The sequence below is a fragment of the Campylobacter concisus genome (assembly GCF_902460895.1).
GTDB classification, from domain to species: Bacteria; Campylobacterota; Campylobacteria; order Campylobacterales; family Campylobacteraceae; genus Campylobacter_A; species Campylobacter_A concisus_BC.
On sequence record NZ_CABPVL010000002.1, the window covers coordinates 525,410 to 579,815 of the forward strand.

At 39.3% G+C, this 54,406-nt stretch carries 53 protein-coding genes, 6 tRNA genes and 2 pseudogenes (1 of these 61 only partly in view); 46 read left to right on the forward strand and 15 right to left on the reverse strand.

All coding sequences use genetic code 11. The features are described 5' to 3' along the window. Both F3G98_RS03835 and F3G98_RS03840 read left to right on the forward strand, forming a co-directional pair. Window positions 1-533, forward strand: partial view of a response regulator transcription factor gene (locus F3G98_RS03835; RefSeq protein ID WP_149725765.1) — the 3' portion only. It extends 103 nt beyond the left edge of the window; only the last 533 of its 636 coding nucleotides appear in the window; its start codon lies beyond the left edge, outside the window; it ends in the stop codon at window positions 531-533. Between the two features lie 121 nt (window positions 534-654). After that, entirely contained in the window at window positions 655-1,149 is a 495-nt protein-coding gene (locus tag F3G98_RS03840) for a transglutaminase-like cysteine peptidase (RefSeq protein WP_223231303.1), read from the forward strand. On the opposite strand, the gene F3G98_RS03845 is transcribed toward F3G98_RS03840, so the two are convergent. Further along, window positions 1,146-1,394 (reverse strand): hypothetical protein, encoded by a 249-nt coding sequence (locus tag F3G98_RS03845; RefSeq protein WP_002941090.1) that lies wholly within the window; start codon window positions 1,392-1,394, stop codon window positions 1,146-1,148. The two genes, F3G98_RS03840 and F3G98_RS03845, sit on opposite strands and share 4 nt — an antisense overlap. Before the next feature lie 255 nt (window positions 1,395-1,649). On the opposite strand from F3G98_RS03845, the gene F3G98_RS03850 reads away from it, so the two are divergent. The 31 genes from F3G98_RS03850 to F3G98_RS04000 all read left to right on the forward strand — a co-directional run bounded on the left by F3G98_RS03850 (window position 1,650) and on the right by F3G98_RS04000 (window position 30,720). Then, window positions 1,650-1,725, forward strand: a tRNA-Thr gene (locus F3G98_RS03850). A 52-nt stretch (window positions 1,726-1,777) separates the two neighbouring features. Continuing rightward, a tRNA-Tyr gene (locus F3G98_RS03855) sits at window positions 1,778-1,862 on the forward strand. A 7-nt stretch (window positions 1,863-1,869) separates the two neighbouring features. Continuing rightward, a tRNA-Gly gene (locus F3G98_RS03860) sits at window positions 1,870-1,946 on the forward strand. A gap of 124 nt (window positions 1,947-2,070) precedes the next feature. Next, window positions 2,071-2,145 (forward strand) — tRNA-Thr (locus F3G98_RS03865). A 72-nt stretch (window positions 2,146-2,217) separates the two neighbouring features. Further along, a complete protein-coding gene (gene tuf / locus F3G98_RS03870) occupies window positions 2,218-3,417 on the forward strand; it encodes an elongation factor Tu (protein ID WP_002941132.1) in 1,200 nt (399 codons plus the stop codon). A 53-nt stretch (window positions 3,418-3,470) separates the two neighbouring features. Beyond that, the gene (rpmG, locus tag F3G98_RS03875; protein WP_002941157.1) at window positions 3,471-3,629 is read left to right on the forward strand and encodes a 50S ribosomal protein L33; all 159 of its coding nucleotides are present in this window, start codon (window positions 3,471-3,473) and stop codon (window positions 3,627-3,629) included. 19 nt (window positions 3,630-3,648) lie between these two features. After that, window positions 3,649-3,724 (forward strand) — tRNA-Trp (locus tag F3G98_RS03880). 17 nt (window positions 3,725-3,741) lie between these two features. Beyond that, window positions 3,742-3,921 (forward strand): preprotein translocase subunit SecE, encoded by a 180-nt coding sequence (secE, locus tag F3G98_RS03885; protein WP_002941070.1) that lies wholly within the window; start codon window positions 3,742-3,744, stop codon window positions 3,919-3,921. Between the two features lie 11 nt (window positions 3,922-3,932). Next, window positions 3,933-4,466, forward strand: coding sequence for a transcription termination/antitermination protein NusG (gene nusG / locus F3G98_RS03890; RefSeq protein WP_180385147.1), 534 nt, complete (start codon window positions 3,933-3,935; stop codon window positions 4,464-4,466). Window positions 4,467-4,476: 10 nt separating this feature from the next. Then, on the forward strand, window positions 4,477-4,902 hold the full coding sequence (rplK, locus tag F3G98_RS03895; protein ID WP_021092996.1) for a 50S ribosomal protein L11: 426 nt from the start codon (window positions 4,477-4,479) through the stop codon (window positions 4,900-4,902). Window positions 4,903-4,961: 59 nt separating this feature from the next. Continuing rightward, entirely contained in the window at window positions 4,962-5,663 is a 702-nt protein-coding gene (gene rplA, locus F3G98_RS03900; protein WP_002941167.1) for a 50S ribosomal protein L1, read from the forward strand. 103 nt (window positions 5,664-5,766) lie between these two features. After that, complete coding sequence (rplJ, locus tag F3G98_RS03905) at window positions 5,767-6,252, forward strand: 50S ribosomal protein L10 (RefSeq protein WP_009294520.1); 486 nt, start codon at window positions 5,767-5,769, stop codon at window positions 6,250-6,252. A 29-nt stretch (window positions 6,253-6,281) separates the two neighbouring features. After that, entirely contained in the window at window positions 6,282-6,659 is a 378-nt protein-coding gene (rplL, locus tag F3G98_RS03910) for a 50S ribosomal protein L7/L12 (RefSeq protein ID WP_012001504.1), read from the forward strand. Between the two features lie 117 nt (window positions 6,660-6,776). Beyond that, a complete protein-coding gene (gene rpoB / locus F3G98_RS03915) occupies window positions 6,777-10,922 on the forward strand; it encodes a DNA-directed RNA polymerase subunit beta (protein WP_149725767.1) in 4,146 nt (1,381 codons plus the stop codon). Further along, on the forward strand, window positions 10,909-15,423 hold the full coding sequence (gene rpoC / locus F3G98_RS03920; protein WP_087583693.1) for a DNA-directed RNA polymerase subunit beta': 4,515 nt from the start codon (window positions 10,909-10,911) through the stop codon (window positions 15,421-15,423). The genes rpoB and rpoC overlap by 14 nt, the downstream gene beginning before the upstream one ends. Before the next feature lie 133 nt (window positions 15,424-15,556). Continuing rightward, window positions 15,557-15,946, forward strand: coding sequence for a DoxX family protein (locus F3G98_RS03925; RefSeq protein WP_087582018.1), 390 nt, complete (start codon window positions 15,557-15,559; stop codon window positions 15,944-15,946). Between the two features lie 135 nt (window positions 15,947-16,081). After that, window positions 16,082-17,494 carry a Na+/H+ antiporter NhaC gene (nhaC, locus tag F3G98_RS03930; RefSeq protein ID WP_149725768.1) on the forward strand — a complete coding sequence of 471 codons (1,413 nt, stop codon included), beginning with the start codon at window positions 16,082-16,084 and terminating at the stop codon, window positions 17,492-17,494. Then, window positions 17,491-18,624 carry a beta-aspartyl-peptidase gene (gene iadA / locus F3G98_RS03935; protein WP_149725769.1) on the forward strand — a complete coding sequence of 378 codons (1,134 nt, stop codon included), beginning with the start codon at window positions 17,491-17,493 and terminating at the stop codon, window positions 18,622-18,624. Before nhaC ends, iadA begins: the two co-directional genes overlap by 4 nt. A gap of 80 nt (window positions 18,625-18,704) precedes the next feature. After that, the gene (rpsL, locus tag F3G98_RS03940) at window positions 18,705-19,100 is read left to right on the forward strand and encodes a 30S ribosomal protein S12 (protein WP_002941121.1); all 396 of its coding nucleotides are present in this window, start codon (window positions 18,705-18,707) and stop codon (window positions 19,098-19,100) included. 78 nt (window positions 19,101-19,178) lie between these two features. After that, a complete protein-coding gene (rpsG, locus tag F3G98_RS03945; protein WP_103608426.1) occupies window positions 19,179-19,649 on the forward strand; it encodes a 30S ribosomal protein S7 in 471 nt (156 codons plus the stop codon). Between the two features lie 12 nt (window positions 19,650-19,661). After that, a complete protein-coding gene (fusA, locus tag F3G98_RS03950) occupies window positions 19,662-21,740 on the forward strand; it encodes an elongation factor G (RefSeq protein ID WP_103608424.1) in 2,079 nt (692 codons plus the stop codon). A gap of 78 nt (window positions 21,741-21,818) precedes the next feature. Beyond that, a tRNA-Arg gene (locus F3G98_RS03955) sits at window positions 21,819-21,895 on the forward strand. A 223-nt stretch (window positions 21,896-22,118) separates the two neighbouring features. Next, window positions 22,119-22,496: a rhodanese-like domain-containing protein gene (locus F3G98_RS03960; protein WP_103617959.1), complete on the forward strand. Its 378-nt coding sequence runs from the start codon at window positions 22,119-22,121 to the stop codon at window positions 22,494-22,496. Window positions 22,497-22,648: 152 nt separating this feature from the next. Further along, window positions 22,649-23,083 carry a Dps family protein gene (locus F3G98_RS03965; RefSeq protein ID WP_103608323.1) on the forward strand — a complete coding sequence of 145 codons (435 nt, stop codon included), beginning with the start codon at window positions 22,649-22,651 and terminating at the stop codon, window positions 23,081-23,083. 83 nt (window positions 23,084-23,166) lie between these two features. Continuing rightward, window positions 23,167-23,754 (forward strand): hydrogenase-4 component G, encoded by a 588-nt coding sequence (locus F3G98_RS03970; protein WP_103608322.1) that lies wholly within the window; start codon window positions 23,167-23,169, stop codon window positions 23,752-23,754. A 123-nt stretch (window positions 23,755-23,877) separates the two neighbouring features. Then, entirely contained in the window at window positions 23,878-24,315 is a 438-nt protein-coding gene (locus F3G98_RS03975; RefSeq protein WP_103608321.1) for a hypothetical protein, read from the forward strand. Window positions 24,316-24,583: 268 nt separating this feature from the next. Next, window positions 24,584-25,807 (forward strand): OprD family outer membrane porin, encoded by a 1,224-nt coding sequence (locus F3G98_RS03980; RefSeq protein ID WP_103608320.1) that lies wholly within the window; start codon window positions 24,584-24,586, stop codon window positions 25,805-25,807. Between the two features lie 93 nt (window positions 25,808-25,900). Further along, window positions 25,901-26,458, forward strand: a complete 558-nt coding sequence (locus tag F3G98_RS03985) for a c-type cytochrome (protein WP_103608319.1) — start codon at window positions 25,901-25,903, stop codon at window positions 26,456-26,458. Window positions 26,459-26,503: 45 nt separating this feature from the next. Continuing rightward, window positions 26,504-29,599, forward strand: a complete 3,096-nt coding sequence (locus tag F3G98_RS03990) for a cytochrome c biogenesis protein CcsA (protein ID WP_149725770.1) — start codon at window positions 26,504-26,506, stop codon at window positions 29,597-29,599. After that, the gene (locus F3G98_RS03995) at window positions 29,600-30,034 is read left to right on the forward strand and encodes a fatty-acid--CoA ligase (protein WP_103608317.1); all 435 of its coding nucleotides are present in this window, start codon (window positions 29,600-29,602) and stop codon (window positions 30,032-30,034) included. It abuts the gene before it with no gap. Window positions 30,035-30,114: 80 nt separating this feature from the next. Then, window positions 30,115-30,720: a hypothetical protein gene (locus tag F3G98_RS04000; protein WP_103608316.1), complete on the forward strand. Its 606-nt coding sequence runs from the start codon at window positions 30,115-30,117 to the stop codon at window positions 30,718-30,720. 35 nt (window positions 30,721-30,755) lie between these two features. Here the strand turns inward: F3G98_RS04000 and F3G98_RS04005 are convergent, their stop codons facing one another. The 4 genes from F3G98_RS04005 to F3G98_RS04020 are packed head-to-tail and all read right to left on the reverse strand — an operon-like array spanning window position 30,756 to window position 34,396. Further along, window positions 30,756-31,223 carry a phosphatidylglycerophosphatase A family protein gene (locus tag F3G98_RS04005; RefSeq protein ID WP_103601499.1) on the reverse strand — a complete coding sequence of 156 codons (468 nt, stop codon included), beginning with the start codon at window positions 31,221-31,223 and terminating at the stop codon, window positions 30,756-30,758. 8 nt (window positions 31,224-31,231) lie between these two features. Next, entirely contained in the window at window positions 31,232-32,413 is a 1,182-nt protein-coding gene (locus F3G98_RS04010) for a sulfate adenylyltransferase (RefSeq protein ID WP_149725771.1), read from the reverse strand. Further along, window positions 32,391-33,281 carry a response regulator gene (locus tag F3G98_RS04015; protein WP_103608315.1) on the reverse strand — a complete coding sequence of 297 codons (891 nt, stop codon included), beginning with the start codon at window positions 33,279-33,281 and terminating at the stop codon, window positions 32,391-32,393. The genes F3G98_RS04010 and F3G98_RS04015 overlap by 23 nt, the downstream gene beginning before the upstream one ends. After that, entirely contained in the window at window positions 33,278-34,396 is a 1,119-nt protein-coding gene (locus F3G98_RS04020) for a bifunctional 2-C-methyl-D-erythritol 4-phosphate cytidylyltransferase/2-C-methyl-D-erythritol 2,4-cyclodiphosphate synthase (RefSeq protein WP_103608314.1), read from the reverse strand. The genes F3G98_RS04015 and F3G98_RS04020 overlap by 4 nt, the downstream gene beginning before the upstream one ends. Window positions 34,397-34,545: 149 nt before the next feature. On the opposite strand from F3G98_RS04020, the gene thiC reads away from it, so the two are divergent. The 6 genes from thiC to F3G98_RS04050 all read left to right on the forward strand — a co-directional run bounded on the left by thiC (window position 34,546) and on the right by F3G98_RS04050 (window position 40,117). Beyond that, window positions 34,546-35,844: a phosphomethylpyrimidine synthase ThiC gene (gene thiC, locus F3G98_RS04025; RefSeq protein WP_149725772.1), complete on the forward strand. Its 1,299-nt coding sequence runs from the start codon at window positions 34,546-34,548 to the stop codon at window positions 35,842-35,844. After that, the gene (locus F3G98_RS04030) at window positions 35,838-36,938 is read left to right on the forward strand and encodes an Mrp/NBP35 family ATP-binding protein (RefSeq protein WP_149725773.1); all 1,101 of its coding nucleotides are present in this window, start codon (window positions 35,838-35,840) and stop codon (window positions 36,936-36,938) included. Before thiC ends, F3G98_RS04030 begins: the two co-directional genes overlap by 7 nt. A gap of 147 nt (window positions 36,939-37,085) precedes the next feature. Further along, window positions 37,086-37,352, forward strand: coding sequence for an ACT domain-containing protein (locus tag F3G98_RS04035; RefSeq protein ID WP_002939508.1), 267 nt, complete (start codon window positions 37,086-37,088; stop codon window positions 37,350-37,352). Window positions 37,353-37,361: 9 nt separating this feature from the next. After that, entirely contained in the window at window positions 37,362-38,699 is a 1,338-nt protein-coding gene (locus F3G98_RS04040) for a PFL family protein (RefSeq protein WP_103608311.1), read from the forward strand. A gap of 104 nt (window positions 38,700-38,803) precedes the next feature. Next, window positions 38,804-39,493 carry a hypothetical protein gene (locus F3G98_RS04045; RefSeq protein WP_021087140.1) on the forward strand — a complete coding sequence of 230 codons (690 nt, stop codon included), beginning with the start codon at window positions 38,804-38,806 and terminating at the stop codon, window positions 39,491-39,493. 171 nt (window positions 39,494-39,664) lie between these two features. Beyond that, entirely contained in the window at window positions 39,665-40,117 is a 453-nt protein-coding gene (locus tag F3G98_RS04050) for a hypothetical protein (RefSeq protein WP_103608310.1), read from the forward strand. 172 nt (window positions 40,118-40,289) lie between these two features. Here F3G98_RS04050 and F3G98_RS04055 read toward each other — a convergent pair whose 3' ends face one another. Further along, on the reverse strand, window positions 40,290-40,886 hold the full coding sequence (locus tag F3G98_RS04055; RefSeq protein WP_103608309.1) for a YagU family protein: 597 nt from the start codon (window positions 40,884-40,886) through the stop codon (window positions 40,290-40,292). Between the two features lie 161 nt (window positions 40,887-41,047). On the opposite strand from F3G98_RS04055, the gene F3G98_RS04060 reads away from it, so the two are divergent. Both F3G98_RS04060 and F3G98_RS04065 read left to right on the forward strand, forming a co-directional pair. Further along, on the forward strand, window positions 41,048-42,247 hold the full coding sequence (locus F3G98_RS04060; protein ID WP_103608308.1) for a tetrahydrodipicolinate N-succinyltransferase N-terminal domain-containing protein: 1,200 nt from the start codon (window positions 41,048-41,050) through the stop codon (window positions 42,245-42,247). Between the two features lie 11 nt (window positions 42,248-42,258). Beyond that, window positions 42,259-42,753 carry a type 1 glutamine amidotransferase family protein gene (locus F3G98_RS04065; protein WP_021085907.1) on the forward strand — a complete coding sequence of 165 codons (495 nt, stop codon included), beginning with the start codon at window positions 42,259-42,261 and terminating at the stop codon, window positions 42,751-42,753. Window positions 42,754-42,784: 31 nt separating this feature from the next. Here the strand turns inward: F3G98_RS04065 and F3G98_RS04070 are convergent, their stop codons facing one another. From F3G98_RS04070 to F3G98_RS04095, 9 genes and pseudogenes are all read right to left on the reverse strand, one after another. Continuing rightward, entirely contained in the window at window positions 42,785-43,006 is a 222-nt protein-coding gene (locus F3G98_RS04070; protein ID WP_258030982.1) for a hypothetical protein, read from the reverse strand. A 30-nt stretch (window positions 43,007-43,036) separates the two neighbouring features. Beyond that, window positions 43,037-43,099, reverse strand: a pseudogene (locus tag F3G98_RS11060) (hypothetical protein); the annotation flags it as partial. A 5-nt stretch (window positions 43,100-43,104) separates the two neighbouring features. After that, window positions 43,105-43,254, reverse strand: a complete 150-nt coding sequence (locus F3G98_RS10350; protein WP_188116966.1) for a hypothetical protein — start codon at window positions 43,252-43,254, stop codon at window positions 43,105-43,107. After that, complete coding sequence (locus F3G98_RS10890; RefSeq protein WP_262974961.1) at window positions 43,247-43,393, reverse strand: hypothetical protein; 147 nt, start codon at window positions 43,391-43,393, stop codon at window positions 43,247-43,249. Before F3G98_RS10890 ends, F3G98_RS10350 begins: the two co-directional genes overlap by 8 nt. Window positions 43,394-43,399: 6 nt before the next feature. Next, a pseudogene (locus F3G98_RS11065) lies at window positions 43,400-43,603 on the reverse strand (DUF4172 domain-containing protein); the annotation flags it as partial. 67 nt (window positions 43,604-43,670) lie between these two features. Then, complete coding sequence (locus F3G98_RS04080; protein WP_087583718.1) at window positions 43,671-44,096, reverse strand: gamma-glutamyl phosphate reductase; 426 nt, start codon at window positions 44,094-44,096, stop codon at window positions 43,671-43,673. A 1-nt stretch (window position 44,097) separates the two neighbouring features. Then, window positions 44,098-44,892: a CsgG/HfaB family protein gene (locus tag F3G98_RS04085; protein WP_012001529.1), complete on the reverse strand. Its 795-nt coding sequence runs from the start codon at window positions 44,890-44,892 to the stop codon at window positions 44,098-44,100. A 128-nt stretch (window positions 44,893-45,020) separates the two neighbouring features. Then, window positions 45,021-46,832, reverse strand: a complete 1,812-nt coding sequence (gene glmS / locus F3G98_RS04090; RefSeq protein WP_103608305.1) for a glutamine--fructose-6-phosphate transaminase (isomerizing) — start codon at window positions 46,830-46,832, stop codon at window positions 45,021-45,023. Between the two features lie 3 nt (window positions 46,833-46,835). Further along, window positions 46,836-49,334, reverse strand: coding sequence for an HD domain-containing protein (locus F3G98_RS04095; protein ID WP_103643036.1), 2,499 nt, complete (start codon window positions 49,332-49,334; stop codon window positions 46,836-46,838). 110 nt (window positions 49,335-49,444) lie between these two features. Here F3G98_RS04095 and mqnE point away from each other — a divergent pair, with 110 nt between their 5' ends. Genes mqnE through F3G98_RS04120 form a run of 5 tightly spaced genes read left to right on the forward strand, consistent with a single transcriptional unit; the run spans window position 49,445 to window position 54,192 of the window. After that, window positions 49,445-50,509 carry an aminofutalosine synthase MqnE gene (mqnE, locus tag F3G98_RS04100; protein WP_103608329.1) on the forward strand — a complete coding sequence of 355 codons (1,065 nt, stop codon included), beginning with the start codon at window positions 49,445-49,447 and terminating at the stop codon, window positions 50,507-50,509. 11 nt (window positions 50,510-50,520) lie between these two features. Next, window positions 50,521-51,813 carry an NCS2 family permease gene (locus F3G98_RS04105; RefSeq protein ID WP_103608328.1) on the forward strand — a complete coding sequence of 431 codons (1,293 nt, stop codon included), beginning with the start codon at window positions 50,521-50,523 and terminating at the stop codon, window positions 51,811-51,813. Between the two features lie 12 nt (window positions 51,814-51,825). After that, window positions 51,826-52,266: a phosphoribosyltransferase gene (locus tag F3G98_RS04110; RefSeq protein WP_103608327.1), complete on the forward strand. Its 441-nt coding sequence runs from the start codon at window positions 51,826-51,828 to the stop codon at window positions 52,264-52,266. 9 nt (window positions 52,267-52,275) lie between these two features. Next, window positions 52,276-53,493 carry an ArnT family glycosyltransferase gene (locus tag F3G98_RS04115; RefSeq protein ID WP_103608326.1) on the forward strand — a complete coding sequence of 406 codons (1,218 nt, stop codon included), beginning with the start codon at window positions 52,276-52,278 and terminating at the stop codon, window positions 53,491-53,493. A 3-nt stretch (window positions 53,494-53,496) separates the two neighbouring features. Continuing rightward, the gene (locus tag F3G98_RS04120; RefSeq protein WP_103608325.1) at window positions 53,497-54,192 is read left to right on the forward strand and encodes a type II secretion system protein; all 696 of its coding nucleotides are present in this window, start codon (window positions 53,497-53,499) and stop codon (window positions 54,190-54,192) included. Window positions 54,193-54,406 lie beyond the last annotated feature (214 nt).

Here is a 54,406-nt window from a genome sequence, read left to right on the forward strand (position 1 = left end):
TTGCAAATTTAAACGACGAGGTTGATATCGTCGGTATCGATACAAACGCTTTTAAAGATAGCCTTGATGAAAATATTAAAACCATTCATGAAACTTTTCCAAATATAAAATGTCTAATCCTTGCAAACGAACCAAAATTTAGTGAAGGCAAACATCTGCTGGCTCTTGGTGTCAAAGGATATGCAAACTCACACATGAGAAAAACTCACTTTGAAGATGCCTTTGAGACGATTTTAAATGGCAAAGTTTGGCTTTATCCAGAATTTATCCAAGCGATGATCGGAGAGCTAACTGGCTCTTATATAAATAATGAAAGTGAAACTTTAGAGAAAAAGTCTGATCTAAGCGAGCTTAGCTCACGTGAAAAAGAGATCGCAAACTTAATCTACCAAGGTCTAACAAACAATGAAATTTCAGAGCAAATAGGCATTACTTTAAGGACAGTAAAGGCACACACTACGTCGATTTATAGCAAACTAAATGTGAAAGATAGAATAGGTCTTGTACTTTTGATGAAGCAGCTACATGCGTAAAATTTTGCTTCTTTTTTTTGTCTCTTCTCTTTTTGCAAATAATTTTGAAATTTCTCCAAAAAATATATCTCAATGCAAAAATCAAATTTGCAAAAATATCCTAAATCACTATGCAAATTTTATGAAAAAAATAGAACACGAAAGCCTTATCAGAAAGCTAGAGCTCATAAATTCATACTTAAATTCTTTGATGCCAAGATATGATGATTTTTACAATACAAATGTAGATGTGTGGAGCACTAGGGGTGAGTTTTTAAGGCGAGGTGGTGGAGACTGCGAAGAGTACGCGATATCAAAACGTGATAGCCTAAAAGATCTTGGCGTGGATAATCAAAAATGCCTTCTAGTCGTTCAGGAAAAAAATACAAAAAAATATCATATGGTGCTAGCTGTTTGGGAAAATTTAAACAAAGAGCCTTTGATACTGGATAATCTAAGCTTTAGAGTTTTGCCGCTTTCGAAGCGCTACGACTTGGTGCCAGAGTATTGCTTAATGGATGGGAAATATTTTAAGATAAAAAAAGATGGCATAAATTTGGAGCCAGTGAATATAAGAATGCAAACTTATGAAAATTTGATAAAAAAGGAAAAAGAAGAGAAATTTTGGAAGAATTAATCTTCCAAGTCAATGTCTATTTTTTCAACATTTGTTGTAATATCTTTAGTATTTTTCTCAATGTTGTGTTTATTTTTCTCGATTAGTGATCTGTTTTGACCTATAAGGTCTCTATTTTCTTTGATACCATCACTGTTTTGCTCGATCATTTTGCTTAGTGTCGCTATCTTTTTTTCATAGCGGATCATTAAGAAGTAGATCACATAAATTAGCAGTAATATCACCGCCCAAGGTAAAAATTGCATATTAAATCCTTTGTAATTTTTCGTAATTATAGAAATTTTAGCTTTTAAAAAAAATAAAATTATAAAAAATGAAATTTTATATATGTAAAATTTATCTTTGATTTTTGGTAAAAGTGGCTCAGATTAATGGGCTATTTTTGAAATTTTTGTAAATTTTATAGATTTATGATTGCAAAAAATTAGATAAAATATTTTTCAAAATCTTCTTGACTTTTATTTTATTTTGGGCTATAATTGCCACTTCACAAAACAGGTGCTGGTGTAGCTCAGTTGGTAGAGCTACTGCCTTGTAAGCAGTGGGTCGGCGGTTCAAGTCCGTTCACCAGCTCCATTTTGTAACAGTGTTTGACCAGAAAATACCAAAATAACTTATTAATGTTTAAGGTGAGATACTCAAGCGGCCAACGAGGGCAGACTGTAAATCTGCTGACTATGTCTTCCGTGGTTCGAATCCACGTCTCACCACCATTGTTATGCGGGAGTAGCTCAGTTGGCTAGAGCATCAGCCTTCCAAGCTGAGGGTCGCGGGTTCGAGCCCCGTTTCCCGCTCCAAAATTTGGGAAAGTAAACTGGGAGCTGTATCTAGATTTTACTAAACACAGTTATTCCATCTTTATTTTCATGAATTTTTAGTTGTTTGTATGTTGATTAAAATCATCTCAGCCAAGCGTTTTTCGCTCATATGGCTCAGAGGTAGAGCACTTCCTTGGTAAGGAAGAGGTCGCGGGTTCAAGTCCCGCTATGAGCTCCACTGGTTTATATGATTTTATATTACTATACGAATTTGAATTAGATAAAGACACATATCATAACGGAGGAAAAGATGGCTAAAGAAAAATTTTCACGCAACAAGCCACACGTAAACATAGGCACTATCGGTCACGTTGACCATGGTAAAACTACTTTAACAGCTGCAATATCTGCTGTTCTTTCACGCAAAGGTCTTGCTGAGCTAAAAGATTATGATAATATTGATAATGCTCCAGAAGAGAAAGAGCGTGGTATTACAATTGCTACTTCACACATTGAGTATGAGACAGAAAAACGTCACTATGCTCACGTTGACTGCCCAGGCCACGCCGACTATGTAAAAAACATGATTACTGGTGCTGCTCAAATGGACGGCGCTATTCTAGTTGTTTCTGCAGCAGACGGCCCAATGCCACAAACAAGAGAGCATATCTTGCTATCTCGCCAAGTTGGTGTTCCTTATATCGTTGTTTTCATGAACAAAGCAGATATGGTTGATGACGCTGAGTTGCTTGAACTAGTTGAAATGGAAATTCGCGAACTACTTAACGAGTACAACTTCCCAGGTGATGATACTCCAATAGTTTCTGGCTCAGCACTTAAAGCTCTTGAAGAGGCAAAAGCTGGACAAGATGGCGAATGGTCAGCAAAAATTATGGAACTAATGGATGCGGTTGATAGCTATATCCCAACTCCAGTTCGTGCTACAGACAAAGATCTTCTTATGCCAATCGAAGACGTTTTCTCAATTTCAGGTCGTGGTACAGTTGTAACAGGTAGAATTGAGAAAGGTGTTGTTAAAGTTGGTGACACAATAGAAATCGTTGGTATCAAACCTACACAAACAACAACAGTTACTGGTGTTGAGATGTTTAGAAAAGAGATGGATCAAGGTGAAGCTGGCGATAATGTTGGTGTTCTTCTTCGTGGTACTAAAAAAGAAGACGTTGAACGTGGTATGGTTCTTTGCAAACCTAAATCAATTACTCCTCATACAAAATTTGAGGGTGAGGTTTATATTCTAACTAAAGAAGAGGGCGGTCGTCATACTCCTTTCTTTAACAACTATAGACCACAATTCTACGTAAGAACAACTGACGTTACTGGTTCTATTACATTGCCAGAAGGCACAGAGATGGTTATGCCAGGTGATAACGTAAGAATTTCTGTTGAGCTTATAGCTCCAGTTGCACTTGAAGAAGGTACTCGTTTTGCTATCCGTGAAGGTGGTAGAACTGTTGGTTCAGGTGTTGTTTCAAAAATACTTGGTTAATTTATAAAATTATGCCAAAGGGGAAACCCTTTGGCTTTCTATAAGGAATATATATGAGAATTAAAATCGGTTTAAAATGCTCTGAGTGTGGTGATATCAATTATACTACTACAAAAAACAGCAAAACCACTACAGATAAGGTTGAGCTCAAAAAATATTGCCCAAGATTAAAAAAACATACTGTTCATAAAGAAGTTAAGTTAAAAAGCTAATTAAGAATAAGTAGCTATTAGGGCAATAGCTCCAACGGTAGAGCGCTGGATTCCAAATCCAATGGTTGGGGGTTCGAATCCCTCTTGCCCTGCCACAATTAAGGTTAAGATTATGGAAAAATTTATAAATTATATAAAGCTATCTAAATTGGAAATAATGAAAGTTATCTTTCCTACTAAAGAACAAATTAGAAATGCTTTTATTGCAGTTTTTATCGTGGTCGCTGTTGTTTCACTTTTTTTAGCTCTTGTTGATGTTATTATGTCCTTTGTTCTTTCTAAAGTTATATAGGATAAGGAAAAATAATGTCACACAAATGGTATGCTATACAAACTTACGCTGGTAGCGAAATGGCAGTAAAAAGAGGAATTGAAAATTTAGTTAGAGATCACGGTATCGAAGATCAACTAAAAGAAGTTATCGTTCCTACAGAAGACGTAATAGAGATAAAAAACGGTAAGCAAAAAATTAATGAAAGAACTCTTTATCCTGGATATGCTTTTGCATGTTTAGATCTTGATACAGCTCTTTGGCATAAGATTCAGTCTTTGCCAAAGGTTGGACGTTTTATCGGTGAGGCTAAAAAGCCTACACCATTAACTGAAAAAGATATAAATACTATCTTGGAGAAAGTTCAAAAAAGAGCGGCACCAAAACCTAAAATATTTTTTGAGGATGGTGAAAGCGTTCGCATAACAGAAGGTCCTTTTGCTAACTTTACAGGTATCGTTGAAGAATACGATATGATACATGGTAAGCTTAGACTCAATGTTTCTATTTTTGGTAGAAGTACCCCTGTTGATATTTTGTATTCACAAGTTGAGAAGATAATTTAAGGAGCAAGAAATGGCTAAAAAAGTTATAGGTGAAATAAAATTACAAATTGCCGCAACAAAAGCAAATCCTAGTCCGCCAGTTGGTCCAGCATTAGGACAAAAAGGCGTTAATATTATGGAATTTTGTAAAGCCTTTAATGAAAAAACAAAAGATATGGTTGGATTTAATATCCCAGTTGTTATTACTGTTTATGCTGATAAAAGTTTTACATTTATCACAAAACAACCACCTGCTACAGACCTTATTAAAAAGGCTGCAGGTATAACAAAGGGAACAGATAATCCTTTAAAAAATAAAGTAGGTAAATTAACAAAAGCTCAAGTTTTAGAAATTGTTGAGAAAAAACTTGTTGATTTAAATACAAATGATAAAGAGCAAGCAGCTAAGATTATTGCTGGTTCAGCTCGTTCAATGGGTGTCGAAGTAATAGACTAAAACCTTTACCGTCAGGTTGATTTTCAAAAGACGGAAGCAATTTATATGCGGAGAAATTTATGGGAAAAACTAGTAAGAGATTTCAAGAATTGCTCAAAAAAGTAGAGCAAGATAAAATTTATAACCTTAGCGAGGCTATCGATACAGTTAAAACTCTAGCTTCTGCTAAATTTAATGAGACAGTTGAGATTGCATTAAAATTAAATGTTGATCCAAGACATGCTGATCAAATGGTTCGTGGTTCTGTTGTTTTACCAGCTGGTACAGGCAAAGTTGTAAGAGTTGCAGTTATAGCAAAAGATGCTAAAGCTGATGAGGCAAAAGCTGCTGGTGCTGATATAGTTGGCGCTGATGATCTAGTTGAGGATATCCAAAAAGGTATAATGAATTTTGATGTTCTTATAGCTACTCCAAATTTAATGGGTCTTGTAGGTAAAGTTGGTAGAATTTTAGGACCTAAAGGTTTAATGCCAAATCCAAAAACTGGAACAGTTACAATGGATGTTGCACAAGCTGTTAATAATGCAAAAAGTGGTCAGGTAAATTTCCGTGTTGATAAGCAAGGAAATATACATGCAGGTCTTGGTAAGGTCAATTTTACTAAAGAACAATTAAATGAAAATATTTCAACATTTATTAAAGCTATTAATAAACATAAACCTGCGACTGCAAAAGGTAGATATGTAAAAAATGCTTCATTGTCTTTAACAATGAGCCCTTCTGTAACTCTTGATACTCAAGAAGTTATGGATTTAAAATAAGAATTTAAAGAAATTTATATCTTAGATTGGAGATAGCCGAGGCCATTGGGCTTAATTGATTCGACCCGCTCTGCTTGAAATTACCGGTCGGAAAGGAGAAAAAGTGACACGTAACGAAAAAACTGAAGTTGTTGCAAAATTAGAGAGTGAATTTAAAACTGCTGAAGCTATTGTAGTTTGTGACTATCGTGGTCTTTCAGTTAAAAAACTTGAAGTTTTAAGAAATTCTGCTAAAGAACAAAATGTAAAAGTTCAAGTTATTAAAAATACTCTTGCAAATATTGCTCTTAAAAATTCTGATAAAGTCGGAATGGAACTCAAAGATACAAATATCTATCTTTGGAGTGAAGATCAATTAGCAGTAACTAAAGTAGCCGCAAAATTTGAAGAGTCAAATTCTGATCTTTTCAAAATTAAAACAGCTTATATTGATGGCGAAGTTGCAAGCGTTGATAAAGTTAAAGCTCTATCTAAAATGCCTAGCCGTGATGAGCTTATTGCGATGCTTTTGCAAGTTTGGAATGCGCCAATTCAAAATTTCACAATTGGTTTGAATGCGCTTAAAGAGAAAAAAGAACAATCAGCTTAATTAAATTAAAAAAATAATAAGGATAAAAAATGGCAATTACAAAAGAAGACGTATTAGAGTTTATATCTAATCTTTCTGTACTTGAACTTAGCGAACTTGTAAAAGAGTTTGAAGAGAAATTTGGTGTTAGCGCAGCTCCTGTAATGGTAGCTGGTGGTGCAGTTGCTGCTGGTGGCGCGGCTGCTGCTGAAGAAAAAACAGAATTTAACATTGTTCTTGTTGATTCTGGTGATAAGAAAATCAACGTTATTAAGGTTGTTAGAGCTCTTACTGGTCTTGGTCTTAAAGAGGCTAAAGACGCAGTTGAAGGAACTCCATCTGTTCTTAAAGAAGGCGTTAGCAAAGACGAAGCTGAAGCAGCTAAAAAAGAGCTTGAAGAGGCTGGTGCTAAGGTTGAACTTAAATAATTTTTTATTATTTAGGCTTAATATTTCAAGAGAGGGCAGAGGCTCTCTCTTTTTTAAATTTTAGATGCCTTGTAAAAGGCTATACTTTTCTTTCAAAATTACCACGAGGTAGATGCAATGTTAAATAGCTTATACTCAGGAAATCGTCTTAGGGTTGACTTCTCTAATGTCGTTAAAGAGATAGACGTTCCGAACCTACTACAACTACAAAAAAAGAGCTTTGATAATTTTTTAAATCTAAATAACAATCAGACAGAAAGCGGTATCGAAAAAGTTTTTAAGTCGATTTTCCCTATACATGATCCGCAAAATCGTTTGACTTTAGAATATGTTAGCTCAGAGATTGGAAAACCAAAATATACAATCAGAGAGTGCATAGAAAGAGGTCTTACATACTCTGTAAATTTAAAAATGAAAATACGCCTTATCGTACATGAAAAAGACGATAAGACTGGTGATAAAGTTGGCGTTAAAGATATAAAAGAGCAAGAAATTTTTATACGCGAAATTCCGTTGATGACAGATAGAATTTCATTTATTATAAATGGTGTTGAGCGTGTTGTTGTAAATCAACTTCATAGAAGTCCTGGCGTTATCTTTAAACAAGAAGAGAGTGCGACTGTTGCAAATAAACTTATCTATACAGCTCAAATAATCCCAGATCGCGGATCTTGGTTGCACTTTGAATATGATACAAAAGATATTTTATATGTTAGGATAAATAAGCGCAGAAAAGTGCCTGTAACTATCTTGTTTAGGGCATTAGGATATAAAAAACAAGACATTATTAAGCTATTTTATTCGATACAAAATTTAGTTATTAAAAATAATAAATTTTTAACTCTTTTTAACCCAGAGGATTATCTAGGAAGAGTTGAGTATGATATAAAAAATGAAGATGGAGAGATTCTTCACCAAGCTGGCAAGCGTCTAACAAAGAAAAAAGCCGATAAATTAATCGAAGATGGTGTTAAATTTGTTGAGTATCCAATAGAAGCACTTATTGGTAGATATTTGGCAAACCCTGTGATAAACACAGAAAGCGGCGAAATTTTATATGACACACTATCTGCTCTTGATGAGAATAAACTTGCAAAAATTTTAGCTGAGCATGAAAGTATCGAGATCATAAACAACTCCGCAGCTGGTGTTGACGACGCTATCATAAATTCATTTATAGCTGACAATGACATGCTTAAAGTTCTAAAACAAACCGAGGGCGTTGATGATGAAAATGACCTTGCTGCGATTAGAATTTATAAGGTTATGAGACCTGGCGAGCCAGTAGTTAAAGAGGCCGCAAAGAGCTTTGTAAATGATATATTGTTTAACCCTGAAAGATATGACCTAACAAAAGTTGGTCGTATGAAGATGAATCACAAGCTTTCGCTTGATGTGCCAGAGTATGTTACTTTGCTAACTAGCGAAGATATCATCAAAACTGCAAAATATCTTATAAAAGTTAAAAATGGACAAGGTCACATCGACGACCGCGACCACCTTGGCAACCGCCGTATAAGATCTATTGGTGAGCTACTTGCTAGCGAGCTTCACCTTGGTTTTGTTAAGATGCAAAAGGCTATCCGTGATAAATTTACAAGCCTGAGCAACAATACTGACGAGATCATGCCTTATGATCTTATCAATCCGAAAATGATCACAGCGACAATTATGGAATTTTTCACAGGCGGTCAGCTAAGCCAGTTTATGGATCAGACAAACCCACTTAGTGAGGTTACACACAAGCGCCGTCTATCTGCACTTGGCGAGGGCGGCTTAGTAAAAGAGCGTGCTGGATTTGAGGTGCGTGACGTTCACCCAACTCACTACGGCAGAATTTGCCCGGTTGAAACACCAGAAGGTCAAAATATCGGTCTTATAAACACTCTTTCAACTTATGCAAAAGTAAATGACCTTGGCTTTGTTGAGGCGCCTTATAAAAAGGTTGTCGATGGTAAAGTGACTGATGAGATAGTCTATCTAACAGCGACACAAGAAGAGGGCAATGTTATCGCTCCAGCATCAACCAAGCTTGATGAAAATGGACATATTGTTGAGGATTTGATCGAGGTTAGAAAAGAGGGCGAGATGATGCTTGCTCGTAGAGAAGATGTTACCTTGATTGACCTTTGCTCTGGTATGATAGCAGGTGTTGCAGCTTCACTTATCCCTTTCCTAGAGCACGACGACGCTAACCGTGCGCTTATGGGTTCAAACATGCAACGTCAAGCTGTGCCACTACTTCGTTCAACTGCTCCTATCGTTGGAACAGGTATGGAGAGTGTTATCGCAAGAGATGCTTGGGAGAGCGTAAAAGCAAAACGTGGAGGCGTGGTTGAAAAGGTTGATAATAAAAACATCTTTATCCTTGGTGAAGATGAAGCTGGTCCATATATCGATCACTACTCTTTAGAGAAAAATTTAAGAACAAACCAAAATACGACATTTTCACAACACCCTATCGTTAAAAAAGGCGACGAGATCGAGGCTAATCAAATCATAGCTGATGGTCCAAGCATGGAAAAAGGCGAGCTAGCTATCGGTAAAAACGCACTAATTGCGTTTATGCCTTGGAATGGCTACAACTACGAGGATGCGATCGTTATTAGTGAAAAAATGATACGTGAAGATGCCTTTACAAGCGTTCATATCTATGAAAAAGAGATCGAGGCTCGTGAGCTAAAAGACGGCGTTGAAGAGATAACAAAAGATATACCAAACGTCAAAGAAGAGGAGCTTATGCACCTTGATGAAAGCGGTATAGTTAAAATCGGTACAGAGATCAAGCCTGGCATGATCCTTGTTGGCAAGGTATCTCCAAAAGGCGAGGTTAAGCCAACTCCAGAAGAAAGATTACTTCGTGCGATCTTTGGTGAAAAAGCTGGTCACGTGGTAAATAAATCGCTCTATGCTTCAGCTTCAATGGAAGGCGTGGTTGTTGATGTTAAAATTTTCACCAAAAAAGGCTATGAAAAAGATAGCAGAACAAACAAGGCTTACGAAGAAGAGAAGACACTTTTAGAAAAAGAGCATCACGATAGACTGCTTATGCTAGACCGCGAAGAGATGCTAAAAGTTACAGCACTTCTTTCTAAAAATCCACTAGCGAGCGATCAAGAGGTAAATAAAAAAGAGTATAAAAAAGGCTCAAAGATCAACAAAGCTGACTTTGAGAATATCAATAGATTTACTCTAAATGCTATCGTAAAGAGCTTTTCAAAAGATATCCAAAAGAAATATGACGAGCTAAAAAATTACTTCCAAAATGAGAAGAAAAAGCTTAAAGAAGAGCACGACGCTAAGATAGAAATTTTAGAAAAAGATGATATTTTGCCAAGTGGCGTTGTAAAACTTGTAAAAGTTTATATAGCTACAAAACGCAAACTAAAAGTTGGCGATAAGATGGCTGGACGTCACGGTAACAAAGGTATCGTTTCAAATATAGTTAGAGAAGTCGATATGCCGTATCTTCCAAGCGGTCAGATCGTTGATATCGTGCTAAACCCACTAGGCGTTCCAAGCCGTATGAACATCGGTCAAATTTTGGAGAGCCACCTTGGTCTTGTTGGTTACCGCTTAGGTGAGCAGATTAATGAAATTTTTGAGACCAAAAAAGGCGAGTGGATAAAAGAGCTAAGGGCTAAGATGATAGAGATCGCAAGCGTTGCTAAGCTAATGGACGCTAAAAAAGCTCTTGGTAAGATGAGCGATGAGAAGCTTCTTGAATATGCAAAAGATTGGAGCAATGGCGTAAGATTTGCAACTCCGATTTTTGAAGGCGTTAAAGCTGACGAATTTGCAAAACTATTTGAGATGGCTAAGATAGATAGTGACGGTAAAACCGAGCTATATGACGGACGCACAGGCTCAAAGATAAGAGAACGCGTTAATGTTGGTTGTATGTATATGCTAAAACTTCACCACTTGGTTGATGAAAAAGTTCACGCAAGAAGCACTGGACCATACAGCCTTGTTACACAACAACCTGTCGGTGGTAAGGCATTATTTGGGGGTCAAAGGTTTGGTGAGATGGAGGTTTGGGCACTTGAGGCTTATGGTGCTGCTCATACACTAAGAGAGATGCTAACTGTAAAATCAGACGATGTTGAGGGAAGACTTTCGGCTTACAAAGCTTTAACAAGAGGTGAAAACGTTCCTGAGACTGGTATCCCTGAGACGTTCTTTGTTCTAACAAACGAGCTAAAATCACTAGCTCTTGATGTGGAAGTATATGATGAGGATGAGACAAATGAAACTAACTAATTTAAAACCAGTTGAGATAAAAGAAGAGCATAGACCTCGTGATTTTGAAGCTTTCCAACTTCGTTTAGCAAGTCCTGAGAAGATAAAATCTTGGAGTTATGGCGAGGTTAAAAAACCAGAAACTATCAACTACCGCACGCTAAAACCTGAGCGTGACGGTCTGTTTTGTGCCAAAATTTTCGGACCGATCCGTGATTATGAGTGTCTTTGTGGTAAATATAAAAAGATGCGCTACAAAGGTATCAAATGCGAAAAGTGCGGCGTTGAAGTAACAACATCTAAAGTTCGTCGTTCTCGCATGGGTCACATCGAGCTTGTAACTCCAGTGGCTCATATCTGGTATGTAAATTTCTTGCCAAGCCGTATAGGTGCGCTTCTTGGTATCAAGATGAAAGACCTTGAACGAGTACTTTACTATGAGGCATACATTGTTGATAACGCTGGTGAGGCTTATTATGACAATGAAAATTCTAAAAAAGTTGAAAAATATGACGTTTTAAACGAAGAGCAATATCAAAGCCTAGCTTCAAGATATGAAGAGACTGGCTTTAGTGCTAGAATGGGTGGCGAGGTCATCTATGATATGCTAGCTGAGCTTGACCTAACTCAAATTTTAAATCAGCTACAAGAAGAGATGGAGGCTACAAATTCTGAGGCCAAGAAAAAGACTATCGTAAAACGTTTAAAGGTTATCGAGAGCTTTTTAAATTCAGGTAACCGCCCAGAGTGGATGATGATAACAAATTTACCAGTTCTTCCACCTGATCTTAGACCACTTGTTAATCTTGATGGTGGTAAATTTGCTGTTTCAGACGTAAATGATCTATATCGCCGTGTAATAAATAGAAATAGCCGTCTAAAACGCCTACTTGAGCTTGACGCACCTGAGATCATTATCAGAAACGAAAAGAGAATGCTTCAAGAGGCTGTTGATGCGCTATTTGACAATGGCCGCAGAGCAAATGCAGTAAAAGGTGCAAATAAACGCCCACTAAAATCACTAAGTGAGATCATCAAAGGTAAGCAAGGCCGCTTTCGTCAGAATTTGCTAGGTAAGCGTGTTGATTTCTCTGGACGTTCTGTTATCGTCGTTGGTCCAAAGCTAAAGATGGATCAGTGCGGTCTTCCAAAGAAGATGGCTTTAGAGCTATTTAAGCCACATTTGCTTGCTCGCCTTGAAGAAAAAGGCTATGCGACAACCGTTAAGCAAGCTAAAAAAATGATAGAAGATAAGACAAATGAGGTTTGGGAGTGCCTAGAAGAGGTCGTTAAAGACTATCCGGTCATGCTAAACCGTGCTCCGACACTTCACAAGCTCTCTATCCAGGCGTTTCACCCAGTGCTTGTTGAAGGTAAGGCGATCCAGCTTCACCCGCTAGTTTGTGCGGCGTTCAACGCTGACTTCGACGGTGATCAAATGGCTGTTCACGTGCCACTATCTCAAGAGGCTATCGCTGAGTGCAAAATTTTGATGCTTAGCTCAATGAACATCTTGCTTCCTGCAAGTGGTAAGGCTATCACAGTCCCTTCACAAGATATGGTTTTAGGAATTTATTACCTAAGCCTAGAGAGAAACGATGAAAAAGGCGCAAACAAAATTTTCTCAAGCGTTGATGAAGTAATGATCGCTGAAGAGGCTAATACTCTTGGTCTTCACGCTAAAATTAAGACAATGGTTGATAATAAGATCATCTTTACAACTGCTGGTCGCTTGATCTTAAGAGCGATACTTCCTGATTTTGTCCCTGAAAATATGTGGAATAAGATCATGAAGAAAAAAGACATTGCAAATTTGGTTGATTATGTTTATAGAAATGGCGGCCTTGAAGTAACGGCTGACTTCCTTGATAAGCTTAAAAATTTAGGCTTTAGATATGCTACAAAAGCGGGAATTTCTATCTCTATCGCAGACATCATCGTGCCAGATAGTAAGCAAAAATATATCGACGAAGCTAAGAAAAAAGTTCGTGAAATTCAAAAGCAATATGGCGCTGGTCTTTTAACAGATAGTGAGAGATACAACAAGATCATCGATATCTGGACAGATACAAATAACAGCGTTGCAAGCGAGATGATGAAGCTTATCCAAAGTGACAAGGGCGGATTTAACTCAATTTATATGATGGCAGACTCTGGTGCGAGAGGTAGTGCAGCGCAAATTCGCCAGCTAGCTGGTATGCGTGGTCTTATGGCAAAACCGGACGGCTCGATCATCGAAACGCCGATCATTTCAAACTTCCGTGAAGGTCTAAACATAATGGAGTACTTCAACTCAACCCACGGAGCTAGAAAAGGTCTTGCTGATACCGCGCTAAAAACTGCCAACGCTGGTTACCTAACAAGAAAGCTAATCGACGTTGCTCAAAACGTTAAAGTCACAATGCACGACTGCGGTACGCACGAGGGCGTTGAGATCACAGATATCACAGAGAGCGGCGAGCTAATAGAAAGCCTTGAAGAGAGAGTCTTGGGCCGTGTTTTAGCAGATGATGTGATCGATCCTATAACAAATGAAATTTTATTTAGCGAAGGCACATTGCTTGATGAGGAGAAAGCTAAGGCAATAACAGAAGCTGGCATAAAATCAGTAAGCATTAGAACTCCTATCACGTGCAAGGCGCCAAAAGGCGTTTGCGCAAAATGCTACGGATTAAATTTGGGTGAGGGCAAACTTGTAAAACCAGGTGAGGCTGTTGGTATCATCTCAGCTCAGTCAATTGGTGAGCCAGGTACTCAGCTAACGCTAAGAACGTTCCACATCGGTGGTACGGCTTCTACTGAGCAGCAAGACCGCCAAGTCATTGCTCAAAAAGAGGGCTTTATTAGATATTACAACCTTAGCACATACGAGAACAACGGCAAGAAAATCGTTGCAAACAGAAGAAGTGCTGCTGTATTACTTGTTGAGCCAAAGATAAAATCAACAATCGATGGTAAAATCGAGATCGAATATGCCCATGAAGACGTAAATATCGTTATCAAAGGCAAAAAAGAAGAGATCAAATATACAATCAGAAGAAACGACCTTGCTAAACCAAATGAACTAGCTGGTGTTAGCGGCAAGATCGAAGGCAAGATGTATATCCCTTATGCAAATGGCGATAAGGTAAAAGAGAATGAGAGTATCGTTGAGATAATAAAAGAGGGCTGGAACGTTCCAAATCGTATCCCTTATGCTAGTGAGCTTAAAATTTCAGATGGCGATCCAGTAACTAGAAAGATCACAGCAGATGCAAATGGTGTGGTTAAATTTTTCATACTAAAAGGTGACTTCCTTGATAGACTAAAAGATATAAAAAAAGGTCACAAAGTAACTGAAAAAGGCTTCTTTGTTGTCGTTTCTGATAAAGATGGACGTGAGGCAGTTCGCCACTACATCCCAAGAAATTCTATCATCCAAGTATCAGATAATGATGCAGTAGAAAGAGCGACAGTAGTCTCACTACCTGAAAAAGATGACAAGCTAATAATCGCTGAGTGGGATCCATACTCAACTCCAACTATCGCAGAAGAGGCTGGTGTGGTTAGCTTTGAAGATGTCGAGCCAGGATATAGTGCGACCGAACAAGCTGATGAGGCAACTGGTCAAAGACGTCTTGTTATCAACGAATATTTGCCAAGTGGCGTAAAACCAGCGATCATTATCACTACAAAGAGCGGACATTTGATCAAGTATCCGCTTGATCCAAAAACTGCGATCTTTGTTTCAAGTGGCGATGAAGTAGCTCAAGCTGACATTTTGGCTAAGACTCCAAAAGCTGTTGCTAAGTCAAAAGATATCACCGGTGGTCTTCCAAGAGTTAGTGAGCTATTTGAGGCAAGACGCCCTAAAAATACAGCTATCGTTGCTGAGATCGACGGCGTTGTTAGATTTGACAAGCCACTTCGCTCAAAAGAGCGCATCATCATCCAAGCAGAAGATGGCACGACAGCTGAGTATTTGATCGAGAAGAGCCGCCAGATCCAAGTAAGAGACGGCGAATTTGTTCATGCTGGTGAGAAACTAACAGACGGACTTATCTCAAGCCATGATATCTTAAGAATTCTTGGTGAAAAGGCACTTCACTACTATTTGATCAGTGAAATTCAGCAAGTTTATCGTCGCCAAGGTGTTGCGATCGCTGATAAGCACATCGAGATCATCGTCTCTCAAATGCTTCGCCAAGTCAAAATCGTCGATAGTGGAAATACAAATTTCATCGTTGGCGACATGGTTTCAAGAAACAAATTTAAAGAAGAAAACGAACGCATCATGAAAATGGGTGGCGAGCCAGCTATCGCTGAGCCGATCCTTCTTGGTGTTACAAGAGCGGCTATCGGAAGTGATAGTGTTATCTCTGCTGCGTCATTCCAAGAGACAACTAAGGTCTTAACAGAAGCGTCAATCGCTGCTAAATTTGACTATCTTGAAGATCTAAAAGAGAACGTCATCCTTGGACGTATGATCCCAGTTGGCACTGGTTTTTATAAAGATAAAAAGATAAAGATCAAAGAAAACTAATATATTAAGCCCCGCATCTGGGGCTTAATCCTCTTATAAATTTCCCCACTTAAATTTACAAAATTTCAAAATTTACAAGCCGTTAATCAATATTAAATAAAATCCCTAACTAAAAATATGTAACGGAGATATTATGAAAAATGTCGATCTTGGACTTTTATTCCTGCGCTTAGGTCTTGGAATTTGCCTTTTTATGCATGGCTTTGGCAAAATTTTACACGGAGTTGGCGGCGTAAAGAGCATTTTAGTTGATGCTGGACTACCTAGCTTTTTGGCATATTTTGCCTATATGAGCGAGGTTTTAGCCCCTATAATGATCGCTGTTGGTTTTTACTCAAGGCTTGGCGCGCTCCTAGTTTTTGGCTCTAGTCTTGTCATTTTGTATTCATATTTTGGTTTATCAAATTTACTTGAGCTAACTAATGTAAATGGCTTTAAAGCAGAGCTTATATATCTTTATATCGCTATATCACTTTGCATTATCTCGACTGGCAGCGGCAAATACGCTATCAAGCAAGACTGATCTAAATTTAGCACATATCAAATGTGCTAAATTTTCACACATTTTATTTAAAATTTAAATTTAGTTTATTTTTTTATAACACTTTAAGTTTATTGCCTTTAAATTCAAAAGTATCTCAAATTTAAAGGACACATGATGAACTCTATAAAAAAAGAGCCTTCGTTTTTACTGGCCCTTACGCCTATCTTGGTTATGATCGTAGGCCTTGCGCTTGGCGTTGGTTATATGAAACTAAAGGTTGAGCCGATCATTTTGATAGCTGCCCTTGTGGCTGGTGGCATCGCTTGGAGACTAGGATATAGTTGGAGCGAGCTTCAAGAAGGAGTGATAGAGAAAATTTCTAGTTCACTGCCAGCGCTTATGATACTTTGGGCGGTCGGTTTGCTTATTGGCTCATGGGTATTTTCAGGCACTATCCCTATGATCATCTACTACGGCGTGGATCTTATAAGTCCGCAGTATCTAGTCCTAACCGCTTTTGTCATTGCAGCTATCATCTCAACTGTAACTGGCACATCTTGGGGTTCTGCTGGCACAGTCGGTGTCGCCATCATGGGCATAGCTCAAGGTCTTGATGTAAATTTAGCAGCAACTGCTGGTGCGGTAGTCGCAGGAGCATACTTTGGCGATAAGCTCTCTCCGCTTTCAGACACAACAAACCTAGCTCCGATAGCAGCTGGCTCAGAGCTTTATGAGCACATCAGACATATGTTTTATACAACTATCCCAGCAACTATCGTTGCGATAGCGGCTTATCTATTTTTTGGAAGCGAGGCTGCAAGTAGTGGCGCGAATGTTTCAGAGTCGGTTTTGGCGCTTCAAGGTCAGCTTGATAAAATTTTTCACTGGAACATCATCTTACTTTTGCCTGTGCTTTTTGTCTTGGCTGGCTCTGTGCTAAAGTGGCCAACGATACCTGTCATGATCATAGCTTCGCTATTTTCAGTGCTTCTTGGTGTTATAGTTCAAGATTTTAGCTTTAAAAATGGCTTTATCTCAGTGATGACTGGCTTTAACGTCACGATGAGCGGCATTAATATAGAGTTTTCAAAAGATATCACTAAGCTTCTAAATAGAGGCGGTGTGAGCTCGGTAAATTCAACCACTATCCTAGTCATCTGCGCTATGGGCTTTGCTGGCATCATCTCAAAAACTGGCATGCTTACAAAGGTGCTTCACACTATCATGGCAAAGGTCAAATCAGCAGCAGGCGTCATCATCTCGACTATCGGATCATGCCTAACTGTCGCATTTGTCACAGGTAGTTCATATCTTTCTATCCTCATCCCTGGCGAGATGTTTAAAGACTTTTATAAAGAGAAAAATTTAGCAGCCAAAAACCTCTCAAGAACGCTTGAAGACTCTGGCACTGTGATCGTCCCACTCATCCCTTGGTCAGCAGCAGGCGCATATATGACTGCTACACTTGGTGTGCCAACGGTAGAGTACTTGCCATGGGCGATACTAAACTACATGGGCGTTGTCTTTGCTATCATTTTAGCACTCACCGGCATCGGCATAGCTAAGATAAATAAGGACGCCAAATGATACTTATAAAAAACGCCAAAATTTACTCGCCAAAATTTCTTGGTCAAAAAGATATATTTATATGTAATGGCAAGATCGTCTGCATAGCTGAAAATTTAGAGCCAAATTTACCAAATGTAAAGGTGATCGACGCTTCAAATTTCATAGCTATACCAGGTCTCATAGATAAGCATGTGCATATAACAGGTGGTGGCGGCGAGGGCGGCTTTAAGACTAGAGTGCCTGAGATCATGCTATCAAATTTAATAGAAGCTGGTATAACGACGGCTGTTGGACTACTTGGAACTGACAGCACGACAAGAAGCGTTGAAAATTTAGTCGCAAAAGCACACGCACTAAACGACGAGGGCATCACATGCTATGCTCACACTGGCGCATACAGCTCTAAAACGCCAACCATAACTGGCGAGATCGAAAAAGATATTGTCTTTGTTGATCCGATAATCGGCACCAAGCTAGCCATAAGCGACCACCGCTCATCAAGCGTGAGCAAAGATGAGCTCGCTCACATAGTCTCGGCTGGCAGGGTGGCTGGTATGATCAGCTCAAAGTCAGGCCACACCACGCTTCACATGGGTGACGGCAAAAAGGGCTTAAATTTGATCTATGAAGTGCTAAACGAGTATGACATGCCAATCACGCTATTTCAGCCAACGCACGTAAATAGAAACGAGGAGCTTTTTAAACAAAGCTTTAAATTTATAAAAGATGGCGGCTATATCGACTTTACCTGCATGCCAGGACTTACGCCACTTGATGCTGTAAAGCGCATCAAAAAAGAGAATTTACCGACAAATAAGATAACCATTAGTTCAGACGGCTTTGGTAGCTACTCTAGCTACGATATCGACGGAAATTTACTAAAAATTGGCATCGCTAGCGTTAAGAGCCTATATGAAGAGTTTATAAATTTTGTAAAAGATGGCTTTAGCATCGAGGAGGCGTTGCCATATTTTACGACAAACGTGGCAAAAAGCGTGGCCTTGCAAAACAAAAAAGGCGAGATAAAAGAAAATTACGATGCAGATATTTTGCTAATCGATGAGAAATTTGAGATTAAATTTGTCGTTGCAAAGGGTGAAATTTTAAAAGATGACAGTGGTTTTATAAAAAAAGGAACGTATGAATAAGTCTAACTTATTAACCGTTATTTAAGCTTTTTTTAAATAAAATTAGGTCTTTTTAATAAATTTAGTTGAAAGGAATTATTGTGCCAACCATAAATCAATTGGTCAGAAATGAACGCAAGAAAGTGACTGTTAAGTCAAAATCTCCAGCGTTAAAAGAGTGCCCTCAAAGAAGAGGAGTTTGCACTAGGGTTTATACTACAACTCCTAAAAAACCAAACTCAGCTTTGAGGAAAGTTGCCAAAGTTAGGCTTACAAGCGGTTTTGAAGTCATCAGCTATATCGGCGGTGAAGGTCACAACCTACAAGAACACAGTATCGTTTTAGTTCGCGGCGGTAGGGTTAAAGACTTACCAGGTGTTAAATATCACATCGTTCGTGGTGCACTTGATACTGCTGGTGTTGCAAAAAGAACAGTTTCTCGTTCTAAATATGGTGCAAAACGCCCTAAAGCTGGCGCTGCTGCTCCAAAAAAGTAAAAAATTAGGTTCGCAGACGTTGCTTAAATTTGCAAACGTTTGAGTAAAATTTCATAAAAATTTGAAGGAAAAATCAAAATGAGAAGAAGAAAAGCTCCTGTAAGGGAAGTTTTACCTGATCCGATTTACGGAAATAAAATAATCACTAAATTTATTAATTCTCTTATGTATGATGGCAAAAAAAGCGTCGCTACAGAGATAATGTATGGTGCTATTAAAGCTATCGAAAAGAAAAATGCTGAGGTTAAAGGCATCGACGTTTTTAACGACGCTATCGAAAATGTAAAACCTATTTTAGAAGTTAAATCACGCCGTGTTGGTGGTGCTACTTATCAAGTGCCAGTTGAGGTTCGCCCAGCTCGCCAACAAGCTCTTGCTATCCGCTGGCTTATAACTTACGCTAGAAAAAGAAGCGAAAGAACAATGGTTGATAAACTAGCAAATGAGCTTTTAGATGCGGCAAATTCAAAAGGTGCATCTTTCAAGAAGAAGGAAGATACTTACAAGATGGCAGAGGCTAATAAAGCATTTGCCCACTACCGCTGGTAAGAAAGAATTAGTATGGCAGAGAGAAAAACGCCTTTACATAAGGTAAGAAATATCGGTATTGCGGCTCACATTGATGCTGGAAAGACAACTACTAGTGAGAGAATTTTGTTCTTCACTGGTATGAGCCATAAGATAGGTGAGGTTCATGATGGCGCTGCTACTATGGACTGGATGGAGCAAGAAAAAGAGCGTGGTATTACTATTACATCAGCTGCAACTACAGCGTTTTGGAAGGGCTACCAAGTAAACCTAATCGACACTCCGGGACACGTTGACTTTACTATTGAGGTTGAGCGTTCTATGCGTGTTCTTGACGGTGCTGTTGCGGTATTTTGTTCTGTTGGTGGTGTTCAGCCACAGTCTGAAACTGTTTGGAGACAAGCAAATAAATATCACGTACCAAGAATTGTTTTTGTTAATAAAATGGACAGAATTGGTGCAAATTTCTTTAGAGTTGAAGAGCAGATTAGAGAAAGACTAAAAGCAAATCCAGTACCTATCCAAATTCCTATCGGTGCAGAGGATAACTTTAAAGGCGTGGTTGACCTTGTAAGAATGAAAGCATACGTTTGGAATGACGAGAAAAAGCCAACTGACTATGTAGAAGAAGAAATTCCAGCTGAAGTTAAAGATAAAGCTGAAGAATACCGTGCAAAACTAATCGAAGCTGTTTCTGAGACAGACGATAGCTTGATGGAGAAATTCTTTGCAGGTGAAGAGCTAACTGAAGAAGAGATCAAAAAAGGTATAAAAGCAGGCTGCTTAAGAATGACTATCACGCCTATGCTTTGCGGAACTGCGTTTAAGAACAAAGGTATTCAACCTCTACTTGATGCTGTTGTTGATTATTTACCAGCTCCAGATGAGATTGCAGCGATAAATGGTGTTTACGAAGATGGTACTGAAGTGACTGTTGAAAGTACAGATGATGGTGAATTTGCCGCTCTTGCGTTTAAGATCATGACTGACCCATTTGTTGGACAGCTAACATTTATCCGTGTTTATAGAGGAAGCCTTGAAAGTGGTAGCTATGCTTACAACACAGTTCAAGACTGCAAAGAGAGAATCGGCCGCTTGCTAAAAATGCACTCAAATAAACGTGAAGAGATTACAGAGCTTTTTGCTGGTGAAATCGGCGCTGTTGTTGGCCTAAAAAGTACCCTAACTGGCGATACTCTTGCAAGTGAAAAAGATAAAGTTATCCTTGAGAGAATGGACTTCCCAGAGCCAGTTATTAGTGTTGCGGTTGAGCCAAAAACAAAAGCAGATCAAGAAAAAATGGCGATCGCTCTTCAAAAACTAGCTCAAGAAGATCCAAGCTTTAGAGTTAGCACTGATGAAGAGAGCGGACAAACTATCATTAGTGGTATGGGTGAGCTTCACCTAGAGATCATTGTTGATCGTATGCTTCGTGAATTTAAAGTAGACGCTGAAGTTGGTCAACCACAAGTTGCTTACCGCGAGACTATCCGTAAGGCAGTTGAGCAAGAGTATAAGTATGCTAAACAATCAGGTGGTCGTGGTCAATATGGTCACGTATTCTTACGTATCGAGCCACTTCCAGCTGCTAGTGGATTTGAATTTGTTAACGACATCAAAGGTGGTGTTGTTCCAAAAGAGTATATCCCAGCTGTTGAAAAAGGTTGTAAAGAAGCGCTTCAAAGCGGTGTTCTTGCTGGATATCCAGTTGAAGATGTTAAAGTTACACTTTTTGATGGTAGCTACCACGAAGTTGACTCATCTGAAATGGCATTTAAGCTTGCTGCTTCTATGGGCTTTAAAGAGGGCGCTAGAAAAGCAGGTGCGGTTATCCTTGAGCCTATGATGAAAGTTGAAGTTGAGACTCCAGAAGAGTATATGGGTGATGTTATCGGTGACCTTAATAAGCGCCGTGGCCAAGTAAATTCAATGGATGATAGAAATGGTATAAAAATCATTGCAGCTTATTGTCCACTTGCTCAAATGTTTGGCTACTCAACAGATCTTCGCTCAATGACTCAAGGTCGTGCGACTTACTCTATGGAATTTGATCACTACGAAGAAGTTCCTAAAAACGTAAGTGAAGAGATTATTAAAAAGAGAAATGGCTAATTAGCCAAAATAGGGCAGAGCGATCTGCCCTTTAAAATTTAACTACTTGAGTAAAAATTTAAACTAACTTGCAAATTTGTCCTCATAGCTCAGCTGGATAGAGCGCAGAATTCCTAATTCTGAGGTCGTGAGTTCGAACCTCGCTGGGGACACCACTCCTGCTTTTAATACCATGCAATAACAATCTTTTATAGAGTGCTTTAAATCATTTATATTTAGAATTCTTATTTTTATAAGTAGTTGTGTTTGGCATATAAATAAATTTATTTTTTTAATGAATTATTTGTATGATCTCATTAACAATAAAATTTATCAACAAAAATTTTATATATTTAATAATCCATGCTAACATTTCAAAAATTTATTTAAGGAGAGTAGATGAAAAAAATTTTACTTTTAGGAGCCGTTTGTTGCATGTTGTCAGCTGATGTTAAAACTGTTAATATAAGCCCAGATGAGATCAAAAAATATGATCAGATCGTTGATATTAGAACTCCATCTGAATGGCAAGAGACTGGCATCATAGCTGGTGCGAAGACCATCACTTTTGATCCAAGTAATAAGAGTGCATTTTTAGATGAGCTTTCAAAAGCGGTTGATATCAAAAAGCCTATCGCTCTTGTTTGTAGAAGTGGCAGAAGAAGCACAGCAGCAGCTGCAGCGATAGATAGCTCAAATCTTAAGATTATAAATTTAGATGGTGGTATGAGTAGTTTGCTCGAGCAAGGCTACAAAACTACACCTTATAAAAAATAGACAAATCTCTAAATTCTACATTTGACTACAATATAAATTTATTTTGTAGTCAAAATTTATACTAAATAATAAATTTTATTATTTGATTAACCAGTGATTAACTCTAAGTCAATATAATTTCACCACATTTAAACAATAAAGAAGGAGACAAAATGTCAAAAGTTATTTTACAGTTAAACACAATTCAGGCTGATGCAAACGCACTTTATATCAAATTTCATGATCTTCACTGGAATGTAAAAGGTATTCAATTTTTTAGCGTCCACGAATACACAGAGAAAGCTTACGAAGATATGAGCGAGATTTTTGATGACGCAGCTGAGAGGGCTCTTATGCTTGGCGGCAGACCTATCGTCAAGGCCGAAGAGCTAGCAAAAGTCGCTCACATAAAACACGAGCCAAAAGAGAGTTACACTCCAACTGAAGTTTTAGAGATCGTTTTGGCTGATTACAGGCACCTTTTGGGTGAGTTTAAAAAGCTTGATGAGCTTGCAGAGGGCGACACAACAACTCAGATGTACGCACAAGATCAAATAGCTAAATTTGAAAAAGCCATCTGGATGCTAAACGCAACACTTGGTAAATAATCACAGCGGGAGCTCTCCCGCTTTACTCTAAATAAATTCCACCTTTTGGCGATATAGTTTTTATAAACTTATAGGAGCCAAATATGCAAATCAGTCAAATCGTAAGCTCATACAACACTTCAAGCGTAAAAGAGAATGTAAAATCAGAAATTTCACTTCATAAAGATGAAAAAGAGATTTCTAAAAAGCAGCCTGAGGTTTCAAATTTAAGCGCGAAAGAGATCTCAAATAGCTACTTTTTGCAGTATCAAAAAGATATTACTCAAAGCGCTAGCTCAAATTTACTAGCTCAAGGTGGTCTAAGCTTTAATGTACCTGAAAATTTATCAGACATCTTATCTGGCCTTGATCTAGCAGGCATCGGCTACAACGGCAAAGCTCTAGGAGAGCTAAGTAGCGATGAGGCGAGCGAGCTAGTTAGTGAAAATGGCTTTTTTGGCATCGCAAATACGGCTGAGAGGATAGCCGGCTTTGTGCTAAATGGCGCAGGTGATGATGTAGAGAAGCTAAAAGCTGGCAGAGAGGGCGTGGCAAAAGGTTTTGAGGATGCAAAGAAAATTTGGGGCGGAGAGCTTCCTGAAATTTCACAAAAGACTATCGAAAAGACGCTTGAGACGCTCGATAAAAAGATCGCTGAGCTTGGCGGTAATGTTTTAAACGTATCAGCCTAAATTTCTTGGGGTCTCTCCCAAGAAATTTGTATATTAATGTAAGCACAAAACTCAAATTTTAAAATTCGCAAATTTTATTTAATCTTAAAAGCTATACTTTTCTCTTTATATTAAGGAGAAAAGATGAAAGCTAAAATTTTACTTCCTCTAGCAGTAGCCACTATTTTTTTGGGATGTTCATTTTTTGATGACAATCCGCCAGTCCGCAAGCAACCAAGACAAGCTATCAAAACTACACCTGCAAAAAGCTCCATCAAAGGCTTCATAAAAGATGTTAGCTATAAAGATTCGAAATACTGCTACGAGATAGTAGCCAGCGATGTGAAAAATCACAAACTAAACAAAGCAAATTTTTGTGCAAACAGATATTATTACGATAAAGGCGATCTTGTCTATGCGACTTTTTACGCAGATAAGCTCATAGACATGCTTCTTATAAAAGAGGGCGGCTCTAGAGGCGCATATAATGGCATAAGAAAACCACAAAATGAAGTAGTCGTTAAAAGAAAAAATATAAAAACAAATATCGAAGTACCAAAAGAGGAGAAAATTTCTTTTTAGATTACCGTTGATTTACTGCTAGCATATATAATTTCATCAGCAATCAAAACTAGAACTCCTTTTAAGGGGCAAAGCAACGGCCCCTTTTTCCTTTTATCCCTTTTTTAAAAGTCTCATTTGTAAAAGTTAAATTATCAAAATATACCTCTTTTTGGTTAAAATCGGTAAACGATCGGTAACAAAAATGCAAAATTTTATGATTTTTTAAGCTTTATCTTAAAATTTATTGATTATAATCGTCGACACAAAAACCTTAAAAGGAGAAAAAATGAAACTAACAAAAATTAGTTTAGCCGCTTTGGTTGCTTTAGGCGCATTCTCAAGTATAGCAAGTGCTACTCCACTTGAAGAAGCTATAAAAAATGTTGATCTTTCTGGTATGGCAAGATACAGATATACTCATGTACATGATTATGACAAAACACAAAAAAATGTTAAAAAATCAAATGAGGCTGGCCATAACTTTAAAATGATCACAAATTTTAAAGCTGCTATCGATGATAACTTCTTTGGCGTTGTTGGTTTAAGATACAATGCTACTGATGGCTCAGGTGATAATGCTGGTGCTGGTACAGATAAAACAAACACAACTGGAACTTTTGGTGTTCACCAATTCTATCTTGGCTATAAGATCGGCGGTACTACTATAACAGCTGGTAAACAAACTATTGACTCATACTTTACTGATGACGCAATCGGTACTGGCGTAAGAGTAGTAAATGAAGATATTGAAGGTCTTACTCTAACAGCTTTAGCTTTTGATGCTCTTGAAGGCAATGGCGAGAGCGATGGCAAATTATATGATGCAGCTGTAACTAATAAATTAGATAGATATGATGTTGGTAACTTATATGCAGCTGGTATTGCTGGTTCATTTAATCCAGTTAGCTTCCAACTATGGTACGGTACATTAACTAATCTAGCTGATGTACTTGCAGCTGACGTTTCAGCTAAATTCGACATCACTAATGACTTTGCCCTAGGTGCAAGACTTAACTATGCAAATAGCACAGCTGATAAAGAAGCTAAAAACATCCTTGGATACAATGATGGTAACTTCTATGCTGGCGAACTTTCAACTTCACTATTTGGTTTTGACCTAGCTGCTGGTTATATCGGCTGGAAAGCTCAAGATAAAGGTATATCAGCATTTACATTTGAAGATCAAGGTAGCCTAATAACTGCTGGTGAAGATGTATTTGACTGGACATATGCAGAGGGTAAAGGTAACTTCTTCTATGCAACAAGTGCATATACATTTGATAAATTCAAAGTTGGTTTAGATTATGTTAAAGGTACTCAAAAAACTTCAGCTGGTGCTGGTAACCCAGATGTAAAAGATAAAGTTGAAGAATTTGTTCCAAGATTTGCTTACCAATACAACAAAAAGCTAACATTTAGCTCATTCTACTCTTTCCAAACTCACAAACTACCTAATGATGTGAAGACAAAAGAAGACAAATTTAGATTTGAAGCTAAATACTCATTCTAATTCATAGCTCGTTAATCAACTTATGATATAATCCCGGGTCGGAGCAATCTGATCCGGGATTTTTAAATTTAGAGCAAAATTTCAAGGAAACTTATGAAAAATATCAAAATTTCTTTTTTGGCGTGTTTTTTGGTGGCAAATGCCTTTGCAGCTTCTCAGGTTTATTATATAGAAGCTCGTGGTGAGTTTGGTAAAGAGCTTGCCGAAATGGCAAAAAAGCAGGCTAATGACAGAAATGAAAAAGTAAATGTCTATGTCGATGAAGATCCAAGGCGCTATAAAGACAATAGAATTTTAAAATTTGGCGTTGATAGAAAAGGTAGATATAGTGTCTCTTTAGGAAAAGAGCTTTATGATAAACAATGCGCTAGCTGCCATGGTGAAAGCGCAGACAAAAGACCATTTGGCTCAACACCACTTAAAAACATGGATGCTAAAGATATAGAAGATAGCATCATCTCTTATAGAAGCGACTCAAGCTTTGGTGGTAGCGGTAAAAACGTGATGCAAAACCAAGCTAAGATCGTCTCAAACAATGATCTAGGTGCAATACTTGCTTATCTAAAAGGTAAAGATGCACTTGCAGATCAAGATACAAACGAAAATAAACCAGTTTCAACCGAAACAAAGCAAGGCAGTTATTTAAGATAAATTTCACTTCGGTAGCTTTGCCACAATATAAATAAAAGGAAGCAGATGTTAAATCCAAAAACATTATTTTTAAGTATGGGCTCAGCTATCGTTTTGATGATAATCTTTGCCATAGCTAGTGGAGCCGCCACAATAATAGAGAGCAAAACCAGCACTGAAGCAGCTTGGTACTATGTTTATGGGGCTGGCTGGTTTGCGCTCATCCAACTACTTCTTGGTATAAATTTAGCCTTCAATATCTTTAGATACAACCTAATCGATCCTAAAAAACTCCCATCACTCATCTTTCACTTAGGTTTTATCGTCATCTTAATCGGTGCTGGCATCACAAGATACCTTGGCTTTGAAGCTGATATGCATATACGCGAAAACACTGCTTCAAACGTCGTTAGCACAAAGGTTTCGTATATAAATTTAACAGCGCTTAACGACAAAGGCGAAGAGATCAGCTCGGCTATGCCTTTGGGACTTGCTGATGTGAAGAAGGGCTTTGATCTAAAGCTAAAAACAGCAGACGGTGAGGCTAGTTTAAAATTTAAAGAATTTGTGCCAAATGCAAGCTATAAATTTGTAAATGATGATAGCGGAAAGCCTGTTGTTGAATTTGTAGTCTCAAACGAGAGTGAAAGCGAAGAGATATTTTTACTTGAAGAAGAAGAGGCAAGGGTTGGAGATATCAGCTTTATCTTTAATGCTAAACCAGATGAAAATAAAAAATACGTTCTTTTTAGACTAAATGATGGAAATTTCACAGTTACTTCAAATGCTGATCTTTCAAAATTTACTATGGCGGATAGCTCAAAAACTGAGCTAAAAGCTGGCAGTGTGAATGAATTTGGCACAGGTAGCTTATATACTATCTCAAATATAAATTTCGCTCCAAGGCTAGTCTCAGCGCACGCTACAAGAAAGCTAGTTAGCTCAAAGGATAGCGAGTTTAATGCGTTGATAGCTGAGCTAAACTACAAAGGTGAGAGTAAAGAGATGCATGTATTTTACAACCTAATGGAGCCTTCACGTATCGCCGTGGCTGGGCAGAAATTTAACGCCTCGTGGGGAGCTCAGCAGATAAAACTCCCATTTAGCCTCTATCTAAAAGACTTTGAGCTAAAAAGATATCCTGGATCAAATTCGCCTATGAGCTACTCAAGTGAGGTAGTAGTAAAAGACAGCACGAATGATCCGGGCTTTGATTATAGAATTTATATGAACCACGTGCTTGATTATGATGGATATAGATTTTTCCAAAGCTCATACGACACTGACGAGAAAGGCACGATCCTCTCTGTCAATAAAGACCCAGGTAAGATCCCGACATATATCGGCTACTTTTTGCTAGGACTTGGCTTCTTGTTAAATGTCATAAACCCTAACAGCCGCTTTAGAAAGCTTGCAAAACTAATAGATAATGAATCAACAAAAGGCGGTAAAAAAGTAGCTGCGCTCATAGCAGTCTTACTTTTGGGCTTAAATTTTAGCTCGCTAAAGGCTGAGGACTTCTTGCCACATATCAGCAAAGAGCATGCTGACAAGCTTGCTAGACTCATCGTGCAAAGTCCAGATGGTAGGATGAAGCCATTTGATACGCTTAGCAAAGAGGTTTTAAACAAAATTCACAGAGGCGAGAGCATAGGTAGTCTAAATTCAAACCAAGCGATGCTTTCTATAATGGTAACGCCTGATTTTTGGCGAAATGAGAAGATCATCGCGCTTGGTCAGAGCAAGGAGCTAAAAAAAGAGCTAGGCGTCGATGAGAATGCAAGATACGCAAGCTTTGATGAATTTTTTAAAGCGACAAAAGATGGTGGAAGCGAGTATAAACTAACAAAATTTGCCGAGATAGCAAACCGCAAACACCCAGGCTCACGCAATACATTTGACAAAGATGTGATAAAGATCGACGAGAGACTAAATGTATTTTATATGATATTTATCGGTGAAATTTTCAAAATTTTCCCAAAACAAGACGATCCGTCAAATTCTTGGTATTCGCCTGCTAGTGCGATGATGTATTTTTCGCCAAAAGAGGCTGAGCTAGTAGTTGGCATGATGAGAGAGTACTTCTCGGCTGTTGATGCAGCCTCAAAGGATAATGACTGGAGCAAGGCGGATGCGGCGCTTGAGAAAATTTCAGCCTATCAGCACAAATACGGCGCTGCTGTCATGCCAAGTGAGAAAAAGATAGATATAGAAATTTTATTTAATAAATTTCAAGTATTTGACCGCTTGACACCGATATATCTTTTGGCTGGACTTGCACTTTTACTATTTGTTTTTGTCAAGATGCTAGCACCAAAAGTGCAGATAAATGGCATAGTTAAAGCTGTATATATTATAAATTTACTAGCCTTTCTTGCGCACACAGCTGGCCTTGGGCTTCGCTGGTACATCGCTGAGCACGCCCCTTGGAGTAACGCCTACGAGTCGATGGTCTATATCGCTTGGGCGCTTGGTCTATCTGGCATCATCTTTGCAAAACGCAGTCCGATCGCACTTGCACTTACATCTATATTAGCTGGCGTTACGCTGTTTGTTGCGCACCTTAGCTGGATGGATCCGCAGATCACGACGCTTGTGCCTGTGCTTCAGAGCTACTGGCTAACTATCCACGTCTCTATCATAACTGCAAGTTACGGATTTTTAGGCCTTTGTGCGTTGCTTGGTGGATTTACTTTGCTGCTTATCATCTTGCAAAACAAGAAAAAGCCAAATGCAGAGATCGCACGCAATATCACTGAAGCGACACGTATAAATGAGATGGCGATGATACTTGGCCTTAGCTTACTTACGCTTGGAAACTTTTTGGGTGGCGTCTGGGCAAATGAGAGCTGGGGTAGATACTGGGGCTGGGATAGCAAGGAGACTTGGGCGCTAGTTTCGATCCTTGTCTATGCGGCGGTGCTTCACATGAGATTTATACCAAGACTAAATAACCAGTACGCGTTTGCTGTGGCTTCGTTTTTCGCATATTGGGCGATCATAATGACCTATTTTGGGGTAAATTTCTATCTAGCTGGCATGCACTCTTACGCAGCTGGAGATCCGCTTCCAGTGCCTGATTTCGTCTGGATAAGCATCGCCATTATGATAGCGATGAGCGTTCTTGCATTTATGAAACGCTCTCTTTGCACAAGGCTATAGATGCTTCTTAAAGGCTTGATAGTCTTTTTTGTCTTTTTGCTTATAGTGGCCATTTGCGCGCTAGTCTATCTTTTGCTAAAAAACAAAGATCATCAAGCCTTGGCAAGAGGGCTAGAGCCTGAGAGTGAAGAAGAGATCACGATCGAAAAGCTTGAAGAACTTGCTGGTGATAAAACTCTAAGCAAAAACGAGCTTTTCGAGCTTATACAAATTTTTGGAGAGAAATTTATAATACCAGCGAAAAAAAATCAGATCGCTCCAAAAGAAGCTAGCCACTACATAAATTTTATAATCCTCATCTGCTCTCATCAAAATGCCGATGCAAAGCTTATTAGCTTTTTAGACAAAGAGGCTAAAAAGAAAAATCCAAGCTATGTTGCAGAGATAGAAGAGAGTGAAAAGATCGGCATCGAAAACCGCAAAAATCGTAGGTAAATTTAGCTCTATTTTTAAATTTAAGAGCACAAAATATCGTTAGCAAAACTCAAATTTACAAAGTAAAATAGGAGCGCAACTTGGACATCAATGATCTCTATTCTAGTTTGGTATTTGCGCCGATAGTGCTAGCTATTTTGTTGATGATCTTTGCTGGCAGGCGAAATATCAAAGTCTATGTGAGTAAATTTGACCTAGTTGGACTGCATCTTATTTTTCCGCTTGTAATATTTCCCACCTTTGTGGCTATCTTTTGTGAGGTATGCGAGTATTTTGACGTTTCAAACGATGATGGGCTAACTTATATTTTTTACACTATACTTTTTATAATAGCCATTTACGCCATTTTTGGTTTTTATGTTTGCATTAAATACAATCACGGCTTCTTAAACTGCTTTTGGGCGCTTCTTTTAAGATTTAACTTCATGACCACGCTTGTTTATTCGCTATTTTTAGGTGGCAAAGGACGTGACAAAAATGGCAATGAGATAACCCCTGAAAATGCAAAAAATTTAAGCCTTTTTGGAAAGCTTAGATTTTCGCTTTATAATATGATCGTCTTTAGAAAAAATTATGACAAAGATAAAGTTGCAGGCAGGGATGAGGAAAAATCTAGCGACAAAGTTTTAATCTCAAAAGAAGAGTGGGATGAATTTTTAAAATGGGAAAATAGTAGAGAGAGTTAAATTTAAAAAAGAGCCAGCAAGATAGCTAGCTCAGCTTACGGCAAAACTACGCCAAATTTCATAGCGACGCCATATATCATCGCGCTAATAATGCCAGCGAAAAATCCAGCAACCATATCATCGCCCATGACGCCAAGTCCGCCCTTTACGTTGCGGTCGATCCTGCCAATGATCGATGGTTTTTTGATATCAAGCACTCTAAAAAGCACGAGTGAGAGAACTAGCTGTGAGATCGTCGCTCCGCTAATGGCGATAGCAAGCCAAACGCCAGCAACTTCGTCGATCACGATAAAGCTCTCGTCGTGTGAATTTACCTTTTTTTCAAAATCATCAATGACGCTGATGCTCACCAAAAATAATAAAATGCTAGCTAGCAAAAGCGTGGTAGATGAGAAAAAATATAACACAAAATAAGCCACCACAGCTCCAGCCACCGAGCCCCAAGTGCCAGGTGCCTTTGGTAAAAGTCCAAATCCAAAAAATGTTAAAAATAGCTTTTGCATAAATTTCCTTAAGTGAGTGATGATGTCTGATAGAGCTTCATGAGCTCTTCGTAAAAGTCGCGGTCGGTCTTGTTTTCAAGCAGTCCAGAATTTACAAAAAGATCATCACAGAGCTTTTGTATATCTTTAAAGCGATTTACATAGAGCTTGCTTAAGATGAGCGCTGAAATTTCAGGTCTAACGAGTATGGCTGGTGGCATGATGCCGTTAAATAGCAGCTCTTTGATCACGTCTGGGTGGTATTTGATCTGGTGGTGCTGTCCGTGCGGGCAGCTCTTGGTGCTAACTAGCGTCTTACACTTGTTGCAATAAACCAGCTCAGGCAGGACGATCACGTCTAAATTTAGGTCGTTTTTGTAGATATCAAGTATCGTATGAACTTCGTTGTGGTCAAAAAACATGCCGATACCAGAGTGGTTTTGTCCGATGACTAGCTTGTTTGCGCCAAGTCTTGAGGCTGCGATGCACTCAAGCGTTGGGTTGGCGTGCGAGCTAAAAAGGGTTGTGTTTTTTAGCGCAAAGACAAATACCTTTTTTGTTGGCAGATAGTTTTGGTTAAAAAAGTCAAGCACCTGCTTTCTTATCTCGTAATCAATATGCCTCTCTTCGCGCGTTCTGATGAGAAAAACAACCACGAGATCGGCCTTGTCGATGGTCATCCTAACTAGGAGTTCATGCGCGCGGTTAAATGGATCAGCCGTTAAAAAGACAGCCGTTATTTTCTTGGCGCCACTCTCTTTTATCAGCTCATTTAGCGCATCTTTGCTTATTTGTAGGCTCTCATCATATAGCTCAAACTCGCCGCTTATGCCGTATTTGCCTAAATTTAGTGACATTTCGCTGTTTGACTCATTTGCTAAAAATATATTTTTAGCTCGCATGCTCTCGTCAAATTTAAAGACCTTTGCCACGTCGATGTGCCCAACGATCTTGCCGTCCATATTTAAATTTACTCTTTGTCCAGCATGCAGCTTGCTAGCGATATTTTGATTGACCTCGCCAAATGGAGCAAAGCCAAAAGAGTAGGGCATCGGCTCGCCGTTAAAGTAGCCCTTTTTTGCCACCTCTTTGATCTGCTCGTCGTCCATCAGGGCGCTAAAATTTGAGAGAATTTTGTTTTTGATAAGCTCTAAGGCGCCATAAACTTCGGTGTTTATAGAAATTTCACTATTTTTTCTTGCTGACGTCATATTTCTTTCTCTTTTCCCAAAGTGATTTTCTAGAAATTCCAAGCTTTTTGCTTAGCTCGGTGTCGGGGAATTTATCTTGATAATTAACGATGATATATTTTATATATTCATCGATCGTGACGATCTCGCCGATGTCAAAGTTTTTATCTCTGATAGAGAGTTCAAGCTCCTCAAATGGCGCACTTTGCGCAAAATCGCTAGTTTGGATAGCCACTTTTTTCTTTTTGCAAAGCTCTAAAATTTTCTCTTTTTCATCATCTTTTAGCTCTTCAAGATTTGTGATGTATATTAGCTCGTCGCCACTTTGAGCAAGTGCTTTTTCAAGCTCGCTAAAACAGGCTTTGCCTAAAAACAAAAATGGCGTTTTGTTTGCCTTTACATAGTTAAAGATAAATTTATCGCTGTAGCCATTTTTGCTTGATTTTAAAAGAAGTGGAAATTTGATCTTTTTGGCTTCAAAACAAGGTATCTCATAGTCTTTTAGGGCGAAATTTATATAGTTTTCGTAGTTTTTTATCTCGTTTTTAAAGCCTCTAAACTCTTCAAAATGCCTTATCTTTCTAACAAGCTCTTCTATCATAAATGGCTTTTGTATGTAATCCACCGCACCCGCTTGTATCGGCTTTAGCACGGTGTCGCTGTTGATGTAGGCGATAAGTAAGATGATGATAGAGCTTTTAAATTTCTCTATGACTGGGTAGAAGTCCTGCCCTGGGAGTGTGGTAGAAAGTAACACTACGTCAAAATTTTCAAATTTCAAAGCCTCTTTGACGCTCTTTGCGATCTCGCAGTCGTAGCCAAAGTCAGCTAGTTTGCTAGCCATCGAGCCAGCTAGGTAAATTTCGTTTTCTACTATTAAAATTTTCATATTTGTGTCCAGTTGTAAAATTTAAGGCTAGCGCTTGCCATGACAGCGATCCCTTCGCATCTACCGACAAAGCCAAGCCCCTCAGTCGTCGTCGCCTTTACATTTATGCGGTTTTGGCTCAAATTTAAAGCCTGCGCGATGTTTGCCTCCATTTTTGATTTTAGCCTTGAGATTTTTGGTTTTTGCGCCATTATCGTTATGTCAGCGTTTGTTAGCACAAAGCCCACGCTTTGCACTCTTTTATAGGCCTCCTCAAGCAAGTAAATAGAGCTAATATCTTTAAATTTATCGTCCGTATCAGGAAAGAGCTCGCCTATGTCGCCAAGCCCAGCAGCTCCCAAGATAGCGTCTGTTAGCGCATGAAGTGCCACATCGCCGTCGCTGTGAGCCTTTAGCCCAAACTCATAGTCGATCTTTTCGCCACAAAGCACAAGCGGACGGCCCTTTTCAAACTCATGCACATCAAAGCCGTTGCCGACAAAGACTTCGTTTTCTGGTGCTTTTAGGGCTGAAATTTTGGCAAGATCCTCTTTAAAAGTGATCTTTCTAGCCATCTCATCGCCCAAAATATGCCAAACACTTGCGCCAATGGCTCTCATGGCCGAGCTATCATCTGTGTAAATTTCAGCGCCGCTAAGAGCCTTTTTAAGAAGTGCTGTGCGCGAGAGTTGCGGCGTTTGGATAAGTTTTACCTTTTCTCTATCAATTGCATTTTCGCCAAGATAGGCAGTGTCAGCGATCTTTAGTGCAGGGACCACGCAGTCAGCCTGAGCGGCCGCCTCGATGATCTTGTGAAAGAGCTCGCTTGATATGCAAGGGCGCGCGATGTCGCTAACTAGGACAAATTCGCTACTAACTAGCTCGAGTGCGTTTTTTAGGCTATCTTGTCTTGTCTCGCCGCCATCAACAAATTTATAATTTGGAGCAAATTTAGACATATATTTGCACTCTTTGCTAACGACGATGATCTCTTTAAATGTGTAAAAGTTACTCAAATTTTTAGTGGCAAATAGCCAAAGTGGATCGCTGCCGATGCGAAGCCATTGCTTCTTTACAGGTAGCTCAAAACGGCTGGAATTTCCGGCTCCAAGCATTATAAGTGAGATATCAAGCAAGGTAGCTCCTTTGAAGATTGTTACGGAATTATACATTCTAAAACTTGAAAAAATCTTTTTAAAAAAGAGTAGAAATTTAGATTTATTTAGTTAGTTCAAATATAAAAAGGACTAAAATTAGCTTTTTTATAAATTTAAAAAGGCTACTCATGAGAGATAAGACGCAGATGTACTATGCTAGGCGAGGTGAGCTCACAAAGGAGATGAGCTATGTGGCAAAGATCGAGGGGATAGGCGAAAATTTGCTTATAGATGAGGTTGCAAATGGCAGGATCATCATCCCAGCAAATGTAAATCACATAAATTTAAAACCAATGGGCATAGGCAGAAAGCTAAAGACAAAGGTCAATGCAAATATCGGCAACTCAAGCCTAAGTAGCGACATTTGCGCTGAGCTTAGAAAGCTTGAAATTTGCTTAGAATTTGGCGCTGATACGGTTATGGACCTAAGCACAGACGGCGATTTGGATGCTATTAGAAGCGCTATCATAGAGCATTCAAGCGTGCCAGTTGGCACGGTGCCGATGTATGAAATTTTAAAAGAGGCAAAAGAGGTTACAAATATCACAAATGAGCTAATTTTAAGCGTGCTAGAGAAGCAAGCAAGGCAAGGGGTTAGTTACTTTACGATACACGCTGGTTTTTTGCGTGAGTTTTTGCCGCTTGTTAAAAAGCGTAAAATGGGCATAGTTAGCCGCGGTGGCAGCCTGAGCGCAAGCTACATGTCAAAGCTAAATAGGCAAAATCCATTTTATGAGATTTTTGATCAAATTTTAGAAATTTGCGCAAAATATGATGTCTCGCTTTCGCTTGGCGACGGACTTCGCCCAGGTTGTCTTTATGACGCGACAGATGAGGCGCAGCTTAGTGAGCTAAAAGTGCTTGGAGAGCTGACACTTCGTGCGTGGCAAAAAGATGTGCAGGTGATGATAGAGGGCCCTGGTCATGTGCCATTAAGTCAAATTGAGTATAATATGAAAATCGAACAAGAGCTCTGCCATGACGCCCCATTTTACGTGCTTGGACCGCTTGTTAGCGATATCGGCGCGGGGTATGATCATATCACTTCGGCGATTGGTGGTACGATGGCGGCGTATCACGGCGCTAGCATGCTTTGCTATGTGACGCAAAAAGAGCATCTTGGCTTGCCAAATGAAAATGACGTAAGAGAGGGCATCGTAGCTCACAAGATAGCAGCTCATGCCGCAGACGTCGCGCTTGGCAAGGCTGGAGCTATCGAAAAAGACCATGCTATGAGTGATGCTAGATATGCGTTTGACTGGAACAAGCAGTTTGAGCTTAGCTTTGATCCAAAAAAGGCTAAGGAGCTTCACGACGAGAGCTTGCCAGAAGATGCGTTTAAGAGCGCTCATTTTTGTTCGATGTGCGGACCAAAATTTTGTGCATATAAAATTTCAAAAGATCTAGAAAAAGGAGAAAAATGTTAAATAAAGAAGAGGTCTTAAACAGACTAAGAGGCGTCATATATCCAGGATTTGAGAAGGATATAGTTAGCTTTGGCTTTGTAAAAAATGTAGAAATCGGCGAGAAAATCTTAATCGAAGTCGAGATCGTTAGCTCAAGCCCAGAGGTGGCAAACGAGCTAAAAACAGACATCAAACGTGTCATGGGCTCAAATGAGTACGTTCTAAATTTGATCCAGCCAAAGATGCCTGAGGAGAAAAGTAACACTCAAAGTGGCAAAAATATCGCGCCTCAAGTTAAAAATTTTGTAATGGTAAGCTCTGGCAAAGGTGGCGTTGGTAAATCAACCACGACGCTAAATTTAGCCATCTCAATGGCAAAACTAGGCAAAAAAGTGGGTATCTTAGACGCTGACATCTACGGACCAAACATCCCAAGAATGCTTGGCGAAGTAAATACCCAGCCACAAGTCGTTGGCAACAAGCTAAAGCCGATACTTAGCCATGGCGTGGAGATGATGAGTATGGGCGTTTTGATGGAGGAGGGCATGAGCCTTATCTGGCGTGGCTCGATGATCATGAAAGCGATTGAGCAGCTGCTAAGAGACGTGCTTTGGAGCGAGCTTGATGTCTTGTTTCTCGACATGCCTCCAGGAACGGGCGATGCGCAGCTTACCCTTGCTCAAAGCGTGCCAGTAACAGCAGGTGTTTGCGTCACAACGCCTCAAGTGGTAGCACTTGATGATAGCAAACGTGCGCTTGATATGTTTGAAAAGCTTCACATCCCAATCACTGGCGTCATCGAAAATATGAGTGGCTTCATCTGCCCAGATAACGGCAAAGAGTATGACATCTTTGGCAAAGGCACGACTGAAGAGGTGGCAAAAGCTTACAACACTCAAATTTTGGCTGAAATTCCTATCGAGCCAGCTGTTAGAGTGGGTGGCGATAGCGGCAAGCCAGTTAGCTTCTATGAGCCAAACTCAGTCACTGCAAAACGCTATGAGAGCGCAGCTGCAAGGCTTTGGGAGATAATAGAAAATATAAATAACGGCGGTGGGGCTGATAACTCAGCGATCCAGCCAGTAAATGATGGCAAGAGTGCTTGCTTGAAGTAAATTTGTAAAAGATAAAATTTAGAGCAAATTTTAAAATTTGCCAGTTTAAATTTGGCTACCAAAATTTGGCTTTGCTTGGTGCTTAGCTTAAATTTTGTAGCCAAAACGCACTTTAAAAAATAAATTTAAAATTTAACAGGAGAAAAGATGAAAGCGATCGTAACCGTAGTCGGAAAAGATAGAGTTGGCATCGTTGCTGGCGTCTCAGCAAAGCTTAGTGAGCTAGGGCTAAATATAGACGACATCTCACAGACTATTTTGAGCGACTTTTTCACGATGATGGCGGTGGTTTCAAGTGATGAAAATAAGGACTTTACGGCCTTAAGAGCGGAGCTAGATAAGCTTGGAGAGAGCCTAAAAGTAAAGATAAATATCCAAAGCTCAGCCATTTTTGATGCGATGCACAAAATTTAAGGACAAAAGATGGATATCAAAAACGTAACCGAAACTATCTCGATGATCGAGGAGCAAAATTTTGACATCAGAACGATCACGATGGGCATTAGTTTGCTTGATTGCATCGACTCTGACATCAACAAAGCCTGCGACAAAATTTACGCAAAAATCACCACTAAAGCCAAAGACCTAGTTAGAGTGGGCAATGAAATTTCTGCCGAGCTAGGCATACCAATCGTCAATAAAAGAGTGAGCGTGACGCCTATCTCGATAATCGGCGCCGCCACGGATGCAAAAGACTACGTGATGATCGCAAAGACGCTTGATAGGGCGGCTATTGAAGTTGGTATTGATTTTATAGGTGGTTTTTCGGCCTTAGTTCAAAAGGGTTATCAAAAGGGCGATGAAATTTTGATAAATTCTATCCCGCAAGCACTAGCACAAACTGCAAAAGTGTGCTCAAGCGTCAATGTTGGCTCAACAAAAAGTGGCATAAATATGAGCGCGGTGCGTGACATGGGACGCATCATAAAAGAGACGGCGGCAGCATCAGAGATGGGCTGTGCGAAGCTCGTGGTTTTTGCAAACGCAGTCGAGGACAATCCTTTCATGGCTGGCGCATTTCACGGCGTGGGCGAGGCTGATGTGGTGATAAATGTCGGCGTTTCAGGCCCAGGTGTCGTAAAAAGAGCGCTTGAAAAGGTGCGTGGCGAGAGCTTTGACGTGGTGGCTGAGACTGTGAAAAAGACGGCATTTAAGATCACTCGTATCGGTCAGTTAGTTGGTCAAATGGCGAGCGAGCGCCTTGGGGTTAAATTTGGTATCGTTGATCTCTCTCTTGCTCCAACGCCAGCTGTTGGTGACTCAGTGGCTCGTGTGCTTGAGGAGATGGGGCTTGAGGCTGTCGGTACGCACGGCACGACTGCTGCACTTGCCCTGCTAAATGACGCGGTCAAAAAAGGTGGCGTCATGGCGTGCAATCAAGTGGGCGGCTTAAGTGGTGCATTTATCCCAGTCTCAGAAGATGAGGGCATGATAGCTGCGGTGCGCGCGGGATCGCTAAATTTAGAAAAGCTTGAAGCGATGACGGCGATATGCTCGGTGGGACTTGATATGATCGCTATACCTGCGGACACGCCAAGCCAGAGTATAGCTGCGATGATCGCTGATGAGGCGGCTATCGGCGTTATAAATCAAAAGACAACGGCCGTTCGTATCATACCTCTTGGACGTGAGGGCGATATGATCGAGTTTGGCGGCCTTTTAGGAAGAGCGCCTGTGATGAAGATAAATAAGGCCTCAAGTGCCGACTTCATCGCTCGTGGCGGACAAATTCCAGCGCCTATTCATAGTTTTAAAAACTAATATTCAAAGTCCGCTTTAAATTTGCGGACTTTTTCTTAAATTTATCCTAATCTTTTCAACTGCTTTTAGTTAAAATAATAAAAATTTTAAACCAAGGAGCTAAAATGAAAATTTTATCACTGCTTACGGCGCTACTTTTTACAGCGGTATGTGGCTTTGCAAATGACGGCAAAGTAAGAAGTATCGACATCTACGTCACGCCTTACTACTCAGCAAATGCTGGCAAGGTGGAGTACGTCAAGGTTTATGACAAGATAGATGAGCTTTTAAAAAGTGGCAAAGAAGAGGACTTCAAAAAGGCTGAAAAGATCGTGCAAGACGCCCCACAAATGGTCTCTCCGATAACTCTTTTTGTCCTCTCAGCTCGCGCTTATGATCTTGGACTTCGCGATGATGCGGTATTTTGGTTTTATGCGGCAAAAAATCGCGCGATCTTGCTAAGAGGTGTTATAGACATGGAGGGCGAGAAATTTACTGACGTGGTGGCTGCGATAGGGGCGTTTATGAAGCTTGTTGGCGACGTGGTCAATCCTTATGCATTTTGCGATATCAAAAAGCAACAAGAGATCGCTGACAAAGCACTTGAATGGACTAAGAAAAATGCCTATGAAGCGATGTTCTCACCAGAATTTAGCTCGCCTCACGAAGATAGAAAAGCAGCCCTTGCAAAAGGCATAGAAAAGCTAGAAGCGCGCAATAAAAAGGAGAAAGATTACTTTTTAGATAAAGACAATCTTGCTAACTTTAAAGCTATGCGCAAGCAAAATGGCACTGATGAAAAATTTTGTTTCTAAGTAGCGAGAAAAACTGAAAATTTGCTTGTAAATTTAGCTTTTGCTTTATGCTAAAAGGGCAAATTTACAAGCTATCTCCATTTTAGATGATAAATTTTAGCTCACTACAAATTTGCTTAAATTTCGCTCTTTTTCATAAGAGTAGCAAAACCACAAAAATGAGAATAAAAAATGACTTTGAAATTTGGCGAGCTTGAAAAAGTTGCAACAGATGATGGCTTTATCTGGTATGTGGAGACTGGGCTAAAAAGTGAAATTTTTGGTCAGGTAGCGTTTTGCCTCGTTAGCACAGATGGAGCAGACGTGGATGATGAGACTACTTTGCTAGTAGAGCGAATTGCCCAAGATATTGACCGATACATAAAAGAGGCGCTTGTCTTTTTAAAAGATGAGCTTAGGCGAGGGCGCTTTTTGAGCAAGGATGAGCTTAGCTTGCTTAACGTGCCAGTTTGCAAACTGCCATTTAGCTCGCCTCAATGCACCTTTTATGCGCATGATAAGCAGTGGCTGATGAGATTTGCTGAGGGCGAGCTTGATATCTGCGAGCCTTATGGTATAGGGGTGATCTTTGAGGATGAAAAGCCGCTTTGTTTAGAAAATTTAGAGCTTAGCAGTGAGTGCTAAACGCTTAAAATTTTAAATTTATGCATTAAAAGCTAGTTAAGATTTTCAAGCCTTGCAAAAAATGATGAAAATTTTGTTTTTAGGTATTGGCTACGATCAAGAGGCGCTAGAGTTTTTAAACGATTAAATTTTGCTGTCTTAGATTTTGCGCCCAAAACAGCAAATTTATAAGCTAAGCGTTGCAGCAGTCGCTAGGGTCTTTTTCTTTTGTGATCCTAGCTCTTAGGTCGTGGCGGATGATCTCTATCGACCAAAACCAGACCATGTGACCTACAAGCTCAGAAACATACTCATACCAAGGAAGTGTCCAAAGTGGTGGAGTGAGGCCAAGAAGTGGTAGTGAGATGCCGTGAACTGCGATAGTTGCTAAGATACCAGCCATCACCCCTTGCCACATCGTGATCTTTGGAAATTTCTCAGCCACGACGCAGTAGCCAACGGCAAAGACTACTGAAAATATGATGTGCGTTAGCATCACGTAGTTAAAGGCATGCCCTGCAAACTCGTAGATAGCGGCGTTTGGATCGGCGATACCGACATAATCTCTTAAGAACACATAAGGGGGATTTAGAAAATTTCTCGAGCAGTCGATCGCATCAGCCGCTCTGATGGCACTTTCTGGTCCGCAAGCTGCGTTAAACATATCCATAGGGCTTTTTGGCGGAAGTGGCACTTCTGCGCCCCATTTGACAAAAGCCGAAACTACGCCAGCGATTAAACCGATCAGTGCAGCTAAGGCAAATTTTGGTTTGGTAGCCAAATTTAACATTTTCTCTCCTTGTAAAATTTGTGCCATTTTGTTTCTATTTTCTTTATGATAATATTAGTCATTATTATAATTTATAAATTTATCAAAAACTCAAATGCTTTAAAATCATAAAATTTTTAGCCATTTTTGGCTAGACTAAGAAAAAAATTAAAGGAGAATAGATGTCTAAAGAGTTTAAAGACGCAAACGAATTTAAGGAATTTTTTGAAGAATTTAGAAAAAAAGATGGTTACAAAGATCCAGTTGCTTTTGGCATCGCAAGAGTCGATCGCGGACAAAAAAATAGTGATAAAATTTTGCAAGCAAGCTACGGCGTTGTAAATTTTAAAGAGAACTTTTTAAGCGCGGCTGCTTTTATCTATGCCTTGCAAAAGTGCGACGTTGAGGTTGATTTTGGAGCTTCTGAGTTCGTAGCCGATCTCACGCCAAAGGTGGCAAAAAAGGCTAGCAAGCTCTTTAGCGTCTTTGAAAAAGATATAAAATCGCACAAAAACGTGGAGAATTTACACGCTGTGAAGATGGCATTTGATGACGATCTTGAGCTAAATGAGAATAAATTTAAGCTTGTATTTTTATTTGATGACGTAAAGCCACTTAGCGTGGAGGCCGTCTATCTCAAGCTTTACTTGATCTCGCTTGGCAAGGTAGCACCTAGGACGATCGTGCTTGATGGAGCATTTGGAGTGCTACCAAATGTCGCATGGACTAGCCAAAACATCCCGATTGAGCTTGAGTGGCTAAGAGAAAATGAAATTTCTCTAAAGATGTTTGGCGAGTATCCAGCGATCGTGAGCGTGGATAAATTCCCAAGATTTTTAAGTCACATAATCCCAGCTGATAACACGAGAATTTTAGACGCTGCCAAGGTTCGCATGGGCGCTGCTGTGTATCCTGGCACAGTCGTCATGCCAGGGGCTGCTTACATCAACTTTAACGCAGGCACGACTGGCGGCGTGATGGTTGAAGGCAGGGTTAGCAGCTCCGTCGTAGTGGGCGAGGGCAGCGACGTTGGCGGCGGAGCTAGCATACTTGGCGTGCTAAGCGGCACGAACGGCAACCCTGTAAGCATAGGCAAACACTGCTTGCTTGGTGCAAACTCAGTCACAGGTGTGCCACTTGGCGATAACTGCATCGTGGATGCTGGTATAGCGGTGCTTGAGGGCACAAAGGTCTATATCTCGGCAAGCGAGCGCGAAAAGCTAGCTAAGCTAAATCCTAGCTTTAAATTTGAAGTTGAAATTTACAAAGCGCTTGAGCTTGGCGGGCTAAACGGGCTTCATTTTAGACAAAATAGCCAAACAGGTCAGATCACTGCAAGTGCGAGCAAAAGGGCAATCAAGCTAAATGAGGCACTTCATTAAAAGGAGCTAGCATGAAAGTTGGCATTTTGATGTTTGACAAGATAAATTTGTTAAGCTTTGCCAAAATTTATGATTTTTTGCATAAATTTGAAGGTTTTAACATCAAAACATACGCGCTAAAGCCTGAAATAGTCGATGAATTTGGCGTTAGACTTCATCCTGAAATTTACGCTGAGAGTCTTTATGGCGTGGATATCTTGGTCGTACCAGATGGCGTTGGGGCGCTTGGGCTAAGATATGATGAGATATTTTTAAGCTGGATAAAAAGCTCGGCGAGCGCGAAATTTAAGATAGGCTTTGACCTTGGCGTGCTCATCCTTGGTGGGGCTGGATTTTTAGAGGATAGAGAGGCTTGCATAAGGGGCGGATACAAAAACGCGCTAAGTGGCTACTGTGAGGTAAATGACGCCAAGATGTGTGAGAGCAGAGGCGTGATAAGTGTTAGTGAATTTGATGATGAGATCAAAGAGCAGCTCGCAAAAATCCTAACTAAAGATAAAATTTAAGGGCTTTGGCTCTTAAATTTTGATAGAAATTTTATCTTTTTAATGAGCTTATAGCTTGTCTTATGGCTCTATTTACCGCCTCTAAATGCCACTTTATCCATGCTGTGAAGTCAAAATTTGAATTATTTTCAAGCTTTGTTGTTTGCTCTAAAATTTCATAATAAACTTTTTTATTTGCGTAAATAATGCTCGAGATAGAAAACGGCTTAATGGTTTCACTAGCCAAGCAGTAATGCGCCAAAACCCTTGCCATGCGTCCGTTGCCGTCATCATAAGGATGGATGATCACAAACCAAAGGTGTGCTAAGGCGCTTTTTACATAGGTGTTTTCGGAGCTTTTATTTATAAAATTTAAAAAATTTCATCCTCTACGCGCTCTGCTGGCACCGCTTTGTAGTGGATTTGCCTATTTTCTAGATGACCTGAAACGACGCTCATCTCATCATCTCTAAATTTGGCTCTTTTTATCTTGTAAGCTTTGCTTTGGCTATATTCAAACAAGGCATTGTGCCAGCCATGTAGTCGCTCGAAAGTTCATAGGAGCTTTGTTTAAATTTGCATCAAGCATTAGCGAAACTAGATTATCGCTATGTCTAGTCGCATGAGTGTCAGCTAGCCAGTCAAAATTTTCATCTAGCATCTTTTTTACCGATGAGCGAATGCTTGATCTTTTTAGTCTCTCACCCTCTATGAGAGATGAGTAAAAGATCTCATCTTCTATGGCGCTAATTTGCGCTTTTAAAAGATCGTTTCCGCTAATATTGCTTATTATCTCTTTTAAATTTTCGTTTTCTTGCTCTAGCTTATTTGCAAGGGTGCTTATTATTCTTTTGTCGAAAGAAAAATTTGGGTAGTTAGGATGTTACCATATCCACAGGTTTTGTATCAAATTTCTTTAAAGATTATGGCTTTTGTGCCTATCTATAAGGTCTTCTATACTCTCTTCTAGCGTCATTGTAGCCACGTCTATATCCACGCTCAAAACCATCATCATAGTCGTCATCGTTATAGTAGCCTCCGCGGTAACCACGCTGAAATCTATCAAATCTTTCGTACTCATTTTGATAGTATGGGCGGTAGTTAGGCGGATATGGTGCATAGTTTGGATCAACAGGATAGTAGCCACTCATGCGGCAGCTATCCTCATCAAAATCTTTCAATCCAAAACGAAATTTATATCCGTCTATCTTTTTACTAAGGGCGTCATAGTTTCTCGTGTCGCCATAAAATTTAGCCATTTCTCTTTCGTTTATAAGTTTGCAAAGCCCGATCTCTATCTTTTTAGTATAGTTTGCAGCTAGCAGCATCGTAAATGTACAAAACAAAATGGCTATAAATTTCATCTTAGTCTCCTATTTTTATATTTCCGCCTTTGCCAAGACCACCTTTTACATTTTGGACTTTATAATCTTTTAGCGCGACTATAAGTTGGTTCATCGCGTCCATAAAGGCATTTACGATCATTCTGCCCTCTGGTGTCTTTGTGTAGCCACCAAGTCCAGCGCTCACACGTGAAAATGAATTTGACCCCATGCCAAAGAAGTCAAAGTTGCTATCACTGCCGACTGCACCAGCGATCTGTACGCCTGAGCGGTTGTCTATGAGAAGCAAAGATGTTTGTGTTTCGCTCTTTGAAAAGCCTCCGCTTACCTTGCCGGCAACGTTGCCAAAGACAGCGCCTACAAGTCCGCTGATACCGCCAGTATCCTCTTTGCTAAATGTGATCTCTGGCTGCATAGTATAATCAGCCGCTACGACTTGACCTTTGTGAAATTTAGAGCCTTTTCTTAGCTCGCCACTAGCTTCAAGCGCGCGCTCTTGCATCATATTATCCATACTTCTGCCGCGCTCGACGATGACGAAGCAGCCTGTTTGCTGAGCTAAGATCCTTAGCACTGGCACAGTTGAGCCAAGCTGATAATCTCTAGTTAGATATGAGTACCATGAGCTACTTTGATCCTCGTAAAAAGACAATGTTCCTAGCGTTTGGCTGCAACGCTCGATTTTCGTGTTGGCATTTTTGGCTGTATCTCCTGCTGCGGCACCAGTTACACCGCTATTGCTGCTAGCGCATCCAGCAAATAAACAAAGAGCGGCAACGCTGCTAAAGACCTTAGATGCTAAAAATCTCTTTTTCATGAAGATCCTTTTTAATGTAATTAGAAGTGTAAATATTATAAGAAAATAATATTTTGTGAAAACTTAAATTTTAAAATAAAAATATAAAAGTAAAATTTAAGCGGCCAGCAAGATGCCAGCCACATAAATTATTCGACAGTTACGCTTTTTGCGAGGTTTCTTGGCATATCGACGTTGTTACCAAGTCTAACGGAAATTTCAAGTGCAAGTAGCTGAAGTACTAGCATCATCTCGAAAAATTCGCTCATATAGTGATCTTGAACGCTTGTTTTTACGTAGTCATCGCTTAGTTCAAACTCAAGTGGGCTGATCGCTAGGATATATGCATCTCTTGCAGCAAGCTCTTCGACGTTACTTTTTGTCTTTTCATATAGTAAGTTTTGAGGCATTAAAGCGATCGTAAATAGCTTCTCATCTGCAAGCGCGATAGGGCCGTGCTTCATCTCGCCTGATGGATAACCCTCGGCGTGAAGATATGAAATTTCTTTAAGTTTTAACGCACCTTCAAGTGCTAGCGGATAGAAGATATCTCTACCGATAAAGAAGAAGCCATGACCGTGCAAATAGTGCTTGCTTAGGCGGTGAAGCTTCTCTTGCAAAGAGTTATCTATATTTAAAATTTGTGGGATGTGAAGAAGCGTTTTGATCTCGTGATCAAGCTCTTTTTTGCTGATAGATCCCTTTGCTGATGCCATTTGAAGCACAAGCATCCAAAGCACGATGATTTGCGTAGCAAAGGCCTTTGTACTTGCCACACCTTTTTCGATGCCAGCGCGAGTTAGAAGCGTATTATCAGCTAGTCTAACGATAGAAGAGTTATCGACGTTGCAGATTGCAAGTGTCTTTAGCCCAGCCTCTTTTGCTATCCTAAGTGCCTCAAGAGTATCAGCTGTCTCGCCACTTTGCGAGATGACGATGAAGAGAGAGTTTTTGTTTAGATAAGGCTTTCTGTATCTAAATTCGCTTGCCACTTCAACCTTTGTTCTAACTTTGGCAAGCCTTTCAAAAAGATAGCTTGCAACAAGCGCTGCATGGTAGCTCGTACCGCACGCACAAAGCACGACATCATCGATGCCTTTTAAGTATTCATCGTCTAAATTTTCAAGGGTGACTTTGTGGTTTTTGACCCTGCCCATGATAGTTTCAGACACAACAGCGCCTTGCTCGTAAATTTCTTTCTCCATAAAAAATGTATAACCCTCTTTTTGGGCATAGCTCTTATCTTTTGGGAGTGCGTTAAATGTTATGCTAGCCTTTTTGCCGTGTTTGAAAACAGCTATCTCATCTAAGCTCACGTAGCCGTAGTTGTTATCATCAAGGTAGGCAACTTCGGTTGCATTGCCAATTAGCGGCGCGTCAGATGAGGCAAAATATAGCTCTTTTTTGTCGCTTTTGCCTATCGCCATAGGAGCGGCGTCTTTTGCGAAAAATATCTTTCCAGGGGCAGTTTTAGTGATAAGTAGCGTTGCATAAGCGCCTCTAAGCTTTGCGATAGTCGCCTCATAAGCCTTAAATGGGTCTTTTTTCTCTTTTAAAATTTCCTCAAAAAGGTGCACGATCACTTCGGTGTCAGTTTGGCTTACAAATTTCACACCCTTTGCCTCAAGCTCATCTTTAAGCTCTTTGTAGTTTTCGATGATGCCGTTGTGAACGACAAATGAGTGCTCGCCAAGGTGCGGGTGAGCATTTATCTCAGTTGGTTTGCCGTGCGTCGCCCAGCGTGTATGACCTATCGCCACGCCAAAGCCCTCCGATGTAAAGTCCTTTGTCTTTAGAGCTAAATTTTCAAGTTTGCCAACAGCTTTGAAAAAGTCGATCTTGCCATCACTCATCACAGCCATGCCAGCGCTGTCGTATCCACGATACTCAAGCTCTTTTAGCCCGCTTAAAATGACCTCTTTTTTCTCTTTATCTCCGATGTATCCTACGATTCCACACATGTTTTACTCGCTTATTAATAAATTTAATATCTCTTCGCCTTTACTCTCAAGTCGCTCGTTTTTCTCGATCAAAAAGAGATTTCTAGTTCTATTTTTAACCGTCTGAATTCTAGCACTCGTGACTTGAAAATGAAGCCTGTCAAAAACACTCATCACATAAGCCATTAGCCCGCGCTGATCTTTTGCGTTGATGCTAAGTTTGGCGTAATCTTTTGAGTGATTTAGCTCGAAGTTTATCTCATCTTTGTTAATATTTGGTTTCAAAGGCTCTCTTAAAACCTCGCTATTTAGTGATTTTAGGGCTAAAATTTTAGTGTTTTCAAGCTCATGGTTTTTTACATTTTGGTTAAAGTCAAGCCTGATATAAAATTTCTTCTCAAAAAGCTCAAATATCTCCATATATGCAAGGTCAAATTTGGCAAATTCATAGAGCAGGGCGCTTAAATTTAGGCTCTTGTTTGTATAAATTTGAATGCTTAAATTTTTACTATTGTTTATGAAAATTTCTGTTTCGTTTAAGCTATCAGCCACTTTGCTTAAATTTATGATCTCGCTCGCGCTATATTTTGTAAAGACCAAATTTGATGTGATCTTGAAAATTTTCTCTTGCAGCTTTGGCTCAAGCGCCAAAAACTCGCTATTTCGTTTTATAGACTGCTCTTTTTTTACCCGCCTTGTCGCCTCATCAAGTAAATTTTCATCGCTAAATGCGCTAAGAGAAATTTCATAAAGCTCCCTTAAAAGTTTTGCTGTGTAGGCATTATAAAGCTTCTCGTTTGTGGCGTTTATCACGCAGTAGCTAAGGATGTAAAGTAGCTTTAAAACCTGCTTGTCGCCAAGCTTCGAGATAAAAGCGAAGATAACGCGCTGTGAGTAGATGTCCTCTCTGTTTGAGACGTTGCTCATTAGGGTGTGGTATTTTATCAAGATGACGCCGATGTTGATAGCTTTTTGGCTTAAATTTAGCTTGTTCGCGTAGGCTCTAAAGATGTTTGCACCGATGTTTGCGTGATCTTTGCCGCCAAGTCCTTTGCCAACGTCATGCATAAGCGTCACGATCTTAAGCATCGTTTTGCCCTCTAAGCAAAGCTCAGCGTAGAGATTTTTTATAAATTTATCTTTTATATTTTCAAGAAATTTGACACTTAAGATGCTATGCTCATCAACCGTAAATTCGTGATAGCCGTCATATTCTGCTAGCTGGGAGATGTGCTCCATCGGTTTTATCAAAATTTGTATCATCTGTGCATCGAGCAAGGATTTTAAGATGGCGTAGGAATTTTCTCTTAAAAATATCTTCTTAAACTCGCTTATAGCGCGCTCTAAGCCATCTTTTGTGATGATGGCTCGCTTGATATAAAAGATCGCGCTTATATCAAATTTATAATCCACATCTTTTAGCTCTAAAAGCTCATTTATGAGATCCTCGATGAGCGCTGGCTTTTTGTGAAGTGGCACGTAGATGACGCCATTTATCTCATAAAAGCCATTTTTTAGTCTAGCAAATTTTCTCTGCTCGAAGCTTAGCTCGCTTTTGAAAAATGGCCTGCAAAGCGAAGCTGCGATAAATCTTGAATAAATGGCTACATTATTCATCGAGCTTAGCATCTTTTGGCTGATGACGCTCTCGTTGTCTTGTAGTTTTTTGGACTTTGTCTGCATGAAATTTGTCGTGATCTCGACACTTGAAGCGCTGAAAGTATCGGTGTTTTGCGTTAAATTTAAAGCACTTAGCAAGCTTAGTAAAAAATCCACATTTAGATTAAAACTTGCGATCTCTTTTTCATTCATCACTTTAAGAGCTTGTGATCTAACTGAAACGTCGCTATCAAGGCAGTTTAGTATGCAGTTTAAGTGGTAAATTTCATCGATCCCGCCAAAGCCACTTTTTAAATTTGGCTCTTGTGCCAAGTAGCTTATGCTAGAAAATGGCAAAAATGCCTTTAAATGGTAGTTTAAAAAGGCTTTTTTATCAAATTCTTTTATCTTTATGATCTCGCTTTTTACTAGGCGGTAGAGGCTTTTTGAGCCGCAGATGTAGCGAAGTTGCGAGGTTTCGCTTTTAAATTTAAGGTCATCTTTGAAATTTACAAAAATTTCATCCACTTCGGCAATTTTTATCACAAATTTCATGCCAGAGTTATCTAAAATTTCAGAAAATTCTTTTAAGAAATTTTTTATATTATAGCCCTTTAAATTTTTATAAACTAGTAAAATTTCAAGCTCGCTATTTGCGCTAAGCAGCGTTTGAGCGTATTTGCCAGTGGCTAGAACGCTAAAAGCAAAGCTGTCATTTTGTGGCACAAACTCATCAAAAAATTCTCGCATAGTTTCATTTAAATAAGATTTTATAAAATCATCATACTCTTTGGCCAAGAAATTTGTGAAATTTCTGCCTTGGTTTTTTTGAAAATGTTTTGGCAAATTTGCCTTAAAATCAAGAAATTTCTCTTTGATCCTTGAATAATTATCGCTATTTTTGGCACTTTTATCAGCTAGCATTTAGTGTTTCCATTGTTAAAAATATCTTGGCAAATGTTACATAATTTTTGCAAAAACAAAGCTTTATTTGCTTATAATGAAGCCTTAAGTTCAGCTTTAGGACGATATAAATAATGAATCTATTACAAAAACTAGAAAGTGGCGAGAGATTAAGTAAGCAAGAGGCTTTTTCGCTTTATGAGCTTGATCTTTTTACCTTGGCTAAATTTGCCGACAAAAAGCGCAGAAAACTGCACGGCAACAAGGTCTTTTTTAACGTAAATCGCCATATCAATCCAACAAATATCTGTGCTGACATCTGTAAATTTTGCGCATTTTCAGCCCACAGAAAAAATCCAAATCCATACCTAATGAGCCACGAAGAAATTTTAAAGATCGTTGATGAGAGCGTGAGCCACGGCGTAAAAGAGATACACATCGTCTCCGCCCACAACGCAACTAGCGGTTGGCAGTGGTATTTAGAAATTTTTAAAAAGATAAAGGCAGCTCATCCAGAGCTTCACGTAAAGGCGATGACTGCGGCTGAGATTGATTTTTTATCAAGGCATTACGGCTTAAGCTACGATGAGGTGATAGAAAAGATGCTTGAATACGGCGTTGATAGCATGCCAGGGGGTGGGGCTGAAATTTTTTATGAAGAGATCAGGGCTAAAATTTGTAAAGGCAAAGTTAGTAGCGAGAACTGGCTAAAGATCCACAAAATGTGGCACGATAAAGGCAAGCAAAGTAACGCTACAATGCTTTTTGGACACATAGAAAGCCGTGAAAATAGGATCGATCACATGCTAAGGATCAGAGACTTGCAGGACGAAACTGGCGGATTTAACGCATTTATCCCGCTTGTTTATCAAAGAGAAAATAACTACTTAAAAGATGTGAAATTTCTAGGATCGGCTGAAATTTTAAAGACTATGGCGATATCTCGCTTGGTGCTTGATAATGTCCCACACATAAAGGCATACTGGGCTACATCGACCTTAAATTTAGCGATGATCGCTCAGGAATTTGGTGCTGATGATCTTGATGGCACGATAGAAAAAGAGAGCATACAAAGTGCAGCTGGTGCAAATAGCGCAAATGGCGTCACACTAAAGACATTTTGCGATCTTATTAAAACATCTGGTTTTACGCCGGTTGAGCGTGATAGCTTATATAACGAACTTAAAATTTACTAAAGGAGCTTGGGGTGAAATTTTTTGACTTAGCACAAAACAAAACGAGTGTAAAGCAGGAATTTGGGGCGGGACTTACGACATTTTTAGCGATGATGTATATTGTGCCGGTAAATGCGATCATTATGAGCAAAACTGGCATGCCTTATGAGGCACTAATCACTGCAACAGCGCTAATTACCATATTTTCTACGATATTAAATGGTCTTTGGGCGAACACGCCAGTTGCGATGAGCGTTGGCATGGGGCTTAACGCCTACTTTACATTTGGTCTTTGCATCGGTATGAAAGTGCCTTGGCAAACGGCTCTTGGCGTTGTTTTCTTAAGTGGCGTGATATTTGTCGTCTTATCTTTTACAAATTTTAGGATGTGGATAATAAGATCCATCCCACTTGATCTAAGAAGAGCGATAAGCGCTGGCATAGGCACATTTATCAGCTTTGTCGCGTTTCAGCAAATGGGCTTTATCGTAAATAACGACGCGGTTTTAGTTGGCATAGGAAATTTCAAAGATCCAAACGTGCTTCTTGGCGTTTTGGGGCTATTTTTGGTTATCTGCTTTTGGGCATGGAAGATAAAGGGCGCATTTATCCTAGCTGTGCTTGTCACTTCAGTGATAGCTTGGGTGCTTGGCATCGCTCCTCATCCAACAGAAATTTTCTCAACTCCAGCCTCTATCTCACCGATATTTTTAGAGCTTGACATAAAAGGTGCGTTTAGCCTAGCCTTACTACCAGTTATTATCACGTTTTTTGTGACTGATCTTTTTGACTCGATAGGCACGCTAGCTGGAGTTGGCACGAGGGCAGGGATATTTGACGAAAACAAAAAAGATGGCGTCGTAAAACTTGAAAAAACTCTTGAAGCTGACGCTGTTGCTACTGCAGCTGGCTCGCTTGTAGGTGTAAGTACGACCACATCGTTTGTAGAGAGCGCTAGCGGCGTAGAAGAGGGCGGTAGGACTGGTCTAACGGCTGTATTTTGCGGACTTTTATTCATACTTACACTATTTATGTTGCCACTTTTTAAAGCTATCCCTGGCAATGCCATCTATCCGATCCTCGTAATGGTCGGTGTGCTTATGTTTGCTGAGCTTGCTAGCATAAATTTCAAAGATCCGGCCATTGGCGTTGCGACATTTTTCATAGTTGTGCTCATCCCGCTTACTTACTCAATCACAAACGGCCTTGCATTTGGCTTTATGTCATACGTCATAGTTAAGCTCATAAAGAGAGAATTTAGCGATATAAATTTAGGTGTAGTTGTGCTAGCACTCATTAGTTTTATCGTATTTTTAGTGCATTGATAAGGATGAAAGATGATATTTTATAGCTACGATGAATTTGCTGTTGATGCCAAAAAGATGGCAAAGGATATAAAAGATGAGTTTGATCCAGAGGTGATACTAGCCGTGGCAAGAGGTGGTCTAACGCTTGGCCACTCACTAGCTGTTGCGCTTGAAAATAGAAATTTATTTACCCTAAATTCTATCCACTACGAGGATACAAACAAGCTTGATACAATACAAATTTTTAACGTGCCAGATCTTAGCAAATACACTAAAATTTTGCTTGTTGATGATATCATCGATAGCGGAGAGAGCATGGTCGAGATAAAAAGAGAGCTGCTTAAACGCTATCCAAATTTAGATATAAAAATAGCGACCGTATTTTACAAAGAGAAGGCTCTGCTTTTGCCTGAATTTAAGGTAAAAGAGGCTCATGACTGGGTTGAGTTTTTCTGGGATATACATATTTAAGGGATAAATTTGTTAGAAAGAGTTAGAGAATTTGCTAGCAGACACATCGCTTTTAGCGTATTTTTGATATGTTTGATTGATTTTGTTTTTCTGCTTTATGCGGCAAATTCTCTTAGTATAAGCTACAATGAGGCTGAAATTTTCTTTCAAAAGCACAGCCTTTTAAGCTTTATCTTAAAACTAAGCACCCACTTTTTTGGTCAAAATGACCTTGCTGTGCGAGGCGTAATGATCTTTTTTCACATCGCAAGCGTGGTTTTGATGTATAAAGTAAGTAAATTTTACATTAAGCTCGAGTTTGACAGGATTATAGCGGTCCTACTTTTTGTGCTGCTTCCTGGTACGCTAGCTTCAGCCCTTATCATAAATAACGCTGGAATTTGCATCACTCTGGCGCTTTTATGCATATATCTTTTTCATATTAAAAAGAAAATTTTATTTAGCCTCTTTTTCTGCCTAGCCTTTTTCATAGATGGTGATTTTTTGATATTTTATGCAGGATTTTTTATATTTGCACTTTATAAAAGAAAGCCGCCACTTGCTTGGCTAAGCGCCATTTTATTTTTGCTGACGCTTTATTTTTTTGGCTTTGAAACAAATGGCAGACCAAGCGGGCATTTTATCGATACTTTTGGCATATTTGCCGCTGTATTTTCGCCATTTGTCTTTATCTTTTTTGTATATACGATTTATAGAATTTGGGTTAAGGAGAAGAAGGATCTTTTGTGGTTTATTGCCATTTGCTCATTTTGCTTTTGTATGATAGTCTCTGTGCGCCAAAGGTTGGAGCTTGAGCAGTTTTTGCCATTTTGCGTGATCGCAACACCACTTATGGTAAGAGTTTTTTTCAACTCATATCGCGTGAGACTGCCAAAATTTAGAAAAGGTCATAAAATTTGCACTAGCTTAGTGATGCTCTTTTTGATATTTAACTGGTCAGCGATCATCTTTAATCAAATTTTTTACCTCTTTTTAAATGATCCTACAAAACATCTCACTTATAAATTTGATGTAGCAAAAGAGCTGGCAGATAAGCTAAAAGAGGCTGGAGTACAAGATATAGCGACTGAAGATACAAGGCTTGCGCTAAGGCTTAAATTTTATGGGATAAAAACAAAAAGCTACTCTAAAAATTTATTAGCAAGTGCCGATTTAGATGAGAAGTCAAAATTTAGTATAGAAAAAATGGGAAAAGTAGTTGCAAATTTCAATATCAAGGAACGATAAGCTGTGAAAAAAAGAGCTTTTACGATGATAGAGCTTATTTTTGTTATTGTTGTTGTTGGAATTTTAGCTGCCATTATGATCCCAAAACTAAACAGAAATGCCTCAAGAGAAGCTGCAAATCAGGTCCTAACTCATATAAGATACACTCAACACCTCGCTATGCAAGATGATAAATATGAAAATTTTATTAGCAATCAGTCTAAGCCATGGTTTAAGTTGAGATGGGGAATAACATTTAATGAAACTAGTCTAAAGGAATGCTCTATAGATAAACCAGGAGTTAAGACTTGGAAGTATAGTGTCTTTTTTGATAAAAGTTTAAATGGAAATATAAATTCAGAAAGTGAAGTTGCAAACGATATCTATAAAAGCGGAAAACTCCTTAGTGGAGGCTGGAGTAGTGGTATAGTAACAGAAGCTACTTGTAAAAAGTGGAATAAAGAATTAAATTTAGGAAAAAGGTTTGGCATAACGTCTGTTGATTTTAAGGATGGTTGCAGTGGAATGCAAACTATAATTTTTGATGAAATGGGTCGCCCTATGAGAGTAGCAAGTACTACTTCTGGTGGAGCAAAGCGTCCTTATGATAGACTTCTTAAAAAAGATTGCAGTATAACAATAACTGATAAACGCGGCAATCAAACGACCATTACTATAGAAAAAGAAAGTGGCTTTGCATCTATAAAAGAAAATAGTTAAATTTAGTTAAAAATTTATAGTTTTTATTTTTTAAAAAAGTTACCATTTTTTAATCTGCATTTAAGCATCCCTCATATATAATTCCAGCTCACGAAACGAGAAACCACCTTTAACTTCAACGTTAATAAAGCCTTTTTCTTATCGTTGTTCTTTTAACTTACAATTGTTAAACTATTAGTCAATCTTTGAAATCTAAACAAGTGATCGATTGAGC

Excerpts from the sequence above, each read along its gene's own strand:
- F3G98_RS03840 (WP_223231303.1), top strand. The coding sequence starts at position 655 with ATGAAAAAAATAGAACACGAAAGCCTTATCAGAAAGCTAGAGCTCATA.
- F3G98_RS03845 (WP_002941090.1), bottom strand. The coding sequence starts at position 1,394 with ATGCAATTTTTACCTTGGGCGGTGATATTACTGCTAATTTATGTGATC.
- tuf (WP_002941132.1), top strand. The coding sequence starts at position 2,218 with ATGGCTAAAGAAAAATTTTCACGCAACAAGCCACACGTAAACATAGGC.
- rpmG (WP_002941157.1), top strand. The coding sequence starts at position 3,471 with ATGAGAATTAAAATCGGTTTAAAATGCTCTGAGTGTGGTGATATCAAT.
- secE (WP_002941070.1), top strand. The coding sequence starts at position 3,742 with ATGGAAAAATTTATAAATTATATAAAGCTATCTAAATTGGAAATAATG.
- rplK (WP_021092996.1), top strand. The coding sequence starts at position 4,477 with ATGGCTAAAAAAGTTATAGGTGAAATAAAATTACAAATTGCCGCAACA.
- rplA (WP_002941167.1), top strand. The coding sequence starts at position 4,962 with ATGGGAAAAACTAGTAAGAGATTTCAAGAATTGCTCAAAAAAGTAGAG.
- rplL (WP_012001504.1), top strand. The coding sequence starts at position 6,282 with ATGGCAATTACAAAAGAAGACGTATTAGAGTTTATATCTAATCTTTCT.
- rpoB (WP_149725767.1), top strand. The coding sequence starts at position 6,777 with ATGTTAAATAGCTTATACTCAGGAAATCGTCTTAGGGTTGACTTCTCT.
- rpoC (WP_087583693.1), top strand. The coding sequence starts at position 10,909 with ATGAAACTAACTAATTTAAAACCAGTTGAGATAAAAGAAGAGCATAGA.
- F3G98_RS03925 (WP_087582018.1), top strand. The coding sequence starts at position 15,557 with ATGAAAAATGTCGATCTTGGACTTTTATTCCTGCGCTTAGGTCTTGGA.
- nhaC (WP_149725768.1), top strand. The coding sequence starts at position 16,082 with ATGAACTCTATAAAAAAAGAGCCTTCGTTTTTACTGGCCCTTACGCCT.
- iadA (WP_149725769.1), top strand. The coding sequence starts at position 17,491 with ATGATACTTATAAAAAACGCCAAAATTTACTCGCCAAAATTTCTTGGT.
- rpsG (WP_103608426.1), top strand. The coding sequence starts at position 19,179 with ATGAGAAGAAGAAAAGCTCCTGTAAGGGAAGTTTTACCTGATCCGATT.
- fusA (WP_103608424.1), top strand. The coding sequence starts at position 19,662 with ATGGCAGAGAGAAAAACGCCTTTACATAAGGTAAGAAATATCGGTATT.
- F3G98_RS03960 (WP_103617959.1), top strand. The coding sequence starts at position 22,119 with ATGAAAAAAATTTTACTTTTAGGAGCCGTTTGTTGCATGTTGTCAGCT.
- F3G98_RS03965 (WP_103608323.1), top strand. The coding sequence starts at position 22,649 with ATGTCAAAAGTTATTTTACAGTTAAACACAATTCAGGCTGATGCAAAC.
- F3G98_RS03970 (WP_103608322.1), top strand. The coding sequence starts at position 23,167 with ATGCAAATCAGTCAAATCGTAAGCTCATACAACACTTCAAGCGTAAAA.
- F3G98_RS03975 (WP_103608321.1), top strand. The coding sequence starts at position 23,878 with ATGAAAGCTAAAATTTTACTTCCTCTAGCAGTAGCCACTATTTTTTTG.
- F3G98_RS03980 (WP_103608320.1), top strand. The coding sequence starts at position 24,584 with ATGAAACTAACAAAAATTAGTTTAGCCGCTTTGGTTGCTTTAGGCGCA.
- F3G98_RS03985 (WP_103608319.1), top strand. The coding sequence starts at position 25,901 with ATGAAAAATATCAAAATTTCTTTTTTGGCGTGTTTTTTGGTGGCAAAT.
- F3G98_RS03990 (WP_149725770.1), top strand. The coding sequence starts at position 26,504 with ATGTTAAATCCAAAAACATTATTTTTAAGTATGGGCTCAGCTATCGTT.
- F3G98_RS03995 (WP_103608317.1), top strand. The coding sequence starts at position 29,600 with ATGCTTCTTAAAGGCTTGATAGTCTTTTTTGTCTTTTTGCTTATAGTG.
- F3G98_RS04005 (WP_103601499.1), bottom strand. The coding sequence starts at position 31,223 with ATGCAAAAGCTATTTTTAACATTTTTTGGATTTGGACTTTTACCAAAG.
- F3G98_RS04010 (WP_149725771.1), bottom strand. The coding sequence starts at position 32,413 with ATGACGTCAGCAAGAAAAAATAGTGAAATTTCTATAAACACCGAAGTT.
- F3G98_RS04015 (WP_103608315.1), bottom strand. The coding sequence starts at position 33,281 with ATGAAAATTTTAATAGTAGAAAACGAAATTTACCTAGCTGGCTCGATG.
- thiC (WP_149725772.1), top strand. The coding sequence starts at position 34,546 with ATGAGAGATAAGACGCAGATGTACTATGCTAGGCGAGGTGAGCTCACA.
- F3G98_RS04030 (WP_149725773.1), top strand. The coding sequence starts at position 35,838 with ATGTTAAATAAAGAAGAGGTCTTAAACAGACTAAGAGGCGTCATATAT.
- F3G98_RS04035 (WP_002939508.1), top strand. The coding sequence starts at position 37,086 with ATGAAAGCGATCGTAACCGTAGTCGGAAAAGATAGAGTTGGCATCGTT.
- F3G98_RS04040 (WP_103608311.1), top strand. The coding sequence starts at position 37,362 with ATGGATATCAAAAACGTAACCGAAACTATCTCGATGATCGAGGAGCAA.
- F3G98_RS04045 (WP_021087140.1), top strand. The coding sequence starts at position 38,804 with ATGAAAATTTTATCACTGCTTACGGCGCTACTTTTTACAGCGGTATGT.
- F3G98_RS04050 (WP_103608310.1), top strand. The coding sequence starts at position 39,665 with ATGACTTTGAAATTTGGCGAGCTTGAAAAAGTTGCAACAGATGATGGC.
- F3G98_RS04055 (WP_103608309.1), bottom strand. The coding sequence starts at position 40,886 with ATGTTAAATTTGGCTACCAAACCAAAATTTGCCTTAGCTGCACTGATC.
- F3G98_RS04060 (WP_103608308.1), top strand. The coding sequence starts at position 41,048 with ATGTCTAAAGAGTTTAAAGACGCAAACGAATTTAAGGAATTTTTTGAA.
- F3G98_RS04065 (WP_021085907.1), top strand. The coding sequence starts at position 42,259 with ATGAAAGTTGGCATTTTGATGTTTGACAAGATAAATTTGTTAAGCTTT.
- F3G98_RS04070 (WP_258030982.1), bottom strand. The coding sequence starts at position 43,006 with ATGGCAAGGGTTTTGGCGCATTACTGCTTGGCTAGTGAAACCATTAAG.
- F3G98_RS10890 (WP_262974961.1), bottom strand. The coding sequence starts at position 43,393 with ATGCTAGATGAAAATTTTGACTGGCTAGCTGACACTCATGCGACTAGA.
- F3G98_RS04080 (WP_087583718.1), bottom strand. The coding sequence starts at position 44,096 with ATGAAATTTATAGCCATTTTGTTTTGTACATTTACGATGCTGCTAGCT.
- F3G98_RS04085 (WP_012001529.1), bottom strand. The coding sequence starts at position 44,892 with ATGAAAAAGAGATTTTTAGCATCTAAGGTCTTTAGCAGCGTTGCCGCT.
- glmS (WP_103608305.1), bottom strand. The coding sequence starts at position 46,832 with ATGTGTGGAATCGTAGGATACATCGGAGATAAAGAGAAAAAAGAGGTC.
- F3G98_RS04095 (WP_103643036.1), bottom strand. The coding sequence starts at position 49,334 with ATGCTAGCTGATAAAAGTGCCAAAAATAGCGATAATTATTCAAGGATC.
- F3G98_RS04110 (WP_103608327.1), top strand. The coding sequence starts at position 51,826 with ATGATATTTTATAGCTACGATGAATTTGCTGTTGATGCCAAAAAGATG.